Origin of the sequence: Octadecabacter dasysiphoniae (assembly GCF_021532615.1) — a bacterium.
In the GTDB taxonomy this organism is placed as follows: Bacteria; Pseudomonadota; Alphaproteobacteria; order Rhodobacterales; family Rhodobacteraceae; genus Octadecabacter; species Octadecabacter dasysiphoniae.
In genome coordinates, this window is sequence record NZ_JAKGAQ010000001.1 from 1,365,088 (window position 1) to 1,414,694 (window position 49,607).

Below are 49,607 nucleotides of genomic sequence, written 5' to 3' on the forward strand. Positions count from 1 at the left end.
TGTCAGGCATTGAGGCCTTTTTGTCGGCGACATAGGCCTCAAGCGCCGCTTTGATCTCAGGGTCGAGCGGCGGGGCAACATAGGTGTCGATCAATTTAGTCACGCGGGACGCCGCAAGGGTCTGGCTGTCGCGCGCGCCCTCTTCTTCCCAGGTCTCGAAGGGTTTGTAGTCAAACACCTCTGAGCGCCAGAAGGCCGTTTTGAAATTCTTTTGCGTATGTTCGCAGCCAAGGTAATGCCCGCCGGGGCCCACTTCGCGGATCGCGTCCATCGCTTGGGCGTTTTCGTCAATCTCGACGCCTTTGGCCATGTGGTGCAACGTGCCCAGCTGATCTGCGTCTAGGACGAACTTTTCAAAATCGGCAACCAAGCCACCTTCGAGCCAACCACACGAATGCAGCATGAAGTTCACGCCGGACAAAAGCCCCATGTTCAGACTGTTTGCGGTTTCATAAGCCGCCTGCGCATCGGGCAGTTTCGATCCGCAGAACGACCCGGCAGAACGGTACGGCAAGCCCAGACGACGCGCCAATTGGCCCGCCCCATTGGTGATATGGGCTGCTTCGGGCGTGCCAAACGTCGGCGCGCCGCTGTTCATATCGATAGACGTCACGAACGTGCCGAAAATGACAGGCGCACCCGGGCGGATGATTTGGGAATAGGCAACGCCGGCCATAACCTCGGCCAGAACCTGCGTCAGCGTACCCATCACAGACACCGGCGCCATCGCCCCGCCTACGATAAATGGCGAAATAATCGCGGCCTGATTGTGCGCGGCGTAAACTTCCAACGCGCCCATCATCGTTTCATCAAAGGTCAAAGGTGAATTGATGTTGATCAGCGATGTCATGACAGTGTTGTCAGCGACGAAGTCTTTACCGAACAAAATCTCGCACATTTCGATGCTGTCTTTGGCGCGGCTGGGGTCTGTGACGGATCCCATAAACGGCTTATCACTTAGCGTCATGTGGGCCATCAACATATCAAGATGTCGTTTATTGACCGGCACATCTGTGGGTTCGCACACAGTTCCGCCCGAATGGTGCAGCCACTTGGACATGTAGGCGAGCTTCACAAATTTTTCGAAATCCGCAATCGTTGCATACCGACGCCCACCTTCGGAATCCCGCACGAACGGAGGACCATAAACAGGGGCAAGCACAAGGTCTTTGCCGCCGATTGTAACTGATTTTTCAGGGTTGCGGGCGTGTTGCACAAACGTAGACGGTGCTGTCGCGCACAGCTTGCGCGCCAGACCTTTGGGGATACGCACGCGTTCGCCGGTGACATCAGCCCCGACGGCGCGCCAGCGATCTAGCGCGTCGGGATTGTCGACAAACGCCACACCGATTTCTTCCAGCACCGTTTCGGCGTTGGCCTCAATGACATCGAGCGCCTCTTCTGACAGCATTTCAAGATTTGGAATGTTGCGTGTGATCGTCTTGGCGGTGTCAAAACTAACCGCCGTGCGTTCTGCGCGCCGTGCAGCGCCGCCGCCCCCGCGTCCACGACGTCCGGCGCGAGTTGGTTCAGCTGTCTCAGACATTGTGATCACCCCATTAGAATCCCGTTGACCCGAACGCTACACGCAGCCCTGCGGTGCGGGTCTCAAAGAAGCGGCCTTTGCGGGGCGAAAGCGACATGCGATGACGTCGCATATGGAAAACCTAACGACTCATTGGCGCCCGATAGGCAAAATTGCAAACAAAGCGCTCGCGATTGTGCGGCGCGCAGGGCCCCTGGGCGATGAAATACTGGCCTGCGCCATTCCCGACGATACCGGTGCTATCAAGGGGTGGCGACCTTTGGGGGGATCAATCGAATTTGGGGAACAGGCCGCCGAAACGGTCTTGCGCGAACTGGGCGAAGAAATTTTCGCCACAGCTCGCATCATCAAACAGATTGATGTGGTTGAAAACATTTACGATCATCACGGAATTCGCGGGCACGAGGTGGTGTTTTTATTTGACGTCGAACTTATCGATCCGGGCCTTGCAAAAGATGACCAGTTCGTCCTCATCGAAGACAACGGATCACGCAATCTGGCAGGTTGGGTTCCTCTTTCTGATTTTGAGGCCGGAACGACGCGCCTGTTCCCTGACGGTTTGCTCTCGCGCCTCTCACCGCCGAATCCTTGCGCCTAAGCCCTGCGCGTTTTACGACGCGTCATGGATACACTCACACACGACCGCCTCCTCATCATTGATTTTGGTTCCCAAGTGACGCAGCTAATTGCGCGCCGCCTGCGTGAATTGAACGTCTATTGCGAAATCCACCCTTATCAGAACGTCACAGACGCGGTTCTGGCAGACCTTGCGCCCAAAGCCGTGATCTTGTCAGGCGGGCCTGATTCCGTCACCCGCGAAGGATCACCCCGCGCACCCGACAGCTTATGGACCATGGGCGTTCCTGTGCTTGGCATTTGCTACGGGCAGCAAACGATGATGACCCAGCTTGGCGGCGAAGTGCATGGTGGCAAAATCTCTGGCGGTGGCGGGACTGCCGAATTTGGCCGCGCCAAAGTCACGAAAGCTGCTGATCTTGATCTTCTGAGCGGTTGGTTCGCGGATGGCGATGAACAAGTCTGGATGAGCCACGGTGATCACGTCGCCAAAATCGCGCCGGGCTTTGAAGTTTACGGAACCTCGCCCAACGCGCCGTACGCGATCCTTGCCGACACCGCGCGCCACTTTTACGGCGTCCAGTTCCATCCAGAGGTCCACCACACGCCGAATGGTGCGAAGCTGTACGAAAATTTCGTGCGCATTGCGGGTTTCATCGGCGATTGGACTATGGACGCCTACAAAGACATCGCGATTGAGAAGATCCGCGAACAGGTCGGTGACAGCCACGTGATTTGTGCGCTGTCAGGCGGCGTCGATTCATCTGTGACGGCGGCCTTGCTGCACGAAGCCATTGGCGATCAGCTCACCTGCGTCTTTGTTGACCACGGATTGTTGCGCAAGAACGAAGCGGACGATGTCGTTTCAATGTTTCGCGATAACATGAACCTCAAAGTGATCTATGCGCAGGAGCAAGACCTGTTCTTGGGCCAGCTCGAAGGTCAGTCGGATCCCGAAACCAAACGCAAGATTATCGGCGGGCTGTTCATCGACGTGTTCCAGAAATATGCCAATGAAATTGAGGGCGCAAAGTTCCTTGCCCAAGGCACGCTGTACCCTGATGTTATTGAATCCGTGAGCTTTTCTGGTGGTCCTTCCGTCACCATCAAAAGCCACCACAACGTTGGCGGCCTGCCCGAAAAGATGGGCCTTAAGCTGGTTGAACCGCTGCGCGAATTGTTCAAAGACGAAGTGCGCGCCTTGGGTCATGAACTCGGCCTGCCTGCGTCCTTCATCGGCCGCCACCCCTTCCCTGGCCCTGGTTTGGCAATCCGTTGCCCCGGTGAAATTACCCGCGAAAAACTGGACATCCTGCGCGAAGCAGACGCCGTCTACATCGATCAAATCCGCAAACACGGCCTTTATGATGAGATTTGGCAGGCTTTCGTGGCGATCCTTCCTGTGCGCACCGTGGGCGTTATGGGCGACGGGCGTACCTATGATTTCGCCTGTGCTTTGCGCGCGGTGACGTCCGTGGATGGCATGACCGCAGATTACTACCCGTTCAGTCATGATTTCCTTGGTGAAACTGCGACGCGGATCATCAACGAAGTCGCGGGCATCAACCGCGTAACCTACGACATCACATCCAAACCCCCCGGCACGATTGAGTGGGAATAACGCCTCTGCTTTGGCGCTGGTTCAAACGCGCGATTGCGTGTGCTTTGGCGGCTTACTGCGTTATGACGATTGCCCTGCTGGCGTGGACGTTTTTGTGGGCTGACAACGATGTACGCAATGTTCAACAAGCGGACGTTATTGTGTGTCTGGGCGCTGGCATGGACGCGTCAGGTACCCTCGGCCCCGCGTCCCTGCGCCGCGTCGAAAAATGCGTGGAGCTTTTTGATGCAGGCGTGGCACCGGTTGTTGTGTTCACAGGGGGCATTGCCCGCCCCAACGGCCCCAGTTCTGCGAATCAGATGGCGCAGTATGGGCAATCTCTTGGCCTGCCAGCCGATGCCGTAATCGAAGAAGGCCTTGCCCAGTCAACATTGCAGAACGCGCTGTTTTCGCTGCCTATGATCGCGCAAGCCGACCAACTGGTTTTGGTCACAGAAGCGTTTCATTTACCACGATCTTGGGCGTCGTTTCGCTGGGCCGCCCTTGAACTCGGCGTTGCTGCACCAAAAATGACAATGGTGATGTCTGAACACGTCCGCCCCAATGATGACGGGCGCGGTATCAATTGGCCGGTCTTGGCGCGCGAAAGCATTGCGATCTGGTTTAATGCGGGCCGCGCGACGGCCTTTTCGGTTGTGCCTTTCGCGACTGCGGATTGGCTTCACTGACGTCGCGCCCTAAGGTCAGATCATGCGTTTGATTTTACCCCTGATAACCTTTTGTGCCGGACCAGTCGCCGCACAAGATACCCCGGTGCCTTTGCCATTTTTGTGTGAAGGGGCCGACCCTGCGTGGTCCATGACCATCACAGAAGACGGCACATTGTTTGAGACAGCCACAAAATCTGACGTTGATCTTGATATTGCATGGGAGACTCGAACCGAAGGTGCGGATTGGCCCCGTGCCTTGACCCTGATCGGGCGGGGCAGCAGCGCGATTGTGATCGTTGAACCGCCCCAAGATACGACATTTCCTGTCCGAATATTGACGCAAGACGGTGAAACGCCTCTGCTGTTGGTTGGCAGTTGCACCACAGGTTAGCGCAGCGCCTCTACAATCAGATCAGCCGACATTTCCTCCACGGTGCAGGCCGCAAAATCCTGCGCGCCATACCCGATATCAAACCACTGCGCGCGCGCCTCGGTCCCGATAGACACGCGCGGCCCGAGGTTTAGCGGATTGCGGCCCCAATGGGCATCGGTAAATGGTTCTTGCACCAATGTACGCAAATCAAAACGCGGTTCATCCGCCGTGGCCATCAACACGCCTGCAATACATTCAACCTGGCGCGTGACCATACTGCGCAAAGCGTCTTCTTCGTCGCGGCGTCGGCTGATTTCGCGCAATGCCACATCCGCCACCCCGTGACGCACCTGAATGGCATGCCCCAGCACATGGGCCATTTCATAGGCCGCAATATCGCGTCCCGCGTATCCGGCGGACACAAAGATCAGATTTTGTGTTGTGCAATATCCGATGTGCGGATTGGAATGCACTCCAATGCCGCACTGGGCGTCAAAATCGGTACGGTCCTGAACATCCGGCAGATCGTCAAACAGGGCATGGGCGACGTTAAGAACATCAAAAGGCCCAGCCATTGCCGGGCCTGCAATCAGGCACATGATCCACGCGAATTTCATGATCGGCACTTCGCGCCCTTGCGCCTTTATTGTCAAGCTGGCAGCAAGTGCCAACAGAATGGACCCCGCATATGTCAAACAGTCTTCGCGCAACGCTTTGGATGATAGGTGCGATCCTTGCGTTTACCTCCATGGCGATTGCGGGCCGCGTCGTCAGTCTGGAACTCGATACCTTCGAAATCATGCTGTATCGCAGCATAACGGGCCTTGTTGTCGTTTTGATCGCCGCCAGCCTTGCGGGCACGCTGCGCCAGATCAACACCAGCCAGATCGGTCTTCATGGTCTTCGAAATCTGTCACATTTTGCGGGCCAGAACCTTTGGTTTTACGCCCTTCCGATCATTCCACTGACGCAATTGTTTGCGCTCGAATTCACCTCACCTATTTGGGTTATCTTGCTCGCTCCGGTTCTGTTGCGGGAAAAGATCACGGGTGTTGGCGCAGTCGCGGCTGTTGGTGGGTTTATCGGCGTGATCATCGTCACGCAGCCGTTTGAAACCGCGATCACATCAGGCACCATTGCAGCGGCGAGCGCGGCGGTTGGTTTTGCTTTCAGTGCGATTTTTACACGCAAACTGACACGGACCCAGACCATCACATGTATTATGTTCTGGCTTACCGCGATGCAGGCGGCCTTCGGTTTGATCGGTGCGGGGTTTGACGGCGATATGGCCCTGCCCTCACGCGATGCGCTGCCCTGGATCGTCATGATCGGGTTCGCGGGCCTGATTGCCCACTTTTGTCTTACGACGGCCCTGTCCCTGGCGCCGGCCAGTGTGGTCATGCCGATTGATTTTGTCCGCTTGCCCGTCATCGCGATTGTTGCGGCACAACTCTACAACGAGCCCCTCGATCCGTGGGTGTTTGTGGGTGCCGCCGTGATCTTCGGGGCCAATTATCTTAACATTACCTACGCTCAGCGGGCCAAAGTGTAGTTTTTTTGTCGCCTAATCGTTACGCATCACACTTGGACGTAGCGTCATCAAAGGATTGTAATTGACCAAAATGTCGCAGCCTCCCTAGGGTATCTCGAGGAGATATCCAACACACTCATGGATAAGGGATTAGGGACATGAAAACGTATATGACAGCAGGCACAGCCCTGCTTTTGACGACATCTATTGCGGCGGCGGGTGGTCTTGACCGTTCGGGCCAATCAGTGCTTTCGATTTTCAATGAAGACGGTACGTCAGACGTAAGTCTTGGCTATATCATGCCATCTGTTACCGGTACTGATGGGACCGTAAATTACGATGTCGGCGCCTCGTACATCCAACTCGGTGCGAGCTACACAGGCGAGATAAACAGCGACCTGTCATTCGGACTGATTTACGACCAACCATTTGGCGCGGATATTTTCTATAACGGTGACCCAAGCCTTGGCACGTTGTCGGGCACCAAAGCCGCACTGGAAAGCGATGCGTTTTCTGCCATTGCAAAGTACCAAATCGATAACCGTTTCAGCGTTTTCGGTGGCTTGCGCGCGCAGCGTGTCAGCGGTGAAATTGGTCTGAATGGTACAGCATATCAGAGTGCACTTGCGACAGCTGGTGTTGCAGGCGCCACGGCGGCTGCAATCCCGGGCCTCACGACGGAGATTTTGGGCGGCGCGCTTGCAGGTGTTCCGGCCGCTGTTGCGGGCTTTAATGCACTGCGTTCCGCGGCGGGTGATCCGGCTGGGACAGATTTGGCGTCACTGGGTGCAGCAGTAACGACACAATCCGCGGGCATCGCGGCAACCGGTGGTTACCAATTGCAGTTGGATGATGACTGGGGCTTAGGATATTCCTTTGGTGTCGCCTATGAGATCCCAGATATCGCCCTTCGTGCTGCAATTACGTACCATTCCGAAGTCGACCACGATAACTCGACGTCCGAAGATATCGGCGGGGCGAATACAGCCAGCACAATCGATTTCTTTACGCCGCAATCCGTGAATGTGGAATTCCAGACAGGTATTGCTGAAAACACCCTATTGAATGCATCCTTGCGTTGGACAAATTGGGGCGATTTTGACGTTATCCCAACCCGTCTTGGGACTGACCTTGCTGACCTTGATGACAGCTACCGCTGGTCGCTCGGGATTGCGCGTCGCTTTAGCGAAGAATTCGCAGGCTCTCTTACGGTGACGTATGAGGCAACTGGTGATGGTTCCACTGTCTCCCCGCTGGGTCCAAATGACGGTCAGATTGGTATTTCCTTGGGTGGACGATATGAATCAGACGGCATGACCATTTCCGGTGGCGTGAACTACACCATGCTTGGTGATGCGGATGCGGGTGTAGGCGGCCAAGCGGTTGCGTCATTCACAGACAGCACGGCATTGGCAGTCGGTCTGAAAGTCGCATACTCCTTCTAATCTGGTTGATAGAACAGACTTTAGGCCCCGCACCTAATCCGTGCGGGGCTTTTTCGTTGCCCCTCTCGCGCTCAAACGCTACCCCTAGGCCATGTTGTATCATTCTGCCTTTGACTGGACCGCCGCCGCGCAAAAGCGTGTTCTGATTTTCGCCATGTCGGGACTGGGAAAAACCTATGTCTCCAATATGTTGCGCGATACGGGCGATTGGTTCCACTACTCTGTGGATTACCGCATTGGCACGCGCTACATGGGCGAATTCATCGCCGACAATGCCAAGGCCGAAGCGATGAAAGTGCCGTTCCTGCGCGAGCTGTTGATGAGCGATAGCATTCACATCGCGTCCAATATCACTTTCGACAATCTGACCCCCGTCAGCACCTATCTGGGCAAGCCCGGTGATCCCGCGCGCGGTGGTCTGCCCATGGCAGAATACCAGCGCCGACAGGATCAGTTCCACCGTGCAGAGATCGACGCCCTGCGTGACACGCCCTATTTCATCGACCGCGCTAAGGCGCTTTATGATTACCCGCATTTTGTCTGCGATACGGGCGGTTCGATTTGTGAATGGGTGGATGCGGATGACCCGTCCGATCCGCTGCTCAATCTGTTGTCTGACCACGCTTTAATGGTTTGGATTGAGGGCAGCGAAGATCATACCGCCGACCTTGTGGCGCGGTTTGACAAAGCCCCCAAACCGATGGCGTATCAACCCGAATTCCTGCTGCACGCGTGGCGCGAATATCTGAGCGAAAACAACGCCCAGGAAGGTGATGTTGATCCTGATACCTTCATCCGCTGGACCTATGCGCGCGCACTGGCCCACCGCCAACCGCGCTATGCTGCGATGGCCAAAAACTGGGGTGTCACGGTGCAGGCCCACGATATGGCCAAAGTACGCGATGAAACTGATTTCAACGCGCTTATTGCCGACGCCCTTGCACGAAACGCCTAAGCCACCTACCTGCCACTCTTAATCAATTCAGGACGAAAACAATGCCCATCCGCCTTCCCCGATCCCTGCCCGCCTTTGATGTGCTGTCGCGCGAAGGTGTGATGGTGATGGGCGATGCTGCGGGTGATCTGCAGGACATCCGCCCGATGCGCATCGGAATCCTCAATCTGATGCCCAAAAAGATCCAGACGGAAAACCAGTTCGCCCGTCTGATCGGCGCGACGCCGTTGCAGATTGAACTGACATTGATCCGCATGTCCGAACACGAGGCCCGCAACACGGCCGCCGATCACATGAAAGAATTCTATCGTACGTTCCAAGACGTGAAGGACCAGAAATTCGACGGTTTGATCATCACAGGTGCGCCGATTGAACACCTCGATTTCACGGACGTGACCTATTGGGAAGAACTGCGCGAAATCATGGATTGGACCCAGACCAACGTGCATTCCACGTTTGGAGTGTGTTGGGGTGGCATGGCGATGATCAACCACTTCCACGGTGTCAAAAAGCACCTGCTGACGGATAAGCTGTTCGGATGCTATCGTCACATGAACTTCGCCCCGCAAAGCCCTTATTTGCGTGGGTTTTCTGACGAATTCATCATGCCTGTCAGCCGTTGGACCGAAATGAAGCGCGACGAGATTGACGCCGCTGGATTAACCACGTTGCTCGATTCAAACGAGGTTGGCCCGGCGCTGGTCGAAGATCCGGATCATCGCGCCATCTACGTGTTCAACCATTTTGAATATGACAGCGATACACTGGCGCAGGAATACCAACGCGATCTTGCGTCCAACCAGATTGAAGGCGCGGAAATTCAGGTCCCTCTCAACTACTTTCCTGATGATGATCCGACGCAGACGCCTCTTAATCGGTGGCGCAGTCATGCGCATCTTTTGTATGGCAACTGGATTTCGGAAATTTATCTGACGACGCCCTATGACATCGAACAGATCGGGTTGAGCAGCACAGACCTGCGCACCGGATCAGGTGCCCATAAGAACGTGACGGAATAGGCGAAACCTTTAGTGCGTTGTTTGCGTTCTTCTTCATGACGCTTATGTAAAGGGAAGCAACATGAAGCAAGGTACAGCCGTGGCCGTTAAAATTATCGCAACTTTATCCATCGCCGCACTTGCGGGCTGTGCCGCGCTGACGGACAGGCAGTCTGATGCGCGTGTCACTGCCGCTGAACGTGAATTCCCGCCCGAAGGCCAGTTTATTGACGTCGGTGGGCGCAAAGTGCACGCCGTGGTGCGCGGCGAAGGCCCTGATGTGGTGCTGATCCATGGTGCGGGTGGCAACGCGCGTGAATTCACATTCGATTTCATAGATCGTTTAACGGATCGCTACCGTGTCATCGTGTTTGATCGCCCCGGTTTAGGATTTACGGACCGTACGGCAGACAAATACGACAGCGCCTTTACGACCGACGCAGAAGGCCCCGAAGAACAGGCCGCGATGTTACAGGCCGCCGCTGCCGCGATTGGGGCTGACGCGCCGATTGTCCTTGGTCATTCTTATGGGGGTTCTGTCGCGCTCGCTTGGGCGCTGAACCACCCAGGTAACACGGCGGGCGTTGTAAACCTCGCCGGTCCGTCCCATCCTTGGCCTGGCGATCTTGGCGCGTATTATAAGGTTAACGGGTCGGTTTTGGGCGGCGCGATTGTGCCGCCGCTGATATCCGCCTTTGCCACCGATGCCCGCATAGAAGACGCCGTGACAGGGATATTCACGCCCCAATCGGTGCCCGACGGCTACCTTGATCATATCGGCGCGACCCTCACCATCCGCCCCGCAAGCTTTCGCGCCAATGCACGTCAGGTGAACACGTTGCGCCCTCATATCGTTGCCATGTCACCGCGCTACGCCGCCGAACTCACCATGCCGATTGAGATTTTGCACGGCGATCTTGATACAACCGTCCCCCTCGACATCCATTCAATCCCGCTGAAAAACGCTGTCCCGCAGGCCAATCTGACCGTGTTGGAAGGCGTTGGGCATATGCCCCACCACGCGGAACCCCAATTGGTCGTGGACGCGATTGACCGCATCGCAGCGCAAGCCGGATTGCGCTGAGCCACGCCGCAACCCATAGTGACCCACCGACCCATGAATAAAGGCCAACCCATGACAGACCTACCCTTTGACGGAGACATCAGCCGCTACTTTGCCGAAGACGCCCCGGCAGATGTGCGCGCTGAAATCGATGGCGCTAAAAAGGGTGAAATTCTTGCCACGAATTTTCCATATGAAAAGAAATGGAAACGCAGCGATTATGATGCCGCGCTTGAGGCATTGCAGGTTGAACTGGTCAAAATGCACCGCTGGGCCAAAGACACGGGCCAACGGATAGCCATCGTGTTTGAAGGGCGCGACGCGGCTGGCAAAGGCGGTACCATCAAACGGTTTCGCGAAAATCTGAACCCACGCGGTGCACGTGTGGTCGCGCTGTCAAAGCCCACAGAAACCGAAAGCGGCCAGTGGTATTTTCAACGTTATATCAAACACTTGCCAACCGAAGGTGAAGTGGTTTTCTTTGATCGGTCCTGGTACAATCGTGGCGTCGTGGAAAAGGTATTCGGCTTTTGCGACGACGCACAGCGCGATAAATGGTTCGATCAGGTCCAACCTTTTGAACAGATGCTGGTCGACGAAGGCATCAAGGTTTTCAAAATCTGGCTAAACGTCGATCGTGCCGCGCAGTTGCAGCGGTTTCTGGATCGTGAAAGCGACCCCCTGAAGCAGTGGAAACTCAGCTGGATCGATGTCGAGGGCCTTAAGAAATGGGACGACTACACCGCCGCCATCACTGAAACCTTAGACAAAACCCACACCGACGCCGCCCCTTGGAATGTCGTGCGCAGTGCTGACAAACGCCGCGCGCGGGTTAATGCGATCCGGCTGGTGCTGAATGCGCTGGATTATACCGGCAAAGACACAAACGCGATCGGGGATGTTGACCCTGAAATCGTTGGCGGGCCGGAGTTTATTCGTGGCTAAACGGGGCTATCACCACGGCGATCTAAAGCGCGCGCTGGTGGATGGCGCATTGCGTTTGATCGAAGAAAAAGGCCCAACCGGATTCACCCTGTCCGAAGCCGCCCGCGAGGCTGGCGTGACCCCCGCTGCCGTCTATCGCCACTTCGATGGGCGTGATGAGCTGATCGCCGAGGCCGCGCGCCAAGGCTACGAGATTTTCGCCGACCTGATGGAATACGCCTACGAAAAGGGCCAGCCATCGGCGATGGCCTCGTTTTCTGCCACGGGTCGCGCCTATTTGGCCTTTGCGCGCAAGTACCCCGGTCACTACGTGGCGATGTTTGAATCCGGTATTTCTATTCAGCGCACCCCCGAACTCAACGAAGTCGCGACCCGCGCAATGGGCGTTCTCGAAAAAGCGGCGACAGAATTGTCGATGCACATCCCGGAGGACATGCGCCCACCACCACAAATGTTCAGCGCGCACATCTGGGCGATGAGCCACGGCGTGGTAGAACTGTTCGCCCGCGGATCACCGGGAACCAAATCACCATTCCCGCCGGAGGATTTGTTGGAATCTGGCATTGGCGTTTACCTTCGTGGCCTCGGTCTTATTCAACCCGACCAGTGATCACAAACCGTTGGCTACGGCCTGGCGCTGCGGCGATCAGAATTTGAAACGCGAACCATCTCAAATCCATGGGCGCATTGCTTCGGTTTCCCATGGTCTAAATGTCATCCTGCCTCAGTCTTCCTTTGTGTGGGTGTCGGGGCCAAACACGGACAGATATTCGCCCAGATTGATGCCGAATCTTCGTTGGAAAGCCCGACGCATACGTTGTAAATCACCAAAGCCGCTTTTGACGGCGACCGTTTGCAAAGGGATATTGTCGGACAGCAAACCGCGTGCATGGTCGACACGGATTTTTTCGACGAATTGCGCGGGCGGCAGGTCGAGGTATTTGTTGAACCGACGGCTGAGCGTTCTGGAATTCATCCCTGCACCCGTCGCCAGCGCATCCAGCGTCCAGTCGCGTTCTGGCTGTGCTACGATATTTTCGATCAGGCGCGTCAGGTGATCATCGGGTGTAAATTGTCCCGCCAAATGCATGGCATACTGGCTTTGCCCGCCCGTTCGACGCAGTTGAACAACCATTTCGCGCGCAACTTCAAGCGCCGCTGCATTCCCGCAATCTTGTCGAATAATTGCCAAGGCCAAATCGATCCCCGTTGTCACACCTGCCGACGTATAAATACGCTCAGACTCCGTGCTGATCCTGTCCAGATCCCAAAGCACATTTGGATAGGTTTGAACCTTGGCTTCGCGCCGCCAATGGGTCGTCGCAACACACGCGTCCAGCACCCCGGCGGCCGCGAGAATGAGCGCCCCTGAACAAATAGATATGATCCGTCCGTCACCAGACGCACTGGCTTTGGCAGCTACAATTTGTAAAAGCGCATCGTGCCCCAGAAACTGATCAACGCCACCACCCGGGATAAGCAGATCATCGGCGGGTGATTGATCGGACAACTGGCCATCTGCCATCAACGTCAACCCGCATGACGCACGCACGGGGCGGCCATCCAGACTGACGTATCGGTGATGATACATCTTTTGTGCATCAAATCGTGCGGTATCGAACGCCTGAACAGGCCCCGCCACGTCAAGGATATTGACCCCTTCGAATATAAAAACATCCAGCGTTCGCGGGCGCGGACGTTTGTCCATTTTTGATGCTTGTTTGGCATTCATGACAAATTACATCTCGGTTATGACGTGATGTGTCAACTCATTTGAAACGAGAATTTTCATGTCATCCTCCTTGCGTTCTAACATCAACTTCATTGCATTGATCAGTGCGAACACGATCCTGTCCGCGGCGATGCCGATGCTGATTATTCTTGGCGGCTTGGCTGGCCTGGGCCTTGCGCCATCACCGACATTGGTGACATTTCCACCATCGGTACAGATGTTGGCAGGGCTTTTGGCGACTGGACCATTTGCCTGGATGATGGGGCGGTATGGGCGCAAAATCGGGTTCATTGTTGGTGGGGCTTTGGCCGTCGTTGGCGGTGCTCTTTGTGTAGTCGCGCTGATGCAATCCAGCTTTTTCCTTTTGTGCATCGGCCATGCCGCCTTGGGTGCCGCCCTCGCGTGTTATCAATATTTCCGGTTTGCTGCGGCCGAGGTTGTTTCTGAAAAGTGGCAACCGATTGCGATTTCGTTGATGCTGACGTCAGGATTGATTGCGGCATTCGCGGGCCCCCAGCTGTTCATCATCACGAAAGACTACATTGCAGCAGTGCCCCTTGCGGGCGCATACGGGGCGCTGTCGGCGCTCAGCCTGATTGGCATTGCGCCGCTTTTGTTCATGTCAAAGCCGGTCGTGTCAAAGCAAGGCGTCGGTGCGCGCAGCGATACCAACAAACGTGCAGCACTTTGGCACCGCCCCGTCCTGACTGCCATTGTCATTGGTACGGTATCGCAGGCCATCATGGTCTTGTTGATGTCGCCCACGCCGCTTGCGATGATCGGGTGTGGCTTCAGCGAGGAGACGGCCGGAGACGTTATCCGCTGGCATGTCGTTGCAATGTTCGCGCCAAGTTTTGTGACCGGTTTTCTGATCAAAAGATACGGCGTAACGCCAATCGCAGTGATCGGGCTCGCCTTGACGATCCTGTCTGCTGCAATCGCGGCAAGCGGGCTAACCCAACCCCATTTCTACGGGTCGCTGATCGTGTTGGGCGTGGGGTGGAATTTCGGAATTATTGGGGCGACCACGATGCTTGTGCAGGTCGTTCCGGCGGAAGATCGCGCTTTTGTGCAGGGCGCAAACAACACAATCATTGCGCTGGTTTCAACGGTGTGCGCGTTCGGATCAGGTGCAATCGTGACAAGCATGGGTTGGACCGTGCTGTCGCTGACCGCGATCCCGCCGCTTGTTTTGACCCTGCTGTTTATGGCTCGTTTCGCCCCAGTCAGGACCGAAAGCTAACCCTTATGCAGACGCATCCAACCCGAACTCACCCTCGATCCATGCCAGCACGTCCTTCATTGGGTGCAAGGCGATGCTTTGCTTGGGCCATACCAGAAAAAGATGTTCCCCTGACGGGTCCTGGGCCGTCCAGATTTTGCGCAGGCGGCCCGCTGCGATATCGTCTTGCACAAACAGCGAAGGAACAATCGCAACGCCTTGTCCATTGACTGCCGCATCAATCGCCAAGGACGCAGAGTTGAAATTCAGCGGCTCGGACAACGTGGTGGTGTGCCATCGTTCTAACAGCGTGTCCCATCGACGGTGGGTGTCTTGGATAAGGGGTGCAGTTAGAATTCGTTGGATGTCAGGTGTCGGGCCGAGGCCGCCCAAATCAGGGTTGCACACCGCAATGAGTTCTACCTCAACAAGGGCGCTCATGTGCTGCCCGGCCACCGCAGGAAAACCCTTCCCGTGGCGCATCGCAATTTCATTGTGGTGCAAGGGTCGCGCCAATACGTCGGCACGCGCCTCAATCGAAAGCTGGACATCAGGGTGCTGTCTGGAAAACCTCGGCAGTCGCGGCGTCAGCCATTTTCGCGCAATCGAAGGCGACACATGCATCGTGATTTCACTGCCAAATGTCTTGATCCGGCGCGTGGTCTGTTCAAGCAACCCAAGCGCTTTTTCAACGGTTTGGGCCAGTTCCTGCCCTGCTTTCGTCAAGGATACGCCGCGGGCTTCGCGTTCAAACAACTGCAGCCCCAATTCAAGTTCAAGCTGTTTGATGCGCTGCGAAACAGCCCCCTGCGACAGTTTCAGTTCTGCGCTGGCCAACAGGAAATTACCATGGCGGGCGGCGGCCGCGAATATCCTGAGGGAGTTGAGGTTAAGGTTCTGCAAAGGGTCGCCTATGGTATTAGGTTTTCTAAACTCTAGGCTTGAAAACATGGTTGGTCAACGCCCGACCACGCGTGGCATAGGTCTCGAACTCCAAGACCCAAATCCAAGAAAATCGATCTCATGCCGCAGTCTGAAATTACCTTTTCCCTTGTTACACCGTCCGGGATTCTAGCCTTCGCACGGATGACGGCGGGTCCAAATATGCTCGCGGTGGCGTTTCTTCTGATCGCCCTCAAACTGCCAATCGAATTGACGGCCGTTTGAACTCTGACACCCATCACATAAACGAAGAAACACAATGATCGAAGGCCTTCGCACATGACGTTTATCGTTCGCGATCTCGATAAGATGGAGGCATTCCTGACGCAGGTTTTCGATGCCAGTTATTTTTACGACCATGACAATCACATGTTCGAATTGCACTGCGCGACCTTGGACGACCGATCGCGCACATACGCCCGCAAGGCCACACGATGAGCACGCCGGTCTTCATCGCGGTCCTATGTGCGGCGCTTTTGCACGCCGTCTGGAATTCTGTGGTCAAGGGAAGTGCAGACAAACACGCTATGATGCTTGCAGTGACCCTTGGGCACGTGCCAATCGCATTGCTTGCCCTGTCCTTTGCGCCGCCTATTGATACAGCCGCGCTGCCATGGATCATCGGCAGTGTCGTGTTGCATCTTGGGTATCAGCTGTTCCTGATCGCGGGGTATCGCGCCGGAGATCTGACGCTTGTTTATCCTATCGCCAGAGGATCCGCGCCGGTCACGGTTATGGTGGTCTCAATCGCGATCCTTGGCGTTTCATTTTCCCGCATGGAAATTGCGGGTGTGGCCTTCATTGTGATTGGCTTGATTTCATTGGCGCTGGTGCGGCGCGAAAATGGCGTGCGCAATCCACGCGCCGTGGCGATGGCGCTGTGCACAGGGGGGTTTATCGCCGCTTATTCTTTGGTGGACGGGATCGGTGCGCGGCTGGGGTCGAGCGCACTGGGATATTGGAGCTGGGCCGCCATCGGCAACGCTTTGGGGTTGGGGGGCTGGATGATGATGCGCAGACCCCGAACATTTGCGGTGTTAAAATCAAACCGCGAGGTGGTGGTCTTAGGTCTGATGGGTGGCACGGCGTCCTTCATTGCCTATGGGTTGGTCATTTGGGCCTTCACGCAGGCGCCAATCGCCCTTGTCACCGCATTGCGCGAAGCATCTATCGTCTTCGCACTGCTGATCGGGGTGGGTGTTCTGAAAGAACGGCTTGATCTGGTCAAAGTCGCCTCAACACTCGTAACAATTTTTGGCGCAATCGTTCTGCGTGCATCGAAACCGTAAACCTTGGACTGGGTATCGCTATGACCAAACTGATATGGATGTCAGACCCCCACTATACGCAGGAAGGTCGCGTGCTGGGCCATGATCCCCGCGCGCGTCTGGACGCCGCAATAGATCACATCAATACGCATCATTCTGATGCAAGTATGTGTTTGATCACAGGCGATATGGTGAACCGAGGAACGCATGAAGATTACGCAGGATTGCGCAAAAAACTAGACACCCTGTCGATGCCTTACTGCCCCATGGCCGGCAATCACGACAATCGCACATTGTTCAAACAATCGTTCGAGTTGCCCGAAACCTGCATGCAAGATTTCATACAATACACAATCAGAACGCCCCAAGGGCTGATCGTGTGTCTGGACACACATAAGACCGGATCAGACGCAGGTGAATTTTGTCAGAACCGCAGCGCATGGCTCACTAAGACGCTGCGCGACGCCGGGACCACGCCAGTGTTTTTATTCCTACATCATCCCCCAATTGCCTTGGGCCTACCGATGCAAGACACAGAGAACATGGAAAACGGACAGGCCTTTGTCGATCTGATTTCTGGTTTCACATGTGTGAAATATGTGTTCATGGGCCATGTCCATCGCCCGATAACCGGAACGATCGACCATATTCCTTTCGCGACAATGCGTTCGGTGCTTTACCAAGCCCCCCCGCCGCGTCCCGAATGGACGTGGAAGACATTCACCCCAAGTGCAGAGGCGCCGTGTATCGGGGTCATTCAGATCGTCAATTCTTCGGTGATCATGCAGTATGACCAATTCTGCCCATACGAGACCGGCGTGTTGTCCGGCTGATAGGCAGGGTCTGTGTCTGACACATGGGGTGATCTTTGCGCCGAACATCAATTTGCGCGCGAGTGTCAGTCCAGATCAAGGGGCGACAATGAACGGCGTCCCTATCGGCATGTAAAAACGCCATGATCTGACCGAAAGCAGAGTGCGGCGACGATTGGCTTCCTGCCCGTCTGCCACTGGCCGGGCTGCGGCATTTTACGAACCGTCTCTCAAAATTTGGGACGTCGACGCAGGGGGCGTCATTTTGCGTGTACCGGTGCTCAGCAATGATTTGTTCTGATTAAGGGCGGCACATTCATCGTTTTGCGGGACCGGAACCTAGCAACAAACAGCCGACCGCAAAGACTTGCGGCGGAAATGCCGCGTCGCAGCGTATAATGTGAAAGTAAGGCTTGGCAGACACCATAATCCCGCCAAGTCCCGTGATAACAAGTGCCTTGTTTCATAAAATAAACGATCGCAATTGGCTATGTAAGCCCTTGTTAACGGATAAAATAATGAACCTTCTGAAACAAATGGCAGTGACACTCGTTCTTGTAACCTGTGCCACCATTGCCATGGCCCGCTATTATCCCGCATCACATGCCGTCCTTAACAGCTTGGGCGTGCCTGCGAATTTAATTTCAATGATTGCCTTACCCGATGATCCAAATGATGAGGCAACGGGCCGTCCCGGTGGTGGCCGATCGGCGACAGCCGTAATCACTGCCCCGATCTCGACTGGGGCAATCAGCACGCAAGTACAAGCTGTAGGATCCAGTGAAGCGGTTCGATCCGTTTCCGTTGTGCCGCTTGATGCGGGCGTTTTGACCCAAGTCGCTGTTGGTTCGGGTGACGTGGTTGCCGGTGGTGATCTGCTGGCGCAATTGAACGCAGACACCGAGGAAATCGCCCGCGACCGCGCCGCGGTGGTTTTGCGATCCGCGCAAGCCGAATACACACGCTATGCAAGCCTTGGTCAGGCCAGCGCCGCGTCCCAAGCTGACCTTGATACCTTGCTGGCCGCCCGCGACGATGCCGAACTTGCCTTGCGCGAGGCCAATGTTGCATTGGAAAACCGATCCGTTTTCGCACCAATCGGTGGTGTTGTGGGGATCGTTCCCGTCGAGGTTGGCGATTACGTCACCACCGCAACAGAAATTGCGATGATTGATGACCGATCACAGATCGTCGTGGATTTCTGGGTGCCGGAAAGATTTGCCAGCTTTGTGGCGATCGGTCAGCCTGTAAAGGCCAACCCACTGGCGCTGTCAGCGGATGAATTTATCGGCACGGTCAGCGCAATTGGCAGTCGGGTGGAAACGGACAGCCGCACGTTTCAGGTGCGGGCATTGATCGAGAACACAGCAGACTTGTTGCGACCCGGTATGTCATTTGCGATCTCCATGGCGTTTGACGGCGACACGTATCCGTCGGTGGACCCGTTAGCGGTGCAATGGGATGCAGAGGGATCTTATGTCTGGGCCGTAACGGATGGTGTGGCCAAACGCGTCCCCGTGCAGATCGTGCAGCGCAATGCTGACGCAGTCCTGATCGAGGCCGATATTGCCGAAGGCGTACATGTGGTCACAGAAGGCACGTTGAACGTACGCGACGGTGTTGCTGTCACCGTTCAATCTGACGCGACAACAGATGGCAGCGTCGCAGACGCAGGCGGGGAAACCGCCGTTCCAACAAAGACCGGAGGGTAACAAGATGGCGCAAACCCCACCTGCCCCGACATCGGCCAATATTTCCGATATGACTGCCCTTTTCGTGCGTCGGCCTGTGCTGGCGATTGTCGTTAATCTGTTGATCCTCGTTGGCGGTTTGGCCGCCCTATCAGGCGTCGCCATTCGCGAGCTACCCGAGGTTGACAGCCCGACAATCAGCATCTCGACCTCCTATTCCGGCGCGTCATCTGAAACCATGGATCAAGAAGTCACCAGCGTTATCGAATCCGCCGCAGCACAAGTGTCAGGTGTCAAATCGATGTCATCTTCGTCGTCCTATGAAGAAAGCAGAGTCACGGTCGAATTCACAACAAGCACCGATCTTGAAGTGGCCACATCCGACATGCGCGATCAGATCAGCCGCATCGGCAACAACCTGCCCGATGAAATCGACGGCGACCCCACCGTCGTCAAGGCCGACGCGGATTCACAGCCGATCATGCGGCTTGCCGTTACGTCCGAAACCATGGAGATCGACGCGCTGACCGACATGGTTGAGGATGAAATCATTGACCATTTCGCCGCCGTCGAAGGTGTCGCGGACATTTCGGTCTTTGGCGACCGTGAACAGACGTTTTTGATTGATATTGATCAGACACAACTTGCAACGCGCGGCTTGACGATCGCGGATTTAGCAGATGCGTTAGATGACGTGGCCCTTGATGTTCCAGCCGGTTCGCTGGAAAGCAACGCGCAGGATTTTACAATTCGCGCCGCTGCCGGATTGCAAACCACCGAAGAATTCGAACGCCTGATCATTGCCGACAATGTCCGTTTGGCAGACGTTGCCGTCGTTAGTCTGGGGCCGGACACCGGATCCTCGGTGCTTCGCGCCAATGGTCAGACGGGTATTGGGCTGGGCATCGTGCGCCAAGCAGGTTCCAACACATTGAGCATTTCAAACGATGTCCATGCAGTTGTGGAGGACATGCGCGATGGGCTGCCCGATGGCGTCGAAATCGATGTGACCAGCGATGACGCGACATTCATCAACGGCGCGATCCTTGAGGTCCTGAAATCGCTTGGCCTTGCCATCGTCATTGTGGTGGCTGTGATCTATATTTTCCTTCTCAATATCCGTGCAACATTGATCCCGGCGTTGACCTTACCCGTTGCATTGATCGGGACCGTCGGGGGGATATGGCTTGCTGGATTTTCCATCAATATCATCACCTTGCTGGCACTGGTTTTGGCCACGGGCATGGTTGTCGACGATGCGATTGTTGTCTTGGAAAACATCGTCAAGAAACGCGATGCTGGCATGCCCCCGCGCGCGGCTGCGGTGCGCGGCACCCGCGAGGTCTTTTTTGCAGTGATCACGACAACAGCCACCTTGGCGGCCGTCTTTGTGCCACTGTCATTTCTGCCTGGCACATCCGGCGGCCTGTTTCGGGAATTCGGCTATGTCCTGGCCATTGCTGTGACGATTTCATCTTTTGTGGCGTTGTCGCTTTGCCCTATGCTTGCGTCGCGGCTTTTGACCGAAAAACCGGTCGATGACGAAACTGCAAAACCGGGCCCCATGATGCGCCTCGGCGGCGCCTTCAGCCGGTTTTACGCCGCGATTTTGCGCGCCTGTCTTGCTGCACCGCTTGTCGTGCTGACAGCTGCTGCCATGTTCGCAACTGCGGCTTGGATCACTTATGGCACCCTTGACGAAGAACTGACCCCGCCAGAGGACCGCGCGGTTGCTTTGTTGCGCATCAATGCGCCCGAAGGTGTCAGCCTTGCCTACACCGAAAGCAAACAGAACCAGATCGAAGCCCTGTTGCAGCCTTTCCGCGAAAGTGGGGAAGTCGAGTACATCTTTTCCATCGCAGGACGCGGCGCCAGCAACGAAGGCTTTATGGTTATGACCCTCGCCCCTTGGGACGAACGCACCCGCAGTCAGGATGAAATCGTTAACGAAATGAACCGTGTTATATCCAGCGTCATTGGGGTGCGCGCCTTTGTCATTCAGCCCAATTCGTTGGGCATCAGGGGCGCGGGTTCAGGTCTGCGCATGGCGATTACAGGGAACGACTATGGTGAACTGGCCGACGCTGCGAATGCCTTGAAAACAGAACTGGAAAACGATCCCGAAATGGGGCGGATCCAGCTGTCATATGAAACCACGCAGCCCCAGATTTTCATCAATATCGACCGTGAACGCGCTGATGATCTGGGCATCGACATCACCGGGCTTTCCGGGGCAATGCAAGCCCTGCTTGATGGCAACGAGGTCAGCGAGGTTTTCGTGGATGGCGACGCTATTCCGGTCAAACTGATCTCAACGACCAATCAGATCGATGATCCTACCGACCTTGAAAACATATTTCTGATGGCGTCGGATGGGCGTTTCGTCCCGATGTCGTCAATTGTAACGATTGAGGAAATGGCCGTTGCCCCGTCACTTGATCGCGAAGAACAATTGCGCGCCATCGTGATCACCGCAGAGCTGTCCGACGGCCTTGCGCTGCGCGATGGGATCGAACGGCTCCAAACAGCGGCAGAGCCGATTTTATCCTCCGACTCAGGCCTCATTCCACTGTCAGAGGCCGCAACGCTCGATGAAACCTCAAGCGGGCTTGGCATGGTGTTCGGCTTTGCCATTGTGATCGTCATTCTGGTGCTGGCCGCGCAATTCGAAAGCTTTCTTAGCAGTCTTATCATCGTGGGAACCGTGCCCCTTGGCTTGGCCTGCGCCGTTTTTGCGTTGGCTTTCACGGGGATCAGCCTGAACGTCTATAGCCAGATCGGGCTTGTCCTGTTGGTCGGGATCATGGCCAAGAACGGCATTCTGATCGTCGAATTTGCCAACCAGTTGCGCGATCAGGGGCTGTCGGTTGGCGATGCCGCAGAGCAAGCCGCATTGCAGCGCCTGCGCCCCGTCATGATGACGATGATATCAACGGTGCTGGGCGGCGTGCCACTGGTTTTGTCGACAGGCGCCGGTGCCGAAGCCCGCGTGTCTTTGGGCTGGGTGATTGTCGGAGGCTTGGGCTTGGCCACGCTCGCCACACTGTTTGTTACACCCGTTGTCTACAAACTGCTTGCCGGTTTCTCCAAACCACAAGTCGAGGAACTGCGCCGACTGGAGGCCGAAATGGCCGCCTGACTTTTGCAAAAATAATCCCCAGCCAACACAAGAGGTAAGAGTTTGAAAAGTAATACAATAACGGCCTTCGCTGTCACCTTTGCCCTGACGGGCTGCACCCTCGTTGGACCTGATTACCAGTCACCGTCAATTGATCTGCCTGCGCGGTTCATCGATGGGGACGCCACTGCGACCGGCGAAGTTGCGGCCCAGCAATGGTGGCTTAATTTCGGGGACGCCACGCTGACGGATCTTGTGCAACGGGGCATGGCGCAGAACCTTGATGTGCGCACCGCCACCGAACGGATCAATCAGGCTGCTGCTGCGTTACAAGGCACGGGTCAGGCAGCGCAAGTCAGCGGAAGCGGCTCAGTTTCATCAACGCTCGCCAACACGGGCGAGGGCAGCACAACGACGACCAACAGCGGAAACCTGGCTGCCAGCTATGTTTTTGATATTTTCGGCGGCGTTCAGCGTGAACAGGAACAAGCCACCGCCGCATTGGAAGGTGCCGTTTACGATGTGGGTACGGCAAGGCTGGCCCTTTTGGCGTCGTTGGTCGGCAATTACATCGATGCACGTTACTTCCAGGAAGCCATCGCATTGACGCGCGAAAGCATCCAGACGCGGCGCCAAACAGTTACGCTTACGCGCCAACAGCAAGAACAAGGCGCCGTTTCAGAACTGGATTTGGTAAATGCTGAGGCATTGCTGAATGACGCCTTGGCCGATTTACCCGCACTTGAAACCGGATTTTACGCCGCGGTCTACGGCATCGCGACATTGCTGGGTGAACCGGCGGGACCGATCACCAGCGTGTTGGAACGTGGCGCGCCACAGCCGCGGCCAAGCGGCGGATCAGATGCGGGTGTACCAGCCGATACTTTGCGCAACAGGCCTGATGTCAACTCAGCCGAACGCGCCCTTGCCGAAGCAACGGCTGGCATTGGTGTTGCCACTGCCGATCTTTACCCATCGCTTGATCTGGACGGCACGGTTACGGCATCTGACCCATCCAGCTGGACATTCGGTCCGACGTTATCCTTGCCGATCCTTAACCAATCAGCCCTGCGCGCGGCCCGCGATCAGCAAGTTTCGCTCGCACGGCAGGCTGATCTGACATGGCGCAACACGGTCCTGACGGCGGTGGAAGAGGTGCAAACAGCCCAGACAAGTTATCTGCGGCTGCAACGCGAAGTAGAAGCGCGCCGGGCGGCTGCGCAATCCTATGAACGCGCGCTTGAGCTGTCGACGGCGACCTATCAAGCTGGGGCGATCTCGTTGCTGGACCTGCTTGATGCGGAAAGAGCGAATGCAGCCGCGCAATTGGCTCTCGCAGCGTCCACGCAGGATTTGGCAAACGCATGGGTCACTTTGCAGATTACAGCCGGACGAGGATGGAAAACTGTACCTTAGTGGCAAATCATCCAACTCCCCAGCCACTCATTCTCGATAAAGACCCCACACAGCACACAACGAAAAAGGGCGCGCCCTGCGGCACGCCCTTTCCAAATCCGTGATCCCAAAACTTAACGCTTGGAGAACTGGAAGCTCTTACGGGCTTTCGCCTTACCGTATTTCTTACGCTCAACAACACGGCTGTCGCGTGTGATGAAACCAGCCGCCTTAAGGGCAGCGCGCAAGGACGGGTCAAACAGCTGAAGCGCCTTGGAAATACCGTGCTTTACCGCACCGGCCTGACCAGACAAACCGCCGCCTTTGACAGTCGCCATAACGTCGAACTGACCGTCAACACCGGCAACTTCAAACGGCTGGCGCAGGATCATCTGCAAAACGGGACGCGCAAAATAGACGTCCTGGTCTTTGCCGTTGACAATGACTTTGCCGGAACCGGGTTTAATCCAAACGCGGGCAACCGCATCTTTACGCTTACCAGTTGCATAAGAACGACCAAGATCGTCTTTCACTGGCTCACGGTGGATGGTTTCCATGATTGGCGCGTCGACAGTTTCGATCGCGTCAGCAACTTGGCCCAACTCTTCGAGGGAATTCACTTGATCGGCCATTACGCAGTCCTCGTGTTTTTCTTGTTCATGGACGCAACGTCCAGAACTTCGGGCTTTTGGGCTTCCATACCGTGCTCTGTGCCAGCGAAGACACGCAGGTGTGTCATCTGAACGCGGGACAAACGGTTGCCAGGCAACATGCGCTTAACGGCTTGGGTCACAACACGCTCGGGGTGCTTGCCCTCAAGGATCTCACCGGTTGTGCGGGATTTGATGCCGCCAACGGTGCCAGTGTGCCAGTAGTTCGGCTTGTCGCGCTTGTTACCTGTCAGCTGGATCTTTTCAGCGTTGATAACGATCACGTTGTCGCCCATGTCCATGTGCGGTGTGAACGTCGCCTTGTGCTTGCCGCGCAAGCGCATCGCGATCACAGACGCCAAACGGCCCAAAACAACGCCTTCAGCGTCGATAATGATCCATTTCTTGTCGATGTCCGCTGGGGTAGCAGAATAGGTTTTCATCGGTTTTTCCTAAAGTTTGGACCAAAGCGATGGTCCGACATTTGATGGCTGGGTTATAGCGACGTCAGACAGGCGGTCAAGGACCATGAATGGGAATAAATATAGCGTTTTCAGCGCTTTACAAAAACGGTACTATTTTACCCCATCAATTATCAATCCGCCGTTCCGGATTCCCGAGCAATTGGTTGATCTCGTCCAAAGCGGATAGAAACAACGGCTCTGACAAGCAGGTGCCAATGGCAAGGCGCACCGCATTAGGCGCACGATCGTCAGGTAGCGCGAATTCATCCGCTGGTTTCACCAGCACACCGCGCTTTTCGCACGCCACCATAAAGCTGGATGCGCGCCAGCCATGGGGCATAGAAAGATAGACAAACGGCGCGTCTTCACGCCATTTGATATCCCACCGCCCGAGCTTATTCACCGTTTGGCGCACCCGCGCCGCAACGGCATCCGCCACCGCGAGGCGCACTTTGGTCGCATCCCCATTGGTGATCAGACGCGTGCAAATATCTGTAATCGGTTGGGACACCCCGTAATGCGCGCTTTGTGCCACCTGCCGCAATTCAGCCCCCTGCCCAAGTGGTGCAACCGCAAAGCCGAACCGCAACGCACCGCTGACCGATTTCGTCAGCGAAGACACATAATAGGTCTGTTTTGGTAAAATGGCGCGATAACTTGGGACGTCGGATTTCACGGTTGCGTGGCAATCATCATCAAGGATCGTCAGGTTCAAGGATCGCACGACCTCTGCAATGGCCTGTTTGCGGGCCAATGGGGTCTTGATCGTTGTGGGGCTGTGAACCTCAGCGGCTGTCACCAGAACCTGCCCGCCGTGTTCACGATACGCCGCCGCCAAGGCCTCGGGGATGATGCCATGTTCATCCATTTCCACACCGACAACTTTGGCGCGCAAAAGCCGCGCGGCGTGCCGCACACCCGGATAGGCGAGGTCTTCGGTCAAAATAACCGGTGAAGGTCCGCTCAAAATCGCGAGCAACGACATGATACACGCGTTCTGCGCCCCATTGGCCAACACAATGTGGTCAGCGTCAATCTTACCCGCATCAACATCCGCCAGCCATTCGACGATGGCCTCGCGTGCTTCAAGATCGGTTTCTTGGGTCGGGTAATTGATGTGACGGCGCCGGTGCGACTTTGCCACAAACATCATCGCATCATCGATCAACAACCCCTGCCCTACATCAGGCACACGGCTGCTGCGAAAATCCGCGATGGTTTCATTTACGGCATTGATCAGCGGAACATCCGTGATGCGCGCCGCCGGTTTGGGCCCCGCAACAAACGTGCCGCGCCCGACTTCGGCGCTCAGCCGTCCTTCGTCCGTCATCATGTTATAGGCCCGCGCGACCGTCCCCGGCGTCACGCCAATCTGATAGGCCAATTCGCGCACGGGCGGCAATTTCGCGCCCGCCTTCAATTGCCCCGACAATATCCCCTCGCGGATCGCCTCTGCCAGCGCTTTATACTTGGAACGGCCCGCCGCACGCAGATCAGGTTGCCATTTTGTATCAGGTACAATCATTTCGTTTACCGACTCAATTTCACTTTGTATCAATATATCACGGCAAGATGCCAAATTGTATTGATACAATCAACCCGAAAGACAAAGGAGCTTTCACCATGTCACACGCTCTGCACGCAGCCCAAATCGAGACCCTCAACAGCGCCCACAGCCTTCCGCTGCTTGCGCGTTGGTCCGTGGCGTTCGCGGTGACGGTGACAAAATGGGATACCCGCCGTCGTTCCCGCAAACATTTGATACGGCTTAACGATCATCTTCTGGCCGATATCGGCTTAGACCGCCTGAAGGCCCGCACCGAGGCGTCAAAACCGTTCTGGGAGGACTAAGCCCCACACCCTACTTCCTACCTCGGGGCCGGACCGCACGTCATTGCGCCGGCCCCTTTTTTTATCACGCGCTCGGCGGGATGGAATAGGTCAGGGACGCGCGGGCAACGGGTTTGTCTTCGCGCCCTTCGACGAATATGCGCCCCTCACACACCGCCAAAACACGGCCGAGTTTTAGCAATTCCATACGGCACAACAACCGCCCCGGCGCAGGTTTGCGCATGAAATCAATGGAACAACTGGTCGTCACTGCGAGGGCCACAGGACCAAGGGCGGCCAGAATGCAAAAATAGGCCGTTACATCCGCCAGCCCAAACATCGACGGGCCCGACACCGTGCCACCTGGCCGCAAATGCCGTTCGGACGCTGTCATCGCAAGGGTCAGAAACGGCGGTGCGGCTTCTACAAATTCAAAATCGGTCGCCACTTGCGGGAAGTCGCGCACAAGAAACGCACGCAATTCGTCGAGGTTCATCTTCATTTCCATGGCCATCGCCCTCCTGCCTGCTTAGACTTGCCGCACACCAGCGCGAGACACAAGATGCCCCACCTTACCCGAACCGACAGCGACGCAATTGCCCATATCGAACTCAACGCGCCAGAACGTCTGAATGCGCTGAGCGACGGAATGCTTGCCGCGTTGCAATCCGAACTGGATGCACTGAAAACAGATACGACAATTCGTGTCGTTATCCTATCCGGCGCGGGCAAAGCGTTCTGCGCGGGCCATGATCTGCGCGAAATGCAGGCCGCGCGTCAAAACGACGACGGCGGTGCGGCCGCATGGGGTGATCTGTTCACCCGCTGCGCGACCATGATGCAAACGGTTCAATCCCTGCCCCAACCTGTCATTGCCCAAGTCCACGGCATCGCCACCGCGGCGGGCTGTCAGCTGGTCGCAACCTGTGACCTTGCCGTTGCGGCGGACAGCTGCAAATTCGGGGTGAACGGTGTGAACATCGGGCTGTTCTGTTCAACCCCGATGGTCGCGCTCACCCGTAACATCCCCCGCAAACACGCGTTTGAAATGCTCACCACGGGGCGGTTCATCGACGCGGCAGAGGCGCAATCGTTGGGCTTGATCAACAAATCCGTACCCGACAGCGACCTTGTGCAAGAAACCCGCGCATTGGCGCAAACCATCGCCGCCAAACTGCCTGTGGCCGTTAAGACTGGCAAACAGGCGTTCTACGACCAAGCCCAGATGACCACCGCAGATGCCTACGCCTATACTGGGCAAATTATGGTCGACAACATGCTGGATGCCCAAACGAACGAAGGGATCGCGGCGTTCTTGGAAAAGCGCGATCCCGACTGGTCCTAAAGCCCGTAGATGCCGTTAAACTTCTCTTCCAGATAGCTGAGCAACGGACCCTCGGACGGGGCCGCACCACAGGCCTGTTCGATCACATCACGCGGCGCATAAAGCCCACCATGGGTCTGAACATTCTCGCGCAGCCAACGGGTCGCGTGTGACGTGTCACCGCGCGCCAGTGTGGCATCCAGATCAGGCATTTTGTCACGCATCGCATCGTTCAGGCAGCCCGCGTAGACATTGCCGAGGCTATAGGTCGGAAAATATCCGAACAACCCAACAGACCAGTGCACATCCTGCAAAACACCATTGCTTGCCTTGTCCACGGCAAATCCGAAATCAGCCTCAAACCGTTCGTTCCATGCGGCTTCCAGATCATCGACTTCAATATCACGCGCAATGAGGGCGCGTTCCAGATCGAACCGCAACAACACGTGCAGGTTATACTGCACCTCATCGGCCTCCGTGCGGATATAGCCATTTTCAACGCGGTTCACGGTGGCGTAAAACGCATCCTCATCCGCAATGCCGAAATCCCCAAACGCATCGCGCATTTGGCCATACAGCCATCCGGTAAAGGCCCGCCCGCGCCCGATTTGGTTTTCGTAAATGCGCGACTGGCTTTCATGCACGCCCATGGACACACCTTGCCCCAATGGCGTCAGCAGGTAATCAGGATCAATGTTTTGTTCGTAACACGCGTGGCCGACCTCATGGATCGTGGAATAGATGCAGTTGAACGGGTCGGTTTCCGATGTACGCGTGGTGATACGCACGTCCAGCCCCGACCCGCTGGAAAACGGATGCACCGCCTTGTCGACGCGCCCCTTTGCCATGTCATAGCCAAACGTCTTGGCGATCTGGCGCGATAATTTCATTTGCGCGCCTTCATCAAACTTGCCCTGCAACGCCGCCGGTGCAGGGGCGTCCAACACAGCCGCACGCAACGCCACCAGACGTGGGCGCAGTGCGTCAAACATCGCACTCAACTCCGCCGCAGTGGCACCTGCCTCGTAGTCATCCAGCATCGCGTCATAAACATCGCCGCCCGCCGACAGGGCCGCGCCTTCCTCGCGCTTTAACGACACGACATCTTTCAACACGGGCGCGAAGGCTGCGAAATCATCCGCCTCGCGCGCCTCTGCCCATTTGCCCTGCGCCTCACTGGTCACCCGTGCAATCTGGGACGCAAGCTTGGCGGGAACTTTGCTCGCGCGCTCATAAGAACGCCGGATATGGCGCAGTTGTGCCACCTCAACCGGACCGCTGGTTTCTGCCTCTGCCAACCAATCGGCCATGCGTGGGTCTGTGCGGCGCGCATGCAGAACCGTTTCCATCGCCGCCATTTCGGCGCCACGTTGGGGGGCCGCCTCGCGCGGCATCATGGTTTCCTGATCCCAGCCCAACCGGCCCGCCACTTGGGACAGGGCTTCGGTCTCGCGCTGGTGCGCCATCAGATCATCGTAAGCGGCCATAGGTCAGGCTCCTTTTATGGATTGTGGGATCGGGTAACGCGCCAGATAGCGCGCGCGCAGAATGACCACCCACAGAACAACCGCCGTGAACTGGTGGACAATCGCGATATGGGCGGGGGCGGAATAAAGAACGGTGACAATACCAATGACCATTTGCAGCACCATCAAAGCCAACACCGCATTAAATCCGAACCGCGTTTGCCCGTTGGCCGATGTGCGCCCGCGCAGCCACACAAAGATCGCAAACGCGAACAACAGATAGGCCGACATACGGTGAATGAACTGAACCAATCCCGCGTCTTCAAAGAAATTGCGCCACATCGGTTCAATCAAAAACGGATCAGGCGGGAAAAATCCGCTGCCCATCAAGGGCCACGTCGGAAAAGCACGCCCCGCATCAATCCCCGCCACAAGCGCACCGAGAAGGATTTGCACAAAGGCAAAGCCGATCAACACCGACGTCAACGACACCAAACGCCCTTCCCCATTGCGCCGCGATTGCATCAGATCTGCCTCTCGACGTCCCAGCAAAAACACATACCACGCGATGAAGCCAAGGATCACAAACGCGAGGCCAAGGTGCGTGGCCAAACGATAAGATGCCACATCCAGCATCCCCTCACGCAGACCAGAACTGACCATCCACCAGCCAATCGCGCCCTGAAGCCCGCCCAGACCGCCCAACAACAACAACCGCCCCGTCCACCCGACGGGAATTTGACGCCGCAGCAAAAACCAAAAGAACCCTAGCGCCCAAACAAGCCCAATCACACGGCCCAACTGACGATGGCCCCATTCCCAGTAATAAATGACCTTGAATTCGGACATGCTCATGCCGGCGTTCTGCTCGATGTATTCGGGGATAAGTTTATAGGCTTCAAACTCGGCCTCCCATGCAGCCGCATTCATCGGCGGCACAGATCCCGAAATCGGGGCCCATTCAGTGATGGATAGCCCTGAATCCGTCAACCGCGTCAGCCCACCGACGGTGATCATCACGACGACCAAGGCAAACAGGCCCATCAGCCACACGCGGATCGCACCCCGCGCGCCTTTGCCTTTGGCGTCAATCCCACCAGGGGCCGCCACGGGCTTTTGAACGTCACTGACCTCTTCGAAAATACTGCGCGGCTTGCTCGCCATCTTTGACCTCAACTCTTGTCTTTCCCGAAACCTATGCCGCCACCCCCATCGGGGCAACCCGCCTGACCAAACCGTCGCACCCCACCCGCTTCTTTGGTTCGTAAATATCCCGGGGGGTCTGCGCAGCAGACCGGGCAGCGCCCCCTTTCCTGCTGCGCCCCGCAGGGGCGCTCCCCGCCCGCCGCAGGCGCCGATCGCCAGATCGTCCTATTTCGTTTTGCCGCGCAACAACTGGCGCAACACACCGTGCAGCATCTGCGTATCTGCGCGGGTCAACGCCATCCGGCTCCACAGGTTGCGCAAATTCACCTTCATGCTGTCCGCTTTGTGGTCCGGATAAAAGAACCCGGCCTCTTCCAGCCGGTCTTCGTAATGGCGCGCCAGTGCTTCAATGTCGCGTTGATCAGCCGCATCTATTGTCTGGCCCTGCATCACCATATCCGGCGCAGCTTCAACCGCGCGGCGCCATTCATAGCCGACCAACAGCACACATTGCGCCAAATTCAGGGATGGAAATTCAGGGTTCACCGGAACCGTAATAATCGCATTTGCATGGGCGATATCGGCGTTTTCCATCCCGGATCGTTCTGGCCCGAACATCACCGCCACCTTTTCACCCCGCCCGATCCGCGCCGCGGCATCCGCCATCGCGGCTTCGGGTGAAAATACAGGCTTGGTCAATTCACGCGGGCGCGCAGTTGTCGCGTAAACATACGTACGATCAGCAATACCGCTGGCCACATCATCCGATACTTCTGCCTCATCCAGCAAACGTCCCGCCCCAGAGGCCAGCGCATCCGCCGCAGGGTTCGGCCAGCCGTCACGCGGCGCCACAATCCGCATCCGGTCCAGTCCAAAATTCCACATCGCCCGCGCCGCCGCACCAATGTTTTCGCCCATCTGCGGACGGATCAGAACAAAACTCGGCTGGGGGGCATCTGTGGGCATAAAAGATCTCCTAATATCGCCCGCGCATAGCCCACCCCTATTCAATTCGCAATGCGCCCGCTATAGCGATGCCACCAACAAAAGGCCGCGCACATGACTGACGACATCTTTCCCGAAAAAGAACCTCCACGCATCTACCTCATCACACCGAGCGAGGTTGATCTGGCGACTTTCCCCGACCGCCTCACGTCTTGCCTGGATGCAACAGACGTGGCCTGCGTGCGCCTGTCGCTGGGCAGCACGGACGAAACGGTCATCGCGAAAACCGCAGATGCGTTGCGTCTTATTACGCATGACCGCGATGTCGCGCTGGTCATCGATACCCATGTGATGATGGTCGAACGCCTTGGCCTTGATGGGGTGCACCTGACGGACGCGGCCCGCACCATCAAAGCAGTGCGCAAGGAACTGGGCGATGATGCGATCATCGGCAGCAATTGTTACGCCTCGCGCCATAACGCTATGACTGCTTGCGAACTTGGTGCGGATTACATCACCTTTGGCCCTGTCGGTGACACGCCGCTTGGCAACAGCCAAAAAGCAGAGCTTGAGCTGTTCCAGTGGTGGTCCCAGATGATCGAAGTGCCCGTCGTCGCCGAAGGCGCGCTGACGGAACAGTTGATTGGCGATTTGTCCCCGCACACGGATTTCTTTGGTATCGGTGATGAGGTCTGGGGCACGGATAATCCCGCCAAGACACTAGCCGGATTTGCGGCCCAAATGGTCTGAATGGCCCGCGCGCACGGCGGCCTCCAGGTGCGCGGCCAGCGCCTTACGATTGGCAAAATCCGCGACCTTGACAGGTGCATGATACACAACCGTCACCGATCCTTGGGGTGACTGCGCCAAAGTTGCCAGCAGATGTGTGCCGAATTCCATGTCCCCCCACCAACCGTAATGGCGCACGTCTGCGCCTTCGGGTGCTGTGTAAATCACTGAAACAGGTTGGATCGCCAACGTGTCCCGTAGGACGTCATCCATAAAAGCCGCAAACAATGTCGGCTTGAACGCGATAACCTGCTGGCCATCCGTTGATGTGCCTTCGGGGAAAAACAGCAATTTGTGGCCATGGCCCAAGCGGTCGCGAAACACATCGATCTGATGAGCCGCCTGCGTGCGGTTCCGTGCAATAAACACCGTCCCCGTCGCCCGCGCGAGCCAACCAATCCCCGGCCACTTCGCCACCTCGGCCTTGGACACGAAATATATCCGCTTGGCCGCATTCAGCGCAAATATATCAAGCCAGGACGAATGGTTGGCCACCACCGCGCCCGCACCCGCCATAGGCGTTCCCACACGTTTGTACCCGATCCCCATCAACACAAAAGAAGACCGACAGACAAACTGGGTGATATAAGGCGTCACAGGGCGGCCCTGCCCGCACAGCGGCCGTTCAATCAAACGGACAAGCAACAACAGCGCTAAACACCCGAATGTCAGCGCCCCGACCAGAACACCGCGTAGGACCACACGCAGCCACCCCATCGGCGTTATCTTGTGGGTTTCTGGCAGGTCGTCAGACGTCCATGTCATGAACTATCCCCTCGCGGCATCGCGCCGTAAATTGCTGCCTGTCGCGGGTTCATCCGCGCAGTGTCCAGCACAAGACACACATCCGTTGTGTTAAATGCATGATCCACAAACGCCCCGTCCCCGACAAAACCCCCAAGCCGCAGGTAGGCCTTAATCAAGGCTGGCACCTGTTTCATCGCGCCAACGCGATCAATGTCCTTTGTCAGCGCCATGGGTTGGTAAACCTGTGACCGCACATTCAAATCAGCAGGCGCCGCGTGATCACGCGCCAGCAGCGACAGGGGTTGTGCCAGCTTGTCTAGATCGGTGCCATGAAAACTGGCCACACCAAACAAGACCTCAGCCCCCTTGTCGCGCACGACCTGCGCAAGACCCTGCCAAAGATGCAGCATCGCCGCACCGCCGCGATACTCGGGATGCAGGCAAGACCGCCCAAGCTCCAACAACGGGCGGCCTGACGCCTCAAGCGCGGTCAGATCGTATTCATCACTCGAATAAAACTGCCCCGCAGCGTCCCGTGCCGTGCGGTCCATCAATCGATACACCCCGACAACCTGCGCATCCGCCGGACGGGCCGTGTCTACCAACAACAACTGCTCGGCATGTTCATCAAATCGGTCACGTTCAAGCCCGCGGTCATGATCGACCAGCGGCCCGTCTGCGCCCAATTCTTCAACAAAAACAGAATACCGCAGCGCCTGGCCAGCCAGAACATCAGCCTGTGTACACGCCAACCGCGTCTCAAAAATTGGCGCAGGTCGGGTCATCTGTGAAAGCTATCCAATCAATTCGCGTTGCGTCCTTTTAGTCACGCAAACCGTGACGGGCAACCGCGCCCCTTGATTGGCGGATTACCGCGCATATACATCTATAACGAGCATTTACCCAAACGATACAACCTCCAACGTCACCGTTTCTTCACGAATAACCACTTTACCATGTTCTTGAAAATTCACCGTGACCGCACCGCCAACGGATGACTGAACCTGCCCCAGCCCCCATTCGGGTTTGCCGGGGAGTTTCACAATCATCCCGGGTTCATACAAAGACTGAAACGCCATAATTTTCCGGAGCCTCCTTTGACTCAATCCGCCCCTCCAAACCTCACAGCATTGCTTGGTTCAAGGATCTGTCACGACCTCATTAACCCATTGGGCGCAATCGGCAACGGGATTGAACTTCTCGGCCTTGCAGGTGTGGCGGGCGGCGAAGAAATGACGCTGGTATCAGACAGCGTCGAAAACGCGACCGCTAAGCTGAAATTTCTGCGATTGGCCTTCGGGGATGCCACGTCGGACCAGACCGTGGCACGCTCTGAAATCCTCACCACGCTCGAGGCGATGGCCCGTGGCGGGCGGCTCAGTTATTCATGGAACGTCCCGGGCGATCCAGCCCGATTGGACGTGCGCACAGCGCTTTTGGCGGTGATGTGTGTCGAAACTGCACTGCCTTTGGGCGGTGACATCGATATTACGCTCACCGCGAGCAATTGGACCGTGTACGCAAAACACGACCGCCTGAACCTCGATCCGGCGCTATGGGCCCCTCTCGCCAAAGGGGTTTGCCCAGATGAGCTGAGCGCGAGCCAGGTTCATTTTGGCATCCTGCCCGGCATGGCCTGTTACGCCGAACGGCAGCTTTCGATGACCCATGGTGCTGACTGGGTGCAGATCAGTTTCTAACGCTCAGGCGCGCAGCGTACCGTTACCAACGACCAGATATTTGAAACTGGTCAGCTGGGCCGCGCCGACAGGCCCGCGCGCGTGCATCTTGCCCGTCGCAATGCCAATTTCCGCGCCCATCCCGAATTCGCCACCATCCGCAAACTGTGTGGACGCGTTGCGCATCAGGATCGCGCTATCAAGACGTGCAAAGAATGTGTCAGCGGCACTGTCATCCTCGGTCAGAATGCAATCGGTGTGATTGGACCCGAACGATTGAATGTGATCAATGGCTTCGTCAATATTATCAACGACTTTCGCCGCGATCTTCATGTCGAGGAACTCCATCCCCCAATCGTCAGCCGTGGCCTGCGACGTCCCTGTCAGCCCTTGGGCATGCACATCTACACCCGCCGCCATCAGGTCATTCACGATCTCTTGGCCAAGACCTGCGGCATCGCGGTGCACCAGCAAACATTCCGCCGCACCGCAAATACCCGTGCGCCGCGTCTTTGCGTTCAGAACCACCGCCCGCGCCTTTACAGGATCTGCATCTTTATCAATGTAGATGTGAACGATGCCTTCAAGGTGGGCGAACACCGGCACGCGGGCCTCTTTTTGCACAAGCCCGACAAGCCCTTTACCACCGCGCGGCACAATCACGTCAATCGTGTCGGTCATAGTCAGCATTTCACGTACCGCCGCACGATCGCGCGTGGGGACCAGTTGCACAGCATCCACAGGCAGGCCCGCAGCGCGCAATCCGTCCTGCAAAGCCGCATGGATCGCACCCGAGCTGTGGAAACTTTCAGACCCGCCGCGCAGGATCACAGCATTGCCAGCTTTCAGGCACAGCGCACCTGCATCCGCCGTCACGTTGGGGCGGCTTTCATAGATCACACCAATCACCCCCAACGGCGTGCGCACCCGGCGAATGTTTAGCCCGGTTGGCTGGGTCCATTCCTCCAACACCGCGCCAACAGGATCATCTTGCGCGGCCACAGACCGCAGCCCGTCAACCATGCCTTGAATGCGGGGCTCATCCAGCATCAAACGATCCAGCATCGCAGGGCTAAGCCCCTTGTCGCGGCCAAATTCCATATCCTTGGCGTTGGCCGCAATAATCTCGGCCCGCGCGGCCCAAACCGCATCCGCCGCCCCCATCAACGCGGCTGTTTTCGCGTCCGGTGTCGCGCTGGCCAATGTCTTTGCCGCCGCTTTCGCACGTGCGCCAATGTCGGCCATCAAGTCGGGAATAGTCGTGTCGGTCATCAGATCACCATATCATCGCGATGAATAAAAACGCTGCGGCCTTCATAGCCAAGTGCAGCGGCAATGTCTTGGCTGCGCAACCCTTTGATTGCGGCGGCCTCTGTGCTGGAATACCGCGTCAGGCCGCGCCCCAGCTGGTCCCCGCTGATTGACACAATCGCGACGGGATCACCGCGCTGATATGTACCCGTCGTCTGTGTGATCCCGATCGGCAGCAGGGATTTGCCTGACAACAATGCGGCCTGCGCACCGCCATCCACCGTAACAGAGGCCTGCGGTTTCATCGCCGCGATCCAGCGTTTGCGCGCGGCTTGGGGGTTTGTCTGTGCACTAAACCAAGTGCAACGCCCACCATCTTCCAGCGTTTTCAACGGGTTTAGTGGCGTTCCTAAAGTAATCACCATGGCGCAACCCGCGTCTGTAGCAAGTTTCGCCGCCATGATCTTGGTCTTCATACCGCCCTTAGACAGACCTGATCCCGCATCACCGGCCTGTGCCTCAATCTCTGGCGTGATTTTATCAACGATATCATAATGCTGCGCGGCGCTGTTCACCTTCGGGTTGTCTGTATAGAGGCCATCCACATCAGACAGCAATACCAGACAATCCGCCCCAGCCGTCACGGCCACCTGTGCTGCAAGGCGGTCATTATCACCATACCGGATTTCGTCTGTCGCCACGGTATCATTTTCGTTCACAATCGGGGTCACACCCAGCGACAACAGCGTTTCCATCGTCGCCCGCGAATTCAGGTATCGGCGCCGATCCTCGGAATCCTCAAGCGTCACCAAAACCTGCCCTGTGGTAATCCCGAACGGTGCCAAGGCTTCTTCATAAGCGCGCGCCAACCGGATTTGTCCAACAGCGGCGGCCGCCTGTGATTGCTCAAGCGGCAAATCCCCACCCGACAAGCCCAGCACGCCGCGCCCCAGCGCGATTGATCCTGAAGACACCAAAATAACGTCCGTCCCACGTGCACGAATGGCCGCCACATCTTGCGCGAGGGATTTCAGCCACTCCGTCCGCAGCCCGCTTTCGCGGTCCACCAACAAGGCGGACCCGATCTTAACAACCAGTCGTTTTGCGGACCCTAGGGACGCCACGGTTCTTGCTCCTCGGGGGCGTTCTGGCGAATTTTGTCATCCTCGATCTCAACCTTGAGGGCGCGCAGCACATCCACCGTACCTTCACCTGTGGCACCGGACATCATCATCACATCAACGCCTGTTCCGGCCTTGATCTCATCAGCGATAAATTTGCGTTCTTCGGCATCCAGCGTGTCGACCTTGTTCAAAACAGTCACGCGCGGCTTGTCGGCCAACGCACCGCCGTAAGCCTCAAGCTCTCCGATGATGGTTTTGTAATCCCCTACGGGATCACCCGACGTGCCGTCAATCAAATGCAACAGAACCGAACAGCGTTCAACGTGGCCAAGGAACAAATCACCCAGACCTTTTCCATCGCTCGCGCCTTTGATCAGGCCCGGAATGTCTGCGACCACGAATTCACCCCCGTCAACGCCCACAACACCAAGGTTGGGGATCAATGTGGTGAATGGATAATCGGCAATCTTGGGCCGCGCGTTGGATGTTGCCGCCAGAAACGTCGATTTACCCGCATTCGGCAAGCCCAACAAACCAGCATCAGCGATCAATTTCAGCCGCAGCCAGATTGTGCGCTCAATACCCTCTTGTCCGGGGTTTGCGCGTCTTGGGGCTTGGTTTGTGGCGGTTTTGAAGTGCAGGTTGCCCCAGCCGCCATTACCACCCTTGGCCAATACAACGCGTTGGCCGGTTTCCGACAGATCAACCAGAACCGTTTCCTGATCTTCGTCCATAATCTCGGTTCCGGTCGGAACCTTTAGCAGAATGTCGTTGCCATCCGCACCCGTGCGCTGCTGGCCTTTGCCCGCCTCACCGTTTTTCGCGAAAAAGTGCTGCTGATACCGGAAATCGATCAACGTATTCAGGTTATCAACCGCCTCAACGATCACATCACCACCTTTACCGCCGTCCCCGCCATTGGGGCCACCGTATTCGATGTATTTCTCGCGCCGGAACGCGATGCACCCGCCGCCGCCAGTACCAGAGCGGATATAGACTTTGCACAGGTCGAGGAATTTCATCGCTTCAGCTTTCTTAACATTTGGTCAGGCGATACGCGAAAGACGCGCGCGCCTCAAGCAGCAGCACCCATCTTACGCGCATAGGTCCACGTGGGCACAACACCATTGCGCGCAACACTGAATGTTTCGGCATCCCCAAGATAGGCGAAGCCCGCATTGGTCAGGATGCGTGCGGACGTCGGATTGTCCTGAAACACCTCCGCATAGATATCGCAGGCGCCTTGCGGGTTTGCCTGCAAAATCGCGTCCACCGCTTGGGTTGCGATGCCTGTGTTCCAGAACGCAGGCGCCACCCAATATCGCAGCTCGGATTGGTTGCGATCAAGGCGCGTCAGCTTCAGCACGCCCATCACCTCGGCGTGGTCAAAGGCAGACCCGTCAATCACCCAGAATTCAGTGTTGGTGTCGTCTTCGCCCGCGCGTTCAATCCGGCCGGCAATGTATTCGGGCGGCAAAGGATGCGGGATCGAACGGGTCATTTTCGCTACCCGCTGATCGCCCAGATGCAATTCGAGCAAGCCCTTGTCAGACATCTGCAACGGGCGCAGCAAAAAGCGGTCCGTTTCAATGACGGGCTGTATGGTCTGGGTTGTATCGGTCATAGGATGTCCTTCGTAACAAGTGCGCTGCCAAACAGCGCGTAGATGACAGACGCGACGGTCAATCCCGCCAACGTCCACATCAGGTATTTCTCCCCCGGAGTTCCGGCCAAGGTTGCCGCGATCTTTTGCCCTGCATAGGTCCAGATCGGGTGCAGCACGATTTGTAATCCCAATAGACAGATGGCAATCGTTGCCGTGGCTTGCAAGGGGGGCGTGCCGGTGGCGACAAACGTGGTAAAGCCGGTGGTGATCATCCCCCAAGCCTTTGGATTCAAAGGGTGTACGATCAGACCGGCCATAAATCCGGGCGGCGCTTCGTCCACGTCACCAACCTTCAGGCGCATTCCCGCCACGCGGTAGGCCAGCCACAGAATATAGGCAACCGACACCCATTTCAGGGTCTCGAAAATCAACGGATAATCATCCTGGATCGCCAACAGACCAAGGCCAAGCGGCCAGATGATCAATTGCTTGCCAAGCGCGACACCCGCCACAAACGGCAGCGCACGCCGCAATCCAAACCGCGCGCCCGTGGCCAACAAAACCATGTTCGCAGGCCCAGGCGTGCCCACTTGGGACGCGGCAAACGCGAGAAAGGGTAGGATTGCGACGCTCATGTCAGGAATTCCCGCGCGAGAATGCCCATGACAAGATCATCCTGCCAGACATTACCAACACGCGCGCTTTCCCGAGTGCGGCCTTCCTCGACAAATCCCAGCTTGCGGTAGCACGCAATTGCCCGCTCATTATCGGCCATGACATGCAAACCGATCCGATGTAGCCCAAGCGTGCCAAAGGCATGGGTCAACATCAACCGCATGGCCGCTGTTCCAATGCCTTGACCCAATTTCGCTTCGTCTACGAGGCCTATGGCAATTGTCGCGCGCCGGTCAGTGCCATCGACCGAATGCAGGAATACTGCCCCGACGAGGGCGCCGCCATGCTCAATGATGAAGTGATGATCCTTGCGCAGATGCTCCTCGACCCACGCCTCGGTCTCCGCCAGCGTGTATGGCCCCAACGACGTGGCATCCACGCCGTAGCCACGCAAAATCTCTGCTGATCGACCCAGCGCGAAGCGTGCAGCGACATCTGCGGCTACAGGTGCCCGCAAACGCAGGATGTCATTCCCCAAAACGGGGCGGTTATGTGGATCAATCATGTGCCCCTCCCTTTCTGGGTTTTGGACATTCAGGTTCTGCAATAACTCTCACAACAACGAAAAAGGGGCCGGTGAACACCGACCCCTTCAATTTCAATCACGTTGAAGTGCGGTTACTCGGCGGCTTCCGCCATCGGAGCCACAGAAATAAACGTGCGGCCCTTAAAGCCTTTGCGGAAGGTAACGTTGCCTTCGACGGTTGCAAAAATCGTGTGATCTTTGCCTTCGCCAACGCCTTCACCCGGCCACCACTTGTTGCCACGCTGACGTGCAATGATGTTGCCCGGAATGACGTTCTCGCCACCGAATTTCTTGATGCCAAGACGGCGACCTGCGGAGTCGCGACCGTTACGGGATGAACCGCCTGCTTTTTTATGTGCCATGGTGTCTCTCCTTAACCTTTAGCGAATTCTGCGGCTTGCTTGAGCCACTCATCGCGGTCAATGCGACCTTTGAAGTTCAATACGTCGTCCATAGCAGCAACCTCTTCAGGCGTCCATGCTGCGATCTGGGCGAATGTGGTAACGCCTTGCGCGTGAAGCTTTTTCACGATGACCGGTCCAACACCACTGATGCGTGTCAGATCGTCTGCGCCGTCAGTTGCAGCAGCAGCCTTTTTCGGCGCGGCCTTCTTGGCGGGTGCTTTTTCTTCAGCGGCTGGCTTGGCAGCGGCCTTAGGTGCAGCTTTTTTCGCAGCAGGCTTAGCGGCTTTCTTTGGTGCGGATGCACGCTCGGCAGCAGCAGCGGCTTTTTCGCTGGATGGCATGCCAGGGTTTGCAGCGCGCTCGATCATGGACGCAGACATAAAGCCCGTTCCGTTCAGCGCGGCCTTAACGCCGGACTTCCCTGCACCCTTTTCGAGGATGTCAGTGATGCGGACCAGTGTCAGTTGCTGACGGTGGCCTTTGGTACGCTTGGAGGAGTGCTTCCGGCGGCGCTTGACGAAGTTGATCGTCTTGTCGCCTTTGATCTGGTCGATCACTTCGGCCTGCACTCCAGCATCTTCAACCATGGGCGCGCCCACAGTGTTGCCAACCATCAGAACATCGTTGAATTGGATTGTATCGCCTGCTTCAGCAGCGATCTTTTCGACACGCAGCACGTCGCCTGATGCGACTCGGTACTGTTTGCCACCGGTTTTAAGAACCGCGAACATATCGTCTTCCTTTTTCAATCGCGTCTCTGGGGTCCCTTATTCCTAAGGCGTTTATCGCTTTCGCGACCCGTGGACAGCGCGCCCATCTGGGGCGAGATTTTGCTTACTCTGGGACAAATAACTTGCCCGGATGGCGGCTTATCGCGAAAGGTTTGGTTCAAGTCAACAGGTAGCAGGCCCCATCATGCGCAAATTCGCCTTTATTCTTATGACGCTGCCAGCCTTCATGATGGGCGGATGCACCAGCGATGCAAACCATCTGGGCGATCCATTGCTGTTGCCCCTCAACGCGCTTGGGTCAAGCCTCGGCAATGCGGCCTACGCCCAGACCCGCGGCAAGGTTGAGGTGTTCGTTAAAACCAACCACCCTGCCCTGATCGCCGACATCCAGCGCGGCGGTGGACCCACATTGACACAAGCCTTCGACATCGCGAACGTCCCCAAACCGATCCGCGCACAGCACACGCTGCAACTTCAATCCGACCTTGCGCTGTATGCCAACAATCTGGACGCGCTGATCGTCGCGATCATGGTTGTGTCCGCCTAAAGCTCCTGGCTGGTCATCTCATTGGCGGCGGCGCGCCCCAAGGACCAGCTGATCTGCGTGAACAAGCGATCAAAGCTTTCAAACATGGCGCGGTTTATATGCTCGCCCGCCTCGGTTTCCGAAAATGCAATGTAGGCTTGCAGGTCTGCGTCATCCAAGGGCGCGTAGGCCATATACAAGAATGAGTAGATCCACTCAGATGTGCTGTCGCGGATCTCGGCCTCTTGGCCCCAAACATCTGTCAGGATTTGTTCTTCGGTCAGCGCGCCCTGAAACGCGTTCCCCGCGACAAGCCCGTTAAAGAACGCAAGGTTGGAATTGAGCGCACCCGCGACGTTGGTCTCAATCAGGTTATTCGTCTCAATAAACTCACCGACCAACAAATACCGCGCGTCCATCTGGTCTTGTGCGATTAAAGCCGCCTCTTTGCTGGCCTCTTCTACCGCATCATCCAAAAGGGCACGTCGCCCGCTGACCTCAAGCCCGACAATCTTTTGCCCTTGCTCGGACCCGAAGAACTCAATCATCGGGGCCAGATCGCCGCCTTCAAGGGAGGTCCCAAAATCCTCACGCACGAGGGCGACCATCACATCGTAATTGTAAATCGTATCGACCGTCGCGGACCATTCCGCACTGGGCTCCCCCGCGAACAGGTCTTGCCCGATGGTTTCGCCGTAGCTGGCCCCTTCTTCGCGCATGATGTCCACGATCTCGGGCAGCATCAAAAGTTCAAATAATTGATCAATGTCCCGCTCTTGCGCTGTGGCAGGCAGGGCGAACGTGATGGCAGTGGCGAGGGTTGCGAAACGCATGAACATATGGCGGGCCTTTGTTGCTTCACTTTAGGAGTAAGCGCGCAAACGCGGGTTTCCAAGGGGCGACACGGATCACGCACGCAATTGTCACTAAATCCGCTTGCACGAACGGCGGGCTGGGCCTATCACGCCCCAGATTAACGCATGATCAACCGACGCGGAGAGGTGGCGGAGTGGTCGAACGTGGCGGTCTCGAAAACCGTTGAGCCTTTACGGGTTCCCAGGGTTCGAATCCCTGTCTCTCCGCCAACAGTTCCAGTTGACCAAAATCCCTGAATAAACTAGTAAAAACAGGAATATGTATAGCCTACGGCACTAGAACGGGAACTAAATTGGGAACTAATTATCACCCTCCTTCGCTGGTCCAGATACCCACCAAAGGCAATAAATGGTTCGTCGTGATCACCAAGCCGCAAGAATTGCAGCAGGCATCGAAGAACAAGCAGGTACGTCGTAGTACCAAGACGACGGACAAACGCTTGGCCGAAGCCAGACTCCCTGGGATCGCAAATGACATCTACAAAGAGTTTGATCGCGACCTAAAACCTCAACCCAGTTCGACAAGACCACCCAAACTGACTTATCTAACTGGAGAGGAAGCCTTGGCCATCAATGATGATCCGTGGGCCGCATTGAGACCGCTCCCAGCTTTCCAACCATCAAAGGACCCACAACACAGGCTGTCGCGGTTCATACAGTCATATGAGGAATACCTTCAGACCAATCAGGTCGCCGATAACAAAGAACGCAAATCCAAAATCACCTACTGCAACCAGTTTCTGGAGGTTACGGGTGACATCTTTATGGACGAAATCCAAAAGTACCACGCCTACCAGTTTGCAGAGTGGATGGCCGACAAAGGCTTAGCCAACAAGACCATCAAGAGCAGGGTCAGTAAAATATCCAAACTACTGATACGTGCCGAACAAACGGGGGTGATCAAAGACAGCCCCTTTGTTAACCTCTCACTAGCTGACTATGGACGACCATCAGAGTCCTACCTGCCCTTCTCGGTCGACGAGATGAAGGGTATCTTTGCGCAAGAGTTGTCAGATACAGATCGATTGGCGCTAACGCTTCTTGCAACGACGGGAGCACGTCTCGATGAAATCGCTCTCCTCAAATGGTCGCAGGTAAAGGTCGAAATGAGCGTTACGTTCCTTGACCTACGTAGTGCGGAACAGGTTAAGAACAGGCAGTCAAAGCGGGTAATTCCAATTCATTCGCGAGTGGAGCCGCTGCTTTCACAGCGCGGTAAGGGTCGTCTGTTTGACTACAGACTAGATGAAAACGGGAAAGCGCAAAATGCAGCAGGCAAACGTCTAAACCAGTACATCGACAATATAGTCGAACACCCTCTAAAGGTTCTGCACTCATTCAGAGGTACCTTCAAAGACATGTTGCGCGACTCTGGAGTTACCCCCGAAATGGCTAAGCAGCTTGAAGAAGGTGAAGTAAAACTGGCTGACATCGCCCAAGAGATTAATTCAGGACAAATCAGCAAAGAATTAAACGACCGCTTTACTGGACATGCGCAACAGGATGTTGCTGGAGGTTACGGACTGGGGCAAGCATTGATCCCTAGAGCGGCGGCGGTAGAAAGACTAGCCCTTGAGTTCTTACCCCGATAAATGACCTAGTGCCTTAACCATACCCTCAAACTTCTTGAGGTTTACCGAGTGATCGACAAGCTGTGCTTCGTCCAGCCCTTCAGTTTCGAGACGGTACAGTTCGATAGTCAGATCACCTCTTTGTGTCGATGTCAGAGAAATACCCAGCCGCTGAATCATTTCGTCGAGTTGGACGATTACATCGCGCATCAAGTTCAACTCAATCTTCTCCTTGAACGATGCATCGCGAAACAACTCGTGTGGTTCGATCTCGAAGGCCTTTGCAAGTTCGACGATCCTGTCCTGCGTCAGAGATGACGCCCCCCGTTCCAACCTTGATAGTTGCGTCACCGATAAGCCTAAGCGACCAGCCAACGTGTCCTGTGACAGTTTGAGTGCCTTTCGGAATTTTGCGACGTTGTTTGGGACCTTGGGCGACATAGGTTAAAGCCTGCTGTTGATTACCAGTCATAGTCGCCGATTTTCTCCTGTCTGTAGAGTAACGCTTTATGGCGTAATCATACGTTATCCGCCATATAATGACGTATATGATTCGAAAATACCCGCCTTGTGGTGTGTTTTTCACAACCCGTCATGCTGAAGAGGTATTGGATGACTAGTGGTCTGGTAAAATTTGGTCTGTTTGGAGCGGCTGTCGTAGGTATCGGCTTCTGGGTTGCTGAAGGTGTTGAACGCAAAAACGTTCGTGAATGCCTTGAACGGAACAGTCAGCAATACGGAATTGGAAGACAGCATCATGTCTACCTGACCGATGTGATTGAGGTCGAAGTCTATCGGTCCTACGGAGACGGTACCGCCACAAGGTTTGTGAAATATCTGATTCAAGGGTCCAGTAAACTTCAGTCGGCGACATGCCGATGGTGATCAGAACGATCATTCAGTCCATGTTGTTGGTCGTCTTATTGGCCACAACCAGTGTTGCCGAAAACTACCGCGTTCCGAATGCCGTGATGGATCAGGTCTCTGGTGTGCTTGGGGAAGACATGATCGCCACGCAGAGGATGCCACGGGACACTTCTATGCAGGTGCTGTCGCAGGGTGGTGTGCCGTTCGTCCGTTTCGTCGTTCGTGATGGCGATGTTGGAGGTGCACCTACAGATTCCGATCCATCCCACTCATCAGTCTTCAACCGCCCATATTGTCGATAGGTGGGCAAGCTTCACGGATGATCAAAGAGCCAACCTAGGCGAACGCATCATGACGGGGCCTGACAAGGCGACATACTGGTCTGATGAAGAGTATCCTGGCATTCGTAAAGAATTTGCGGCTCGGTATGCCCGCTACCTTGAGTTACAGGGGTGCACCCTGACCGCAGATCAAAGCACCCGTCTTGTAGAAATCACGTCTGGCATCGAGCGTTGGAACGACGGATGGGCCACTTCCACAGTTACCGAACGTGGCTCTCTTGTTGGCTGGGTCGGCACAGACGAAGCACCTGATGTCGTGCTGGACATTCCCGTCAGTGAGGTGGTCACCAGAGCCAAAGAGGACCTCAAACGTGACTTTGGTAGCTTCACGGAGAAACGACCGTTCACAGGGTTAGTCAAGGCCAAGCCTAGTAAGGCTCTTTCAGCCCTAAGCATTGCAGCGAAGAAAGAAGACTATCCAGAAAGTTTCTGGTCTGCACTCATCAACGAGATGCCAGACGATATATCTCCTAGGCTTCAGCGGGTGTTTTTGCATCGGTTGATCCAATTACCCCATTCGGTCGTTCGGGAATTGCGGCACACATTGGGGAGGTGGGTAGAGAAGAACCTCATCGGTATCGTTGAGTTTGATGATGATCTTGGATGGTCGGTATTTGATCACATTATAGATGGCATGGTCGAAGGCGGGGAAGAGGCTGTGGAAAGCGGTCTTGGTGAAATCCGACGCGGGGGAGAAGTTGTTCAGCAGTCACGGCGCACATACAGCCACGCTATCAATGGCCCACTGGGCATGTGTGCGGCGGCACTCTTTCATGCCGTTCCAGGTGAAAAACAAGAAGCGGGGTCGCTGATACCACAGCACATCAAAACGCGACTTGAACGCCTCTTTGCAGTACCAGGCGAAGGATCAGATCACACCGTCTCCATCACCGCCAGTAAGCTTAACTGGTTGATGCACGTTGATCCGAACTGGACTGAAGAACGCTTGGTCCCAATGCTTGCATTCGAACATCCAGCAGCGGAACCTGCATGGAATGGCTTCCTCCATAGCGGGAGGGTTCCGTGGTCACCACTTGCCAGCTTGCTCAAGCCGCTCTTGTTGGAGTTGTTGCCATGGGTTCGCCAGCGGCAATGGGACCGTGACCTCTCGAAGGTGGCGGCACAATGGCTGGGCTACATGGGAATCTTCAATCAGGATCAGCCTCATGGGCTAACAAAAAAAGAGATGCGCGACGTGCTGCGCTGCATGTCTGATGACACTCGCAATGACTTCATTTTTTGGCTCGGTAGGGTCGGTCAAGGCAACGATGACGGTTGGAACAAGCTGGTAGTCCCATTCATCGACGATGCTTGGCCCAGGGAACGTGTCTACCGCACGGCGTCTTCAACGAACTCGTGGATTGGCCTATTGGACGATACAAAGGATAGCTTCCCTGCTGTGTATGCATCGGTAAAGCAATTCTTGGTACCCGTGGAAACGGACCGACATCCGTTCTATCGATTCACACGGGAGTTGGATGATGAGACCCCACTAACTGCTTGTTTCCCAGCGGCGACCCTAGACTTGGTGAACACAGTCACTCCGAGTGCACTCACACGCCCGCCTTACGAATTGCCAAAGATACTCTCAGTCATCGCTGAGACCGCCCCAGAATTAACGTCAGATCATCGTTACTTGCGGCTGATCGATTTGGTCGAACGAAGCTGATCAAGATGATCGCTACTGTAAGGCTCCTCAGTCAACCTTGGCAAAGCTTCAGTTCAATAACGGCCACGATATGCTCTACGCATTCCACGGTTCGTGCGAGTCTGACGAGGCTTTCCGAACAAGACATCAGGTGGAACTGCACCCCCCAATATATTTTTCACTAGATCGGCTTTTGGGTAAAAAAATCCGTAGATCGTTCCGTGTTGGATGCGGCGAAGCAACCATACGTCATCCATTCCCAGGTCAAAGGCAATGATCACATTTAGACCAGCCCACTCTCTGAACAGGCGCACTTCTTCCGCCCAATAGATTTGGTAAACGGTTCCGCCATCCACATTGTGTTTTTGAGCGTCTCTGAGTGATCTGGTGAACTGTTCGATGTCGGTGGGGCGACGTGTGGCATCGACCACCCAGATGATGGGGCTGTGAAACTCAGTTCGTTTCTTGGCTTCAGCGGATTTCAGGTAAGAATGCTGAAACTCAACAACTAGACCAGCAGGTGTCCGTACATCAGCTATATGCAACTCACCATCGGCATCACGAGAGCCAATTTCCTGCCAGTCCGTTGGAAAATGATCCTTCCATTTGCGATGCCATTCAGTTTCGTTCTCCCACCAGTGATCGCAATGGCGACGCCCCTTATGCGCCCAGTGCCAGACTTTCCTGGTGCCACAACGGGCCACCAAGTCGGCACCGCAGCCAGGACATTTTCCCACCGCCTTCGGCGTCGCCTCAATCTTCGTTTCGTCTTGAATCGCAAATCTCATACAAACTATGTGGGGTCCAAGATATGAGATTTGAAGTGTCGCAACAGGACCGACATTCTCTCAGGCGTGGGGTCGGAAGACAGCCTTCATTGATACCAGATTGCTGCAATCAATGATTTTCATGGTAACTTGTTGGCTGGGCGGTTCGAATGCGTGAAGGGGATTTGAACTAGCTTGGACGGATGAGTAAGGGATTGGCATATGAGTGGCGAGTGAAACTTAGTCCCTGTCCTCGACTTAAAGATATAAGAATGGGAACTATCATGGGAACTGATACAGCAAAATTACATATATATTTCATCTGGTTAATATGAATTTCACATAATCCCTGTCTCTCCGCCATTTTCCCCTAAACAGTTAGCTCGCAATTACCTGATAGTAGGATGGAATTCGGCGTCTTCGCGTTTATCGCGACTCTCGGTATATACGATTTTTTCCACAAACGCGGAAAATGTCCGCCATGTATATTCTGAAGAAAAGTCGTCTGTTCCATCTCCACCGTCGCGTCCCGCGTGGGTTTCGCGCGGTTGAACCGCGCGAAACCATCTCGATCAGCCTGCACATCGCCTCGGAGTCTCAATCGTTGGCAGGAACGTGGTCATGTCCACGGCGCTATTGCGCGCCAATAAGCTGAACACTGACAGATGAAGCATACCGCCATGGCGTGCTCCCCGCCAACGCGCCACTTACAACAGTGGTCAGAATGGCTCCTGCAACGCCAGCATTTGTTGCAGTGGATATTTCTTTGTCTTCCGCAGTAATCGTTACAATGCCCTGAGCTTCACCAGTGGTACACGCAATGCGCAAGCTGTCAGGGCGTCCGCGCGCCTCGAGTTGGCGGCGCTGCACAAATGTTGGCACACGAACTTTTACAGGGCTCACAAAGTCGGCTGAAAACGCGTCAGACTCCATTCTGCATTCCGCACCAGCGACCTCCTGACGCGTCCGACCTTCACCAATATACGTGCGGACAACAATCTCGCCCGCCCCCGCAACACGGTCTTGATTGAAATCCTGTGCATACCGCGCAGCGACAGGTGCAGATTCAATCGGAATCGACGGCGAACCACACGCAGCCAACAAAACCAAAGCAACAGGAAAAATACGAGGTAAAAGGTTGCGTCGAACGTCCGGCGCGAAGGTGCCCGTATTCACCGCTGCATCGGTTTTGTCGGCAATCGTCAACGTCTCGCTGTGAGTTTGTTCATAAGTAGAGTTTTTCATCCGTTAGCCCCTGTGTTTTGAATATCATGAGTTCAGCCAACCACGCCGCCTTCGCACGTGATCTCGGGCTACGAAACGCAGGTTAGCGACACGGGTGAAATACCGATCCAAAGCATTGGCCAACATGGACAAACATTTGGCCGAAAACGGATTTCGCGTTGACGTCTTGCCAAAAGGTACCACCACCGGATCCTGCATATTCTCGTGCAATTTTTATGGAGGGTCATAGTGTGTGGAATATCCACAGGACCATTCCAACGGCCAGTAGATCAGCGATGCTGCATTGCAACGAACGCACGCGATTGGTCTAACAACAACGCTCCGCGATAGCAGCCAAGCACAGGGCCTTCGAACAGCAGGTCAGCACGAGGGCCATTCGTGAATCCGATAGACGGATTTGCGCCCTTCAAGTTCCAATATTTGGATGCAAAGCGCTTCACCGGTACGCAGTTCACGCAAGCCGCATCTTTTCAAAATGTTCGCTCCGATAAAGATGTCCTCGCCGTCGCCATAGCGGTTCACAAACC

General features: G+C 55.9%; 51 protein-coding genes and 1 tRNA gene (1 of these 52 running past the window's edge). 26 read left to right on the forward strand and 26 right to left on the reverse strand.

Going from position 1 to position 49,607, the window contains the following annotated elements; all coding sequences use genetic code 11:
- Positions 1-1,546, reverse strand: the 5' portion of a protein-coding gene (locus tag L0664_RS06595; protein ID WP_235224823.1) for a trimethylamine methyltransferase family protein. The gene continues 11 nt to the left of window position 1, outside the view; 1,546 of the gene's 1,557 nt are visible here — the first part of the coding sequence; the start codon lies at positions 1,544-1,546; its stop codon lies off the left edge, out of view.
- A 112-nt stretch (positions 1,547-1,658) separates the two neighbouring features.
- On the opposite strand from L0664_RS06595, the gene L0664_RS06600 reads away from it, so the two are divergent.
- The 4 genes from L0664_RS06600 (at position 1,659) to L0664_RS06615 (ending at position 4,784) form a co-directional block, all read left to right on the forward strand.
- Positions 1,659-2,144 carry an NUDIX hydrolase gene (locus L0664_RS06600; RefSeq protein ID WP_235224824.1) on the forward strand — a complete coding sequence of 162 codons (486 nt, stop codon included), beginning with the start codon at positions 1,659-1,661 and terminating at the stop codon, positions 2,142-2,144.
- A gap of 24 nt (positions 2,145-2,168) precedes the next feature.
- A complete protein-coding gene (gene guaA / locus L0664_RS06605) occupies positions 2,169-3,743 on the forward strand; it encodes a glutamine-hydrolyzing GMP synthase (RefSeq protein WP_235224825.1) in 1,575 nt (524 codons plus the stop codon).
- Positions 3,744-3,805: 62 nt separating this feature from the next.
- On the forward strand, positions 3,806-4,411 hold the full coding sequence (locus L0664_RS06610; RefSeq protein WP_235224826.1) for a YdcF family protein: 606 nt from the start codon (positions 3,806-3,808) through the stop codon (positions 4,409-4,411).
- A 22-nt stretch (positions 4,412-4,433) separates the two neighbouring features.
- On the forward strand, positions 4,434-4,784 hold the full coding sequence (locus tag L0664_RS06615; RefSeq protein WP_235224827.1) for a hypothetical protein: 351 nt from the start codon (positions 4,434-4,436) through the stop codon (positions 4,782-4,784).
- Here the strand turns inward: L0664_RS06615 and L0664_RS06620 are convergent.
- Positions 4,781-5,383, reverse strand: a complete 603-nt coding sequence (locus L0664_RS06620) for a hypothetical protein (RefSeq protein ID WP_235224828.1) — start codon at positions 5,381-5,383, stop codon at positions 4,781-4,783. The genes L0664_RS06615 and L0664_RS06620 overlap by 4 nt on opposite strands.
- Positions 5,384-5,454: 71 nt before the next feature.
- Here L0664_RS06620 and L0664_RS06625 point away from each other — a divergent pair, with 71 nt between their 5' ends.
- The 7 genes from L0664_RS06625 to L0664_RS06655 all read left to right on the forward strand — a co-directional run bounded on the left by L0664_RS06625 (position 5,455) and on the right by L0664_RS06655 (position 12,313).
- On the forward strand, positions 5,455-6,318 hold the full coding sequence (locus tag L0664_RS06625) for a DMT family transporter (RefSeq protein ID WP_235224829.1): 864 nt from the start codon (positions 5,455-5,457) through the stop codon (positions 6,316-6,318).
- Positions 6,319-6,455: 137 nt separating this feature from the next.
- Entirely contained in the window at positions 6,456-7,742 is a 1,287-nt protein-coding gene (locus L0664_RS06630; protein WP_235224830.1) for an OmpP1/FadL family transporter, read from the forward strand.
- A gap of 91 nt (positions 7,743-7,833) precedes the next feature.
- The gene (locus L0664_RS06635; protein ID WP_235224831.1) at positions 7,834-8,697 is read left to right on the forward strand and encodes an ATPase; all 864 of its coding nucleotides are present in this window, start codon (positions 7,834-7,836) and stop codon (positions 8,695-8,697) included.
- Between the two features lie 41 nt (positions 8,698-8,738).
- Entirely contained in the window at positions 8,739-9,716 is a 978-nt protein-coding gene (locus L0664_RS06640) for a homoserine O-succinyltransferase (RefSeq protein ID WP_235224832.1), read from the forward strand.
- A 61-nt stretch (positions 9,717-9,777) separates the two neighbouring features.
- Positions 9,778-10,779: an alpha/beta fold hydrolase gene (locus L0664_RS06645; RefSeq protein ID WP_235224833.1), complete on the forward strand. Its 1,002-nt coding sequence runs from the start codon at positions 9,778-9,780 to the stop codon at positions 10,777-10,779.
- Between the two features lie 51 nt (positions 10,780-10,830).
- Positions 10,831-11,703 carry a polyphosphate kinase 2 gene (ppk2, locus tag L0664_RS06650; RefSeq protein WP_235224834.1) on the forward strand — a complete coding sequence of 291 codons (873 nt, stop codon included), beginning with the start codon at positions 10,831-10,833 and terminating at the stop codon, positions 11,701-11,703.
- Positions 11,696-12,313 (forward strand): TetR/AcrR family transcriptional regulator, encoded by a 618-nt coding sequence (locus tag L0664_RS06655; protein WP_235224835.1) that lies wholly within the window; start codon positions 11,696-11,698, stop codon positions 12,311-12,313. The genes ppk2 and L0664_RS06655 overlap by 8 nt, the downstream gene beginning before the upstream one ends.
- A 114-nt stretch (positions 12,314-12,427) precedes the next feature.
- On the opposite strand, the gene L0664_RS06660 is transcribed toward L0664_RS06655, so the two are convergent.
- Positions 12,428-13,411, reverse strand: a complete 984-nt coding sequence (locus L0664_RS06660; RefSeq protein ID WP_235224836.1) for a GlxA family transcriptional regulator — start codon at positions 13,409-13,411, stop codon at positions 12,428-12,430.
- A gap of 82 nt (positions 13,412-13,493) precedes the next feature.
- On the opposite strand from L0664_RS06660, the gene L0664_RS06665 reads away from it, so the two are divergent.
- The gene (locus L0664_RS06665; protein ID WP_235224837.1) at positions 13,494-14,678 is read left to right on the forward strand and encodes an MFS transporter; all 1,185 of its coding nucleotides are present in this window, start codon (positions 13,494-13,496) and stop codon (positions 14,676-14,678) included.
- Between the two features lie 3 nt (positions 14,679-14,681).
- On the opposite strand, the gene L0664_RS06670 is transcribed toward L0664_RS06665, so the two are convergent.
- A complete protein-coding gene (locus L0664_RS06670; RefSeq protein WP_235224838.1) occupies positions 14,682-15,560 on the reverse strand; it encodes a LysR substrate-binding domain-containing protein in 879 nt (292 codons plus the stop codon).
- 318 nt (positions 15,561-15,878) lie between these two features.
- Between L0664_RS06670 and L0664_RS06675 the strand changes: the two genes are divergently transcribed.
- The 6 genes from L0664_RS06675 to L0664_RS06700 all read left to right on the forward strand — a co-directional run bounded on the left by L0664_RS06675 (position 15,879) and on the right by L0664_RS06700 (position 23,904).
- A complete protein-coding gene (locus L0664_RS06675) occupies positions 15,879-16,037 on the forward strand; it encodes a VOC family protein (protein ID WP_235224839.1) in 159 nt (52 codons plus the stop codon).
- A complete protein-coding gene (locus tag L0664_RS06680) occupies positions 16,034-16,888 on the forward strand; it encodes a DMT family transporter (protein ID WP_235224840.1) in 855 nt (284 codons plus the stop codon). The genes L0664_RS06675 and L0664_RS06680 overlap by 4 nt, the downstream gene beginning before the upstream one ends.
- A 20-nt stretch (positions 16,889-16,908) precedes the next feature.
- Positions 16,909-17,700, forward strand: coding sequence for a metallophosphoesterase (locus tag L0664_RS06685; RefSeq protein WP_235224841.1), 792 nt, complete (start codon positions 16,909-16,911; stop codon positions 17,698-17,700).
- Between the two features lie 497 nt (positions 17,701-18,197).
- The gene (locus L0664_RS06690) at positions 18,198-19,391 is read left to right on the forward strand and encodes an efflux RND transporter periplasmic adaptor subunit (protein ID WP_235224842.1); all 1,194 of its coding nucleotides are present in this window, start codon (positions 18,198-18,200) and stop codon (positions 19,389-19,391) included.
- 4 nt (positions 19,392-19,395) lie between these two features.
- Positions 19,396-22,509: an efflux RND transporter permease subunit gene (locus L0664_RS06695; protein WP_235224843.1), complete on the forward strand. Its 3,114-nt coding sequence runs from the start codon at positions 19,396-19,398 to the stop codon at positions 22,507-22,509.
- 42 nt (positions 22,510-22,551) lie between these two features.
- Positions 22,552-23,904: an efflux transporter outer membrane subunit gene (locus tag L0664_RS06700; protein WP_235224844.1), complete on the forward strand. Its 1,353-nt coding sequence runs from the start codon at positions 22,552-22,554 to the stop codon at positions 23,902-23,904.
- Positions 23,905-24,017: 113 nt separating this feature from the next.
- Here the strand turns inward: L0664_RS06700 and rpsI are convergent, their stop codons facing one another.
- The 3 genes from rpsI to L0664_RS06715 form a co-directional block, all read right to left on the reverse strand.
- Entirely contained in the window at positions 24,018-24,515 is a 498-nt protein-coding gene (rpsI, locus tag L0664_RS06705) for a 30S ribosomal protein S9 (RefSeq protein ID WP_235224845.1), read from the reverse strand.
- Positions 24,515-24,976, reverse strand: coding sequence for a 50S ribosomal protein L13 (gene rplM, locus L0664_RS06710; RefSeq protein WP_235224846.1), 462 nt, complete (start codon positions 24,974-24,976; stop codon positions 24,515-24,517). Before rplM ends, rpsI begins: the two co-directional genes overlap by 1 nt.
- 145 nt (positions 24,977-25,121) lie before the next feature.
- A complete protein-coding gene (locus L0664_RS06715) occupies positions 25,122-26,522 on the reverse strand; it encodes an aminotransferase-like domain-containing protein (RefSeq protein ID WP_235224847.1) in 1,401 nt (466 codons plus the stop codon).
- Positions 26,523-26,620: 98 nt separating this feature from the next.
- On the opposite strand from L0664_RS06715, the gene L0664_RS06720 reads away from it, so the two are divergent.
- The gene (locus L0664_RS06720) at positions 26,621-26,848 is read left to right on the forward strand and encodes a DUF1127 domain-containing protein (RefSeq protein WP_235224848.1); all 228 of its coding nucleotides are present in this window, start codon (positions 26,621-26,623) and stop codon (positions 26,846-26,848) included.
- A 64-nt stretch (positions 26,849-26,912) separates the two neighbouring features.
- Here L0664_RS06720 and L0664_RS06725 read toward each other — a convergent pair whose 3' ends face one another.
- Positions 26,913-27,335 carry a PaaI family thioesterase gene (locus L0664_RS06725; protein WP_235224849.1) on the reverse strand — a complete coding sequence of 141 codons (423 nt, stop codon included), beginning with the start codon at positions 27,333-27,335 and terminating at the stop codon, positions 26,913-26,915.
- Between the two features lie 54 nt (positions 27,336-27,389).
- Between L0664_RS06725 and L0664_RS06730 the strand changes: the two genes are divergently transcribed.
- A complete protein-coding gene (locus tag L0664_RS06730; protein WP_235224850.1) occupies positions 27,390-28,172 on the forward strand; it encodes an enoyl-CoA hydratase in 783 nt (260 codons plus the stop codon).
- Here L0664_RS06730 and L0664_RS06735 read toward each other — a convergent pair.
- From L0664_RS06735 to L0664_RS06745, 3 genes are all read right to left on the reverse strand, one after another.
- A complete protein-coding gene (locus tag L0664_RS06735; protein ID WP_235224851.1) occupies positions 28,169-29,638 on the reverse strand; it encodes a carboxypeptidase M32 in 1,470 nt (489 codons plus the stop codon). The two genes, L0664_RS06730 and L0664_RS06735, sit on opposite strands and share 4 nt — an antisense overlap.
- A gap of 3 nt (positions 29,639-29,641) precedes the next feature.
- The gene (ctaA, locus tag L0664_RS06740; RefSeq protein ID WP_235224852.1) at positions 29,642-30,781 is read right to left on the reverse strand and encodes a heme A synthase; all 1,140 of its coding nucleotides are present in this window, start codon (positions 30,779-30,781) and stop codon (positions 29,642-29,644) included.
- A gap of 207 nt (positions 30,782-30,988) precedes the next feature.
- Positions 30,989-31,729: an RNA methyltransferase gene (locus L0664_RS06745; RefSeq protein ID WP_235224853.1), complete on the reverse strand. Its 741-nt coding sequence runs from the start codon at positions 31,727-31,729 to the stop codon at positions 30,989-30,991.
- A gap of 93 nt (positions 31,730-31,822) precedes the next feature.
- On the opposite strand from L0664_RS06745, the gene L0664_RS06750 reads away from it, so the two are divergent.
- Positions 31,823-32,458: a thiamine phosphate synthase gene (locus L0664_RS06750; protein WP_235224854.1), complete on the forward strand. Its 636-nt coding sequence runs from the start codon at positions 31,823-31,825 to the stop codon at positions 32,456-32,458.
- On the opposite strand, the gene olsA is transcribed toward L0664_RS06750, so the two are convergent.
- From olsA to L0664_RS06765, 3 genes are all read right to left on the reverse strand, one after another.
- A complete protein-coding gene (olsA, locus tag L0664_RS06755) occupies positions 32,429-33,262 on the reverse strand; it encodes a lyso-ornithine lipid O-acyltransferase (RefSeq protein WP_235224855.1) in 834 nt (277 codons plus the stop codon). The two genes, L0664_RS06750 and olsA, sit on opposite strands and share 30 nt — an antisense overlap.
- Positions 33,259-34,029, reverse strand: a complete 771-nt coding sequence (olsB, locus tag L0664_RS06760) for an L-ornithine N(alpha)-acyltransferase (protein ID WP_235224856.1) — start codon at positions 34,027-34,029, stop codon at positions 33,259-33,261. The genes olsA and olsB overlap by 4 nt, the downstream gene beginning before the upstream one ends.
- 114 nt (positions 34,030-34,143) lie before the next feature.
- Complete coding sequence (locus L0664_RS06765; RefSeq protein ID WP_235224857.1) at positions 34,144-34,323, reverse strand: DUF3553 domain-containing protein; 180 nt, start codon at positions 34,321-34,323, stop codon at positions 34,144-34,146.
- 90 nt (positions 34,324-34,413) lie between these two features.
- On the opposite strand from L0664_RS06765, the gene L0664_RS06770 reads away from it, so the two are divergent.
- Positions 34,414-34,944 (forward strand): histidine phosphotransferase family protein, encoded by a 531-nt coding sequence (locus tag L0664_RS06770; RefSeq protein ID WP_235224858.1) that lies wholly within the window; start codon positions 34,414-34,416, stop codon positions 34,942-34,944.
- 3 nt (positions 34,945-34,947) lie between these two features.
- On the opposite strand, the gene L0664_RS06775 is transcribed toward L0664_RS06770, so the two are convergent.
- From L0664_RS06775 to rplU, 8 genes are all read right to left on the reverse strand, one after another.
- Positions 34,948-36,195, reverse strand: coding sequence for a glutamate-5-semialdehyde dehydrogenase (locus L0664_RS06775; protein WP_235224859.1), 1,248 nt, complete (start codon positions 36,193-36,195; stop codon positions 34,948-34,950).
- Positions 36,195-37,298 carry a glutamate 5-kinase gene (gene proB / locus L0664_RS06780; protein WP_235224860.1) on the reverse strand — a complete coding sequence of 368 codons (1,104 nt, stop codon included), beginning with the start codon at positions 37,296-37,298 and terminating at the stop codon, positions 36,195-36,197. Before proB ends, L0664_RS06775 begins: the two co-directional genes overlap by 1 nt.
- Positions 37,286-38,320 (reverse strand): GTPase ObgE, encoded by a 1,035-nt coding sequence (gene obgE, locus L0664_RS06785; RefSeq protein ID WP_235224861.1) that lies wholly within the window; start codon positions 38,318-38,320, stop codon positions 37,286-37,288. The genes proB and obgE overlap by 13 nt, the downstream gene beginning before the upstream one ends.
- Positions 38,321-38,373: 53 nt before the next feature.
- Positions 38,374-38,922: a GNAT family N-acetyltransferase gene (locus tag L0664_RS06790; protein ID WP_235224862.1), complete on the reverse strand. Its 549-nt coding sequence runs from the start codon at positions 38,920-38,922 to the stop codon at positions 38,374-38,376.
- Positions 38,919-39,539 carry a LysE family translocator gene (locus tag L0664_RS06795; RefSeq protein WP_235224863.1) on the reverse strand — a complete coding sequence of 207 codons (621 nt, stop codon included), beginning with the start codon at positions 39,537-39,539 and terminating at the stop codon, positions 38,919-38,921. Before L0664_RS06795 ends, L0664_RS06790 begins: the two co-directional genes overlap by 4 nt.
- The gene (locus tag L0664_RS06800; RefSeq protein WP_235224864.1) at positions 39,536-40,084 is read right to left on the reverse strand and encodes a GNAT family N-acetyltransferase; all 549 of its coding nucleotides are present in this window, start codon (positions 40,082-40,084) and stop codon (positions 39,536-39,538) included. The genes L0664_RS06795 and L0664_RS06800 overlap by 4 nt, the downstream gene beginning before the upstream one ends.
- A 113-nt stretch (positions 40,085-40,197) precedes the next feature.
- Positions 40,198-40,467: a 50S ribosomal protein L27 gene (gene rpmA / locus L0664_RS06805; protein ID WP_235224865.1), complete on the reverse strand. Its 270-nt coding sequence runs from the start codon at positions 40,465-40,467 to the stop codon at positions 40,198-40,200.
- 11 nt (positions 40,468-40,478) lie between these two features.
- Positions 40,479-41,240, reverse strand: coding sequence for a 50S ribosomal protein L21 (gene rplU, locus L0664_RS06810; RefSeq protein WP_235224866.1), 762 nt, complete (start codon positions 41,238-41,240; stop codon positions 40,479-40,481).
- A gap of 184 nt (positions 41,241-41,424) precedes the next feature.
- On the opposite strand from rplU, the gene L0664_RS06815 reads away from it, so the two are divergent.
- A complete protein-coding gene (locus L0664_RS06815) occupies positions 41,425-41,787 on the forward strand; it encodes a hypothetical protein (protein WP_235224867.1) in 363 nt (120 codons plus the stop codon).
- Here the strand turns inward: L0664_RS06815 and L0664_RS06820 are convergent.
- Positions 41,784-42,605, reverse strand: coding sequence for a hypothetical protein (locus L0664_RS06820; protein WP_235224868.1), 822 nt, complete (start codon positions 42,603-42,605; stop codon positions 41,784-41,786). The two genes, L0664_RS06815 and L0664_RS06820, sit on opposite strands and share 4 nt — an antisense overlap.
- 156 nt (positions 42,606-42,761) lie before the next feature.
- On the opposite strand from L0664_RS06820, the gene L0664_RS06825 reads away from it, so the two are divergent.
- Both L0664_RS06825 and L0664_RS06830 read left to right on the forward strand, forming a co-directional pair.
- A tRNA-Ser gene (locus L0664_RS06825) sits at positions 42,762-42,851 on the forward strand.
- Positions 42,852-42,934: 83 nt separating this feature from the next.
- Positions 42,935-44,233 carry a phage integrase SAM-like domain-containing protein gene (locus L0664_RS06830; RefSeq protein ID WP_235224869.1) on the forward strand — a complete coding sequence of 433 codons (1,299 nt, stop codon included), beginning with the start codon at positions 42,935-42,937 and terminating at the stop codon, positions 44,231-44,233.
- On the opposite strand, the gene L0664_RS06835 is transcribed toward L0664_RS06830, so the two are convergent.
- Complete coding sequence (locus L0664_RS06835) at positions 44,222-44,653, reverse strand: helix-turn-helix domain-containing protein (RefSeq protein WP_235224870.1); 432 nt, start codon at positions 44,651-44,653, stop codon at positions 44,222-44,224. The two genes, L0664_RS06830 and L0664_RS06835, sit on opposite strands and share 12 nt — an antisense overlap.
- 777 nt (positions 44,654-45,430) lie before the next feature.
- Here L0664_RS06835 and L0664_RS06840 point away from each other — a divergent pair.
- Positions 45,431-47,089 carry a hypothetical protein gene (locus L0664_RS06840; protein ID WP_235224871.1) on the forward strand — a complete coding sequence of 553 codons (1,659 nt, stop codon included), beginning with the start codon at positions 45,431-45,433 and terminating at the stop codon, positions 47,087-47,089.
- 53 nt (positions 47,090-47,142) lie between these two features.
- Here L0664_RS06840 and L0664_RS06845 read toward each other — a convergent pair whose 3' ends face one another.
- Both L0664_RS06845 and L0664_RS06850 read right to left on the reverse strand, forming a co-directional pair.
- Entirely contained in the window at positions 47,143-47,856 is a 714-nt protein-coding gene (locus L0664_RS06845) for a competence protein CoiA (protein WP_235224872.1), read from the reverse strand.
- Positions 47,857-48,468: 612 nt separating this feature from the next.
- Entirely contained in the window at positions 48,469-49,080 is a 612-nt protein-coding gene (locus L0664_RS06850; protein WP_235224873.1) for a hypothetical protein, read from the reverse strand.
- Positions 49,081-49,607 lie beyond the last annotated feature (527 nt).

Excerpts from the sequence above, each read along its gene's own strand:
- L0664_RS06600 (WP_235224824.1), top strand. The coding sequence starts at position 1,659 with ATGGAAAACCTAACGACTCATTGGCGCCCGATAGGCAAAATTGCAAAC.
- guaA (WP_235224825.1), top strand. The coding sequence starts at position 2,169 with ATGGATACACTCACACACGACCGCCTCCTCATCATTGATTTTGGTTCC.
- L0664_RS06610 (WP_235224826.1), top strand. The coding sequence starts at position 3,806 with ATGACGATTGCCCTGCTGGCGTGGACGTTTTTGTGGGCTGACAACGAT.
- L0664_RS06615 (WP_235224827.1), top strand. The coding sequence starts at position 4,434 with ATGCGTTTGATTTTACCCCTGATAACCTTTTGTGCCGGACCAGTCGCC.
- L0664_RS06620 (WP_235224828.1), bottom strand. The coding sequence starts at position 5,383 with ATGAAATTCGCGTGGATCATGTGCCTGATTGCAGGCCCGGCAATGGCT.
- L0664_RS06625 (WP_235224829.1), top strand. The coding sequence starts at position 5,455 with ATGTCAAACAGTCTTCGCGCAACGCTTTGGATGATAGGTGCGATCCTT.
- L0664_RS06630 (WP_235224830.1), top strand. The coding sequence starts at position 6,456 with ATGAAAACGTATATGACAGCAGGCACAGCCCTGCTTTTGACGACATCT.
- L0664_RS06635 (WP_235224831.1), top strand. The coding sequence starts at position 7,834 with ATGTTGTATCATTCTGCCTTTGACTGGACCGCCGCCGCGCAAAAGCGT.
- L0664_RS06640 (WP_235224832.1), top strand. The coding sequence starts at position 8,739 with ATGCCCATCCGCCTTCCCCGATCCCTGCCCGCCTTTGATGTGCTGTCG.
- L0664_RS06645 (WP_235224833.1), top strand. The coding sequence starts at position 9,778 with ATGAAGCAAGGTACAGCCGTGGCCGTTAAAATTATCGCAACTTTATCC.
- ppk2 (WP_235224834.1), top strand. The coding sequence starts at position 10,831 with ATGACAGACCTACCCTTTGACGGAGACATCAGCCGCTACTTTGCCGAA.
- L0664_RS06660 (WP_235224836.1), bottom strand. The coding sequence starts at position 13,411 with ATGGACAAACGTCCGCGCCCGCGAACGCTGGATGTTTTTATATTCGAA.
- L0664_RS06665 (WP_235224837.1), top strand. The coding sequence starts at position 13,494 with ATGTCATCCTCCTTGCGTTCTAACATCAACTTCATTGCATTGATCAGT.
- L0664_RS06675 (WP_235224839.1), top strand. The coding sequence starts at position 15,879 with ATGACGTTTATCGTTCGCGATCTCGATAAGATGGAGGCATTCCTGACG.
- L0664_RS06680 (WP_235224840.1), top strand. The coding sequence starts at position 16,034 with ATGAGCACGCCGGTCTTCATCGCGGTCCTATGTGCGGCGCTTTTGCAC.
- L0664_RS06685 (WP_235224841.1), top strand. The coding sequence starts at position 16,909 with ATGACCAAACTGATATGGATGTCAGACCCCCACTATACGCAGGAAGGT.
- L0664_RS06690 (WP_235224842.1), top strand. The coding sequence starts at position 18,198 with ATGAACCTTCTGAAACAAATGGCAGTGACACTCGTTCTTGTAACCTGT.
- L0664_RS06695 (WP_235224843.1), top strand. The coding sequence starts at position 19,396 with ATGGCGCAAACCCCACCTGCCCCGACATCGGCCAATATTTCCGATATG.
- rpsI (WP_235224845.1), bottom strand. The coding sequence starts at position 24,515 with ATGGCCGATCAAGTGAATTCCCTCGAAGAGTTGGGCCAAGTTGCTGAC.
- rplM (WP_235224846.1), bottom strand. The coding sequence starts at position 24,976 with ATGAAAACCTATTCTGCTACCCCAGCGGACATCGACAAGAAATGGATC.
- L0664_RS06715 (WP_235224847.1), bottom strand. The coding sequence starts at position 26,522 with ATGATTGTACCTGATACAAAATGGCAACCTGATCTGCGTGCGGCGGGC.
- L0664_RS06720 (WP_235224848.1), top strand. The coding sequence starts at position 26,621 with ATGTCACACGCTCTGCACGCAGCCCAAATCGAGACCCTCAACAGCGCC.
- L0664_RS06725 (WP_235224849.1), bottom strand. The coding sequence starts at position 27,335 with ATGGAAATGAAGATGAACCTCGACGAATTGCGTGCGTTTCTTGTGCGC.
- L0664_RS06730 (WP_235224850.1), top strand. The coding sequence starts at position 27,390 with ATGCCCCACCTTACCCGAACCGACAGCGACGCAATTGCCCATATCGAA.
- L0664_RS06735 (WP_235224851.1), bottom strand. The coding sequence starts at position 29,638 with ATGGCCGCTTACGATGATCTGATGGCGCACCAGCGCGAGACCGAAGCC.
- ctaA (WP_235224852.1), bottom strand. The coding sequence starts at position 30,781 with ATGGCGAGCAAGCCGCGCAGTATTTTCGAAGAGGTCAGTGACGTTCAA.
- L0664_RS06745 (WP_235224853.1), bottom strand. The coding sequence starts at position 31,729 with ATGCCCACAGATGCCCCCCAGCCGAGTTTTGTTCTGATCCGTCCGCAG.
- L0664_RS06750 (WP_235224854.1), top strand. The coding sequence starts at position 31,823 with ATGACTGACGACATCTTTCCCGAAAAAGAACCTCCACGCATCTACCTC.
- olsA (WP_235224855.1), bottom strand. The coding sequence starts at position 33,262 with ATGACATGGACGTCTGACGACCTGCCAGAAACCCACAAGATAACGCCG.
- olsB (WP_235224856.1), bottom strand. The coding sequence starts at position 34,029 with ATGACCCGACCTGCGCCAATTTTTGAGACGCGGTTGGCGTGTACACAG.
- L0664_RS06765 (WP_235224857.1), bottom strand. The coding sequence starts at position 34,323 with ATGGCGTTTCAGTCTTTGTATGAACCCGGGATGATTGTGAAACTCCCC.
- L0664_RS06775 (WP_235224859.1), bottom strand. The coding sequence starts at position 36,195 with ATGACCGACACGACTATTCCCGACTTGATGGCCGACATTGGCGCACGT.
- obgE (WP_235224861.1), bottom strand. The coding sequence starts at position 38,320 with ATGAAATTCCTCGACCTGTGCAAAGTCTATATCCGCTCTGGTACTGGC.
- L0664_RS06790 (WP_235224862.1), bottom strand. The coding sequence starts at position 38,922 with ATGACCGATACAACCCAGACCATACAGCCCGTCATTGAAACGGACCGC.
- L0664_RS06795 (WP_235224863.1), bottom strand. The coding sequence starts at position 39,539 with ATGAGCGTCGCAATCCTACCCTTTCTCGCGTTTGCCGCGTCCCAAGTG.
- L0664_RS06800 (WP_235224864.1), bottom strand. The coding sequence starts at position 40,084 with ATGATTGATCCACATAACCGCCCCGTTTTGGGGAATGACATCCTGCGT.
- rpmA (WP_235224865.1), bottom strand. The coding sequence starts at position 40,467 with ATGGCACATAAAAAAGCAGGCGGTTCATCCCGTAACGGTCGCGACTCC.
- rplU (WP_235224866.1), bottom strand. The coding sequence starts at position 41,240 with ATGTTCGCGGTTCTTAAAACCGGTGGCAAACAGTACCGAGTCGCATCA.
- L0664_RS06815 (WP_235224867.1), top strand. The coding sequence starts at position 41,425 with ATGCGCAAATTCGCCTTTATTCTTATGACGCTGCCAGCCTTCATGATG.
- L0664_RS06820 (WP_235224868.1), bottom strand. The coding sequence starts at position 42,605 with ATGTTCATGCGTTTCGCAACCCTCGCCACTGCCATCACGTTCGCCCTG.
- L0664_RS06835 (WP_235224870.1), bottom strand. The coding sequence starts at position 44,653 with ATGTCGCCCAAGGTCCCAAACAACGTCGCAAAATTCCGAAAGGCACTC.
- L0664_RS06840 (WP_235224871.1), top strand. The coding sequence starts at position 45,431 with ATGACGGGGCCTGACAAGGCGACATACTGGTCTGATGAAGAGTATCCT.
- L0664_RS06845 (WP_235224872.1), bottom strand. The coding sequence starts at position 47,856 with ATGAGATTTGCGATTCAAGACGAAACGAAGATTGAGGCGACGCCGAAG.
- L0664_RS06850 (WP_235224873.1), bottom strand. The coding sequence starts at position 49,080 with ATGAAAAACTCTACTTATGAACAAACTCACAGCGAGACGTTGACGATT.